50 protein-coding genes and 1 tRNA gene (2 of these 51 only partly in view) are annotated in these 57,671 nt (G+C 42.6%); 23 read left to right on the top strand and 28 right to left on the bottom strand.

All coding sequences use genetic code 11. The features are described 5' to 3' along the window. The 12 genes from ACQKC9_RS08690 to ACQKC9_RS08635 all read left to right on the top strand — a co-directional run. Positions 1-630, top strand: partial view of an NADH:ubiquinone reductase (Na(+)-transporting) subunit B gene (locus ACQKC9_RS08690; protein ID WP_057762164.1) — the 3' portion only. 606 nt of this gene lie to the left of the window's left edge; only the last 630 of its 1,236 coding nucleotides appear in the window; the start codon falls outside the window, past its left edge; it ends in the stop codon at positions 628-630. Next, positions 611-1,513 (top strand): Na(+)-translocating NADH-quinone reductase subunit C, encoded by a 903-nt coding sequence (locus ACQKC9_RS08685; RefSeq protein WP_057762167.1) that lies wholly within the window; start codon positions 611-613, stop codon positions 1,511-1,513. The genes ACQKC9_RS08690 and ACQKC9_RS08685 overlap by 20 nt, the downstream gene beginning before the upstream one ends. A 1-nt stretch (position 1,514) precedes the next feature. Further along, positions 1,515-2,186, top strand: coding sequence for an NADH:ubiquinone reductase (Na(+)-transporting) subunit D (locus ACQKC9_RS08680; protein ID WP_057762168.1), 672 nt, complete (start codon positions 1,515-1,517; stop codon positions 2,184-2,186). After that, positions 2,186-2,794: an NADH:ubiquinone reductase (Na(+)-transporting) subunit E gene (gene nqrE / locus ACQKC9_RS08675; protein WP_011281361.1), complete on the top strand. Its 609-nt coding sequence runs from the start codon at positions 2,186-2,188 to the stop codon at positions 2,792-2,794. Before ACQKC9_RS08680 ends, nqrE begins: the two co-directional genes overlap by 1 nt. Before the next feature lie 122 nt (positions 2,795-2,916). Then, positions 2,917-4,152: an NADH:ubiquinone reductase (Na(+)-transporting) subunit F gene (gene nqrF, locus ACQKC9_RS08670; RefSeq protein ID WP_102078341.1), complete on the top strand. Its 1,236-nt coding sequence runs from the start codon at positions 2,917-2,919 to the stop codon at positions 4,150-4,152. A 174-nt stretch (positions 4,153-4,326) separates the two neighbouring features. Continuing rightward, complete coding sequence (locus tag ACQKC9_RS08665) at positions 4,327-5,127, top strand: SDR family NAD(P)-dependent oxidoreductase (RefSeq protein ID WP_427621404.1); 801 nt, start codon at positions 4,327-4,329, stop codon at positions 5,125-5,127. Between the two features lie 123 nt (positions 5,128-5,250). Continuing rightward, the gene (locus ACQKC9_RS08660; protein WP_427621403.1) at positions 5,251-6,405 is read left to right on the top strand and encodes an FAD:protein FMN transferase; all 1,155 of its coding nucleotides are present in this window, start codon (positions 5,251-5,253) and stop codon (positions 6,403-6,405) included. A gap of 200 nt (positions 6,406-6,605) precedes the next feature. After that, complete coding sequence (gene nqrM / locus ACQKC9_RS08655) at positions 6,606-6,851, top strand: (Na+)-NQR maturation NqrM (RefSeq protein WP_057762175.1); 246 nt, start codon at positions 6,606-6,608, stop codon at positions 6,849-6,851. 395 nt (positions 6,852-7,246) lie between these two features. Next, positions 7,247-8,479, top strand: coding sequence for a CynX/NimT family MFS transporter (locus ACQKC9_RS08650; RefSeq protein WP_427621402.1), 1,233 nt, complete (start codon positions 7,247-7,249; stop codon positions 8,477-8,479). Positions 8,480-8,790: 311 nt separating this feature from the next. Next, positions 8,791-9,654, top strand: a complete 864-nt coding sequence (locus ACQKC9_RS08645; RefSeq protein WP_427621400.1) for an arylesterase — start codon at positions 8,791-8,793, stop codon at positions 9,652-9,654. Positions 9,655-9,679: 25 nt separating this feature from the next. Continuing rightward, the gene (locus ACQKC9_RS08640) at positions 9,680-10,399 is read left to right on the top strand and encodes an ABC transporter ATP-binding protein (protein ID WP_427621398.1); all 720 of its coding nucleotides are present in this window, start codon (positions 9,680-9,682) and stop codon (positions 10,397-10,399) included. A gap of 19 nt (positions 10,400-10,418) precedes the next feature. Further along, a complete protein-coding gene (locus ACQKC9_RS08635; protein ID WP_427621397.1) occupies positions 10,419-13,061 on the top strand; it encodes an ABC transporter permease in 2,643 nt (880 codons plus the stop codon). A 72-nt stretch (positions 13,062-13,133) separates the two neighbouring features. Here ACQKC9_RS08635 and ACQKC9_RS08630 read toward each other — a convergent pair whose 3' ends face one another. Together ACQKC9_RS08630 and ACQKC9_RS08625 are read right to left on the bottom strand one after the other, a co-directional pair. Next, positions 13,134-14,021, bottom strand: coding sequence for an HNH endonuclease (locus ACQKC9_RS08630; protein WP_427621395.1), 888 nt, complete (start codon positions 14,019-14,021; stop codon positions 13,134-13,136). A gap of 3 nt (positions 14,022-14,024) precedes the next feature. Beyond that, positions 14,025-15,539 carry an AAA family ATPase gene (locus ACQKC9_RS08625; RefSeq protein WP_427621394.1) on the bottom strand — a complete coding sequence of 505 codons (1,515 nt, stop codon included), beginning with the start codon at positions 15,537-15,539 and terminating at the stop codon, positions 14,025-14,027. Positions 15,540-15,825: 286 nt separating this feature from the next. Here ACQKC9_RS08625 and ACQKC9_RS08620 point away from each other — a divergent pair, with 286 nt between their 5' ends. Further along, complete coding sequence (locus ACQKC9_RS08620) at positions 15,826-17,148, top strand: valine--pyruvate transaminase (protein WP_427621393.1); 1,323 nt, start codon at positions 15,826-15,828, stop codon at positions 17,146-17,148. A 52-nt stretch (positions 17,149-17,200) separates the two neighbouring features. Here ACQKC9_RS08620 and ACQKC9_RS08615 read toward each other — a convergent pair whose 3' ends face one another. The 3 genes from ACQKC9_RS08615 to hisB form a co-directional block, all read right to left on the bottom strand. Further along, positions 17,201-17,569 carry a hypothetical protein gene (locus ACQKC9_RS08615; protein ID WP_424510487.1) on the bottom strand — a complete coding sequence of 123 codons (369 nt, stop codon included), beginning with the start codon at positions 17,567-17,569 and terminating at the stop codon, positions 17,201-17,203. 204 nt (positions 17,570-17,773) lie between these two features. Next, the gene (gene hisH / locus ACQKC9_RS08610; RefSeq protein ID WP_427621392.1) at positions 17,774-18,409 is read right to left on the bottom strand and encodes an imidazole glycerol phosphate synthase subunit HisH; all 636 of its coding nucleotides are present in this window, start codon (positions 18,407-18,409) and stop codon (positions 17,774-17,776) included. Positions 18,410-18,597: 188 nt separating this feature from the next. Continuing rightward, positions 18,598-19,263 (bottom strand): imidazoleglycerol-phosphate dehydratase HisB, encoded by a 666-nt coding sequence (hisB, locus tag ACQKC9_RS08605; RefSeq protein ID WP_347162766.1) that lies wholly within the window; start codon positions 19,261-19,263, stop codon positions 18,598-18,600. Positions 19,264-19,638: 375 nt separating this feature from the next. On the opposite strand from hisB, the gene ACQKC9_RS08600 reads away from it, so the two are divergent. Both ACQKC9_RS08600 and ACQKC9_RS08595 read left to right on the top strand, forming a co-directional pair. Next, positions 19,639-20,061, top strand: coding sequence for a hypothetical protein (locus ACQKC9_RS08600; protein WP_427621391.1), 423 nt, complete (start codon positions 19,639-19,641; stop codon positions 20,059-20,061). Positions 20,062-20,183: 122 nt separating this feature from the next. Further along, a tRNA-Phe gene (locus ACQKC9_RS08595) sits at positions 20,184-20,259 on the top strand. Positions 20,260-20,383: 124 nt separating this feature from the next. On the opposite strand, the gene ACQKC9_RS08590 is transcribed toward ACQKC9_RS08595, so the two are convergent. After that, entirely contained in the window at positions 20,384-20,866 is a 483-nt protein-coding gene (locus tag ACQKC9_RS08590) for a hypothetical protein (RefSeq protein ID WP_427621390.1), read from the bottom strand. Between the two features lie 80 nt (positions 20,867-20,946). On the opposite strand from ACQKC9_RS08590, the gene ACQKC9_RS08585 reads away from it, so the two are divergent. Further along, a complete protein-coding gene (locus ACQKC9_RS08585) occupies positions 20,947-21,447 on the top strand; it encodes a DUF4385 domain-containing protein (protein ID WP_427621388.1) in 501 nt (166 codons plus the stop codon). A 117-nt stretch (positions 21,448-21,564) separates the two neighbouring features. Beyond that, complete coding sequence (locus tag ACQKC9_RS08580) at positions 21,565-22,248, top strand: phosphoglycolate phosphatase (protein ID WP_427621387.1); 684 nt, start codon at positions 21,565-21,567, stop codon at positions 22,246-22,248. 49 nt (positions 22,249-22,297) lie between these two features. Here ACQKC9_RS08580 and ACQKC9_RS08575 read toward each other — a convergent pair whose 3' ends face one another. Further along, positions 22,298-23,878 carry a YifB family Mg chelatase-like AAA ATPase gene (locus tag ACQKC9_RS08575; RefSeq protein WP_427621386.1) on the bottom strand — a complete coding sequence of 527 codons (1,581 nt, stop codon included), beginning with the start codon at positions 23,876-23,878 and terminating at the stop codon, positions 22,298-22,300. 431 nt (positions 23,879-24,309) lie between these two features. Here ACQKC9_RS08575 and hemN point away from each other — a divergent pair, with 431 nt between their 5' ends. Then, on the top strand, positions 24,310-25,788 hold the full coding sequence (hemN, locus tag ACQKC9_RS08570) for an oxygen-independent coproporphyrinogen III oxidase (RefSeq protein WP_427621431.1): 1,479 nt from the start codon (positions 24,310-24,312) through the stop codon (positions 25,786-25,788). Between the two features lie 77 nt (positions 25,789-25,865). On the opposite strand, the gene ACQKC9_RS08565 is transcribed toward hemN, so the two are convergent. The 3 genes from ACQKC9_RS08565 to ACQKC9_RS08555 form a co-directional block, all read right to left on the bottom strand. Then, positions 25,866-26,726, bottom strand: a complete 861-nt coding sequence (locus ACQKC9_RS08565; protein WP_057762202.1) for an SPFH domain-containing protein — start codon at positions 26,724-26,726, stop codon at positions 25,866-25,868. 16 nt (positions 26,727-26,742) lie between these two features. Next, complete coding sequence (locus ACQKC9_RS08560; protein WP_057762204.1) at positions 26,743-27,222, bottom strand: NfeD family protein; 480 nt, start codon at positions 27,220-27,222, stop codon at positions 26,743-26,745. A 230-nt stretch (positions 27,223-27,452) separates the two neighbouring features. After that, positions 27,453-27,992 (bottom strand): porin family protein, encoded by a 540-nt coding sequence (locus ACQKC9_RS08555; protein WP_201547565.1) that lies wholly within the window; start codon positions 27,990-27,992, stop codon positions 27,453-27,455. A 304-nt stretch (positions 27,993-28,296) separates the two neighbouring features. Between ACQKC9_RS08555 and ACQKC9_RS08550 the strand changes: the two genes are divergently transcribed. Together ACQKC9_RS08550 and ACQKC9_RS08545 are read left to right on the top strand one after the other, a co-directional pair. Continuing rightward, positions 28,297-29,529, top strand: a complete 1,233-nt coding sequence (locus ACQKC9_RS08550) for an 8-amino-7-oxononanoate synthase (RefSeq protein WP_427621384.1) — start codon at positions 28,297-28,299, stop codon at positions 29,527-29,529. A gap of 71 nt (positions 29,530-29,600) precedes the next feature. Continuing rightward, a complete protein-coding gene (locus ACQKC9_RS08545) occupies positions 29,601-30,410 on the top strand; it encodes a methyltransferase domain-containing protein (RefSeq protein ID WP_427621383.1) in 810 nt (269 codons plus the stop codon). 227 nt (positions 30,411-30,637) lie between these two features. Here the strand turns inward: ACQKC9_RS08545 and dnaK are convergent, their stop codons facing one another. Both dnaK and grpE read right to left on the bottom strand, forming a co-directional pair. Next, on the bottom strand, positions 30,638-32,578 hold the full coding sequence (gene dnaK, locus ACQKC9_RS08540) for a molecular chaperone DnaK (RefSeq protein ID WP_298811083.1): 1,941 nt from the start codon (positions 32,576-32,578) through the stop codon (positions 30,638-30,640). 183 nt (positions 32,579-32,761) lie between these two features. Further along, positions 32,762-33,361 carry a nucleotide exchange factor GrpE gene (grpE, locus tag ACQKC9_RS08535; RefSeq protein ID WP_057762215.1) on the bottom strand — a complete coding sequence of 200 codons (600 nt, stop codon included), beginning with the start codon at positions 33,359-33,361 and terminating at the stop codon, positions 32,762-32,764. A 433-nt stretch (positions 33,362-33,794) separates the two neighbouring features. Here grpE and ACQKC9_RS08530 point away from each other — a divergent pair, with 433 nt between their 5' ends. Continuing rightward, positions 33,795-35,189: an alpha/beta hydrolase gene (locus ACQKC9_RS08530; RefSeq protein WP_427621382.1), complete on the top strand. Its 1,395-nt coding sequence runs from the start codon at positions 33,795-33,797 to the stop codon at positions 35,187-35,189. A 32-nt stretch (positions 35,190-35,221) separates the two neighbouring features. Here ACQKC9_RS08530 and ACQKC9_RS08525 read toward each other — a convergent pair whose 3' ends face one another. From ACQKC9_RS08525 to fmt, 8 genes are all read right to left on the bottom strand, one after another. After that, positions 35,222-36,355 (bottom strand): metallophosphoesterase, encoded by a 1,134-nt coding sequence (locus tag ACQKC9_RS08525; RefSeq protein ID WP_427621380.1) that lies wholly within the window; start codon positions 36,353-36,355, stop codon positions 35,222-35,224. An 86-nt stretch (positions 36,356-36,441) separates the two neighbouring features. After that, on the bottom strand, positions 36,442-37,452 hold the full coding sequence (locus ACQKC9_RS08520) for a TIGR01777 family oxidoreductase (RefSeq protein WP_427621379.1): 1,011 nt from the start codon (positions 37,450-37,452) through the stop codon (positions 36,442-36,444). A 290-nt stretch (positions 37,453-37,742) separates the two neighbouring features. Beyond that, positions 37,743-38,372 carry an L-threonylcarbamoyladenylate synthase gene (locus ACQKC9_RS08515; protein WP_427621378.1) on the bottom strand — a complete coding sequence of 210 codons (630 nt, stop codon included), beginning with the start codon at positions 38,370-38,372 and terminating at the stop codon, positions 37,743-37,745. 117 nt (positions 38,373-38,489) lie between these two features. Then, positions 38,490-39,740, bottom strand: a complete 1,251-nt coding sequence (gene dprA, locus ACQKC9_RS08510) for a DNA-processing protein DprA (protein ID WP_427621430.1) — start codon at positions 39,738-39,740, stop codon at positions 38,490-38,492. Between the two features lie 80 nt (positions 39,741-39,820). Beyond that, positions 39,821-40,918: a LysM peptidoglycan-binding domain-containing protein gene (locus ACQKC9_RS08505; protein ID WP_427621377.1), complete on the bottom strand. Its 1,098-nt coding sequence runs from the start codon at positions 40,916-40,918 to the stop codon at positions 39,821-39,823. A 325-nt stretch (positions 40,919-41,243) separates the two neighbouring features. Then, entirely contained in the window at positions 41,244-42,665 is a 1,422-nt protein-coding gene (thrC, locus tag ACQKC9_RS08500; RefSeq protein ID WP_427621376.1) for a threonine synthase, read from the bottom strand. Between the two features lie 45 nt (positions 42,666-42,710). Beyond that, complete coding sequence (locus ACQKC9_RS08495; protein ID WP_427621375.1) at positions 42,711-44,297, bottom strand: transcription antitermination factor NusB; 1,587 nt, start codon at positions 44,295-44,297, stop codon at positions 42,711-42,713. A gap of 65 nt (positions 44,298-44,362) precedes the next feature. Continuing rightward, positions 44,363-45,433 carry a methionyl-tRNA formyltransferase gene (gene fmt, locus ACQKC9_RS08490; RefSeq protein ID WP_427621373.1) on the bottom strand — a complete coding sequence of 357 codons (1,071 nt, stop codon included), beginning with the start codon at positions 45,431-45,433 and terminating at the stop codon, positions 44,363-44,365. 327 nt (positions 45,434-45,760) lie between these two features. Here fmt and ACQKC9_RS08485 point away from each other — a divergent pair, with 327 nt between their 5' ends. After that, positions 45,761-48,517: a response regulator gene (locus ACQKC9_RS08485; RefSeq protein ID WP_427621371.1), complete on the top strand. Its 2,757-nt coding sequence runs from the start codon at positions 45,761-45,763 to the stop codon at positions 48,515-48,517. 105 nt (positions 48,518-48,622) lie between these two features. On the opposite strand, the gene ACQKC9_RS08480 is transcribed toward ACQKC9_RS08485, so the two are convergent. The 8 genes from ACQKC9_RS08480 to rpmH all read right to left on the bottom strand — a co-directional run bounded on the left by ACQKC9_RS08480 (position 48,623) and on the right by rpmH (position 56,078). Continuing rightward, complete coding sequence (locus tag ACQKC9_RS08480) at positions 48,623-49,297, bottom strand: riboflavin synthase (RefSeq protein WP_427621370.1); 675 nt, start codon at positions 49,295-49,297, stop codon at positions 48,623-48,625. A gap of 431 nt (positions 49,298-49,728) precedes the next feature. Beyond that, positions 49,729-50,784, bottom strand: coding sequence for a bifunctional diaminohydroxyphosphoribosylaminopyrimidine deaminase/5-amino-6-(5-phosphoribosylamino)uracil reductase RibD (gene ribD, locus ACQKC9_RS08475; protein WP_427621369.1), 1,056 nt, complete (start codon positions 50,782-50,784; stop codon positions 49,729-49,731). A 113-nt stretch (positions 50,785-50,897) separates the two neighbouring features. Continuing rightward, complete coding sequence (nrdR, locus tag ACQKC9_RS08470; protein ID WP_057762240.1) at positions 50,898-51,356, bottom strand: transcriptional regulator NrdR; 459 nt, start codon at positions 51,354-51,356, stop codon at positions 50,898-50,900. Positions 51,357-51,443: 87 nt separating this feature from the next. Then, a complete protein-coding gene (gene mnmE / locus ACQKC9_RS08465; protein ID WP_427621429.1) occupies positions 51,444-52,832 on the bottom strand; it encodes a tRNA uridine-5-carboxymethylaminomethyl(34) synthesis GTPase MnmE in 1,389 nt (462 codons plus the stop codon). 280 nt (positions 52,833-53,112) lie between these two features. Then, entirely contained in the window at positions 53,113-54,795 is a 1,683-nt protein-coding gene (gene yidC, locus ACQKC9_RS08460) for a membrane protein insertase YidC (protein ID WP_160021025.1), read from the bottom strand. A 215-nt stretch (positions 54,796-55,010) separates the two neighbouring features. After that, entirely contained in the window at positions 55,011-55,391 is a 381-nt protein-coding gene (gene yidD, locus ACQKC9_RS08455) for a membrane protein insertion efficiency factor YidD (RefSeq protein ID WP_427621368.1), read from the bottom strand. 1 nt (position 55,392) lies between these two features. Then, entirely contained in the window at positions 55,393-55,764 is a 372-nt protein-coding gene (rnpA, locus tag ACQKC9_RS08450) for a ribonuclease P protein component (protein WP_427621367.1), read from the bottom strand. 179 nt (positions 55,765-55,943) lie between these two features. Further along, on the bottom strand, positions 55,944-56,078 hold the full coding sequence (rpmH, locus tag ACQKC9_RS08445) for a 50S ribosomal protein L34 (RefSeq protein ID WP_007394757.1): 135 nt from the start codon (positions 56,076-56,078) through the stop codon (positions 55,944-55,946). 591 nt (positions 56,079-56,669) lie between these two features. Here rpmH and dnaA point away from each other — a divergent pair. Next, positions 56,670-57,671, top strand: the 5' portion of a protein-coding gene (dnaA, locus tag ACQKC9_RS08440; protein ID WP_427621366.1) for a chromosomal replication initiator protein DnaA. Its footprint extends 438 nt past the window's final position; 1,002 of the gene's 1,440 nt are visible here — the first part of the coding sequence; its start codon is at positions 56,670-56,672; its stop codon lies off the right edge, out of view.

Genomic DNA, 57,671 nt, shown 5'->3' with positions numbered 1-57,671 from the left:
CTATACTTTGCTTATCCAGCCTATATGTCTGGTGACTCAGTATGGACAGCAGTAGACGGTTTCTCAGGTGCAACCCCTCTTGGCCTTGCAGCACTTGGTGTGGTTCCTCAGGACTTCGTCGACGTCTATGGTAATGCGATCACGTGGAGTGATGCATTCTTAGGTAACATGCAAGGTAGTATCGGTGAAGTATCGACGCTAGCCATTCTAATGGGTGCGGCAGTGTTGCTATGGACGCGTATTGCTTCTTGGCGCATTATGGCAGGTTGTGTGGTCGGTCTGATTGCTACGTCTCTTGTATTCAACATGATTGGTTCTGAAGACAATATGATGATGAGCTTGCCGTTCTACTGGCACTTGGTTATCGGTGGCTTTGCTTTCGGTGCTGTATTTATGGCAACCGATCCAGTATCAGCTGCGCATACAAACAAAGGCCGCTGGGCTTACGGTATCTTGATTGGTTTTATGACCGTACTGATTCGCGTCATCAACCCTGCTTTCCCAGAAGGCATCATGCTGGCCATTCTATTCGCCAACTTATTTGCTCCATTGTTTGATTACTTTGTGACTCAAGCAAATATCAAACGCCAAACCGCTCGGAGGGTTCGCTATGTCCAAGCCCAAAAGTAATAACGCGAAAACCATCAGTGTGGCTTTGACGCTATGCTTGGTGTGTTCAGTGTTGGTTTCAGCAGTGGCTGTTGGTCTAAAGCCTGCGCAAGTTGAAAACGCACGTTTAGATCGTAACAAAAACATCTTAGTTGCGGCTGATATGTATGACGCTGAGTCTGATACAGCAGATGATGTCGCCGAACGTTTTAAAGATTTTGAAGTAAAAATCATTGATCTAAACGAAGGTACTTATCTCGATGACGATGCGCTAAAAACTGCTGGCATCCCTGATCGTAATGCTTATGACGCCAGTCAAGCGACAAAAAACCAAGCTTTAAGTGAAGACTTGGGTGACAACGATCCTGCTGGTATTGGTCGTAAGCCAAAATATGCCAAAGTCTATGTCAAAAATGATGACGCAGGTCAGCCAGAAACGGTTGTATTGCCAATTCAGGGCTACGGCCTATGGGGCACTATCTATGGTTTCTTAACGCTCGAAAGTGATATGAATACCATCAAAGGTATCAGTTTCTATGAGCATAAAGAAACCCCAGGCCTTGGCGCTCGTATCGAAGAGCCAGAATGGCGTGCAAAGTGGAGCGGTATCGAGTCCTATGACGAGAATGGTAACGTTGCCACTGGTGTAACCAAAGCTGGTAACCCAAAAGAGAACTGGGTTGATGGCATTAGCGGTGCAACATTGACTAGCCGCGGCGTCAGCAACATGATTCAGTTTTGGTTAGGTGAGCAAGGTTATAAGCCTTATCTAGATACGCTACGCGAAAAGAGCGGCCAAACGGTTGAAGGTGCAGACACGCAAGCAAATCAATCAAAGCCGGCAGCTCAACCTAAAACCGAATTGGCAGCCAAGCTACCAGTAGCAAACGGCAAGGAGGCATAACATGGCTGACACTAAAAGCATTTTAACCACGCCTATCTTTGATAATAATCCTATTGCCCTACAGATCCTTGGTATCTGTTCGGCATTGGCTGTCACCACCAGCATGGCTAACGCTATGGTCATGTGTGTGGCATTGACCTTGGTAACGGCATTTTCAAGCTTCTTTATCTCGATTATCCGTAAGCAGATTCCATCAAGCATTCGTATCATCGTACAGATGACGATTATTGCTTCGTTGGTTATCTTGGTTGATCAGGTACTAAAAGCAGTTGCTTATGACGTCAGTAAAGGTTTGTCAGTCTTTGTTGGTCTGATTATTACGAACTGTATCGTTATGGGCCGTGCTGAAGCATTTGCTATGAGCAACCCACCTATCCCAAGCTTTTTAGACGGTATTGGTAACGGTCTTGGTTACTCAGCAGTATTGCTATTCGTTGCAACTATCCGTGAGCTATTGGGTGCTGGTACTTGGTTTGGTATTACGATTCTACAGCCAGTCACTGATGGCGGTTGGTACATACCAAACGGTTTATTATTGTTACCACCATCAGCGTTCTTTATCATTGGTTTGTTCATCGCTGTTGTCCGTATCTGGAAACCAGAACAAGTTGAAGAAGCTGAGTTTGTAATGAAGCCGCAGTCTAAAGGCATGGCACATGGAGGCGGTCACTAATGGGACATTATGTTAGTTTATTTATAACCTCAGTCTTTATTGAGAACATGGCGCTTGCCTACTTCTTAGGCATGTGTACTTTTTTGGCCGTATCCAAAAAAGTCTCTACAGCGATTGGTCTAGGTGTTGCGGTTGTTGTCGTAATGGCAATTACGGTTCCACTAAACAATTTACTATTCCAGTTCATCCTAAAAGATGGTGCGCTGGCATGGGCAGGGTTCCCTGATATCGACTTGAGCTTCTTAGGATTGCTAAGTTATATCGGTTTGATTGCAGCCACCGTACAGATCCTAGAGATGTTCTTGGACAAGTTTGTACCGAGTCTATATAACGCACTTGGGGTATTCTTACCACTAATCACCGTAAACTGTGCCATCTTAGGTGGTGTACTGTTTATGGTTGAGCGTGACTATAACTTTGGTGAATCTGTTGTCTATGGTGTGGGGGCAGGCTTCGGTTGGGCACTTGCTATTACAGCATTGGCGGGTATCCGTGAAAAGCTCAAATACTCAGATATTCCAGCACCGCTGCGTGGTCTTGGTATTACTTTTATCACGGTTGGTCTTATGTCGCTCGGCTTTATGTCGTTCGGTGGTATGTCCATCTAAACCGCTAAGCTCAAAGCTTTCATTAGCTATTTGACTTATTTAATTCATTTATTCGGTAGAGGTTTGGGTACAGCATAGATTATGCCCCTACACCCCTACCCCATAGATTAAGGATACCTACCATGGATTACGCTACGGCGATTGGTGGCGTTGCTATGTTTACCTTGATCATCATGGGCCTTGTCGCTATTATTTTGGCGGCGCGCTCAAGACTGGTCAGTTCAGGCGATGTCACTATCCATATTAATGATAATCCCGATAATGATGTGGTGACACCAGCTGGCGGCAAACTACTACAAACGCTAGCGGGCGAAGGTATATTTTTATCTTCAGCTTGTGGTGGTGGTGGTACTTGTGCGCAGTGTCGTTGCCGCGTTATTGAAGGTGGTGGTTCTATTTTGCCCACCGAAGAAGGCTATTTTACTCAAGGTGAAATCCGCAATCACATGCGCTTAGCTTGTCAGGTAGCTGTTAAGCAAGACATGAAAATTGAGATTGACCCTGAGTTCTTTGATGTACAGAAATGGGAATGTGAAGTTATCTCTAACGATAACGTTGCTACCTTCATTAAAGAGCTGGTACTAAAAATTCCAGAAGGCGAAGAAGTAAACTTCCGCGCTGGTGGTTATGTACAGTTGGAAGCGCCACCGCATGAAGTGCATTACAAAGACTTTGTGGTTGATGAAGAATATAGAGAAGACTGGGAAAAATTCGGTATCTTCAACTATGTCTCAAAAGTTGATGAGCCAGTTATCCGTGCTTACTCGATGGCTAACTATCCTGAAGAGAAAGGCCTCATCAAATTTAATATCCGTATCGCCAGTCCACCGCCACGTGGTCCTGACGGTATTCCACCAGGCAAAATGTCTTCATGGGTATTTAGCTTAGTACCTGGTGACAAAGTGACGGTTTCAGGTCCTTATGGTGAGTTCTTTGCCAAGAAGACCGAAGCTGAAATGATCTTTGTTGGTGGTGGTGCTGGTATGGCCCCAATGCGTTCGCATATCTTTGATCAGCTCAAACGCTTGAACACAGATCGTAAGATTAGCTTCTGGTATGGTGCTCGTTCTATTCGTGAGATGTTCTACGTTGAAGACTATGATCAGCTAGAAGAAGAGTTCGATAACTTTGAGTGGCATGTTGCACTGTCTGACCCATTACCAGAAGATAACTGGGAAGGTCCAACAGGCTTTATCCATAACGTATTGCTCGAAAACTATCTGAAAGATCATCCAAACCCAGAAGACTGTGAATATTACATGTGTGGGCCACCGATGATGAACGCTGCCGTAATCGACATGCTACACAGCATGGGCGTGGAAGACGAAAACATCATGCTTGATGATTTCGGTGGTTAAGTTAGAGACTTAATCTAACCGCAGAAATGTAAGAATAAAAAAGAGTCTCAATTGAGGCTCTTTTTTTGTGCGATTTTTACACACAACTGTGGCTTGGTAGGCTACAAATCTAGCTAGTAGAGTCGCTTTATTATCCTATATTATGGACTATCTAAACATTGAGAAAGGACTCTTATGAAAACGAAATACAAAGATCTAACCATTTGGATCACAGGCGCTTCTAGCGGTATCGGCCAAGCATTAGCTGTTGCGTTCGCCAAACGCGGGGCTAGGATTATTCTAAGTGGACGTGACAGTGATAAGTTAGATGTGGTCAAAAACAGCTGCAAACGCGCTAACAAACATATTGTCGTTTCTTTTGATATCAGTGATGCCAATCAAACCAAAGAAGCTTATGCTGCTGCTAAAGCTCAGGCGGGGAAAATCGACTGGCTTATCAATAACGCTGGTATCAGTCAGCGTTCGCTCATTATGGACACGGCTGAAGAGGTTGAGCGTCAAATCATGGAAATAGATTATTTTGCTCAGACGCGCCTTACTAGACTTGCGTTGCCTGACATGATTGCACAAGGCGGCGGCAAAGTCGTGATGGTCTCGAGTGTGGCAGGCCTATTGGGTACACAATATCGCGGTGCTTATGGGGCAGCCAAGGCAGCGCTGCATATGTGGGCAAACAGCTTGCGTGCTGAGCTACACGACCAAGGTATCGAAGTAGCCACGATATTCCCCGGGTTTATCCAGACTAATATCTCTATAAATGCGTTGACTGGCGACGGTAGCGCACAGGGTACGATGGATGAGGCAACCAATAACGGTCTGACTGCGACTGAGTTTGCCAAACAAGTCGTGAAGGCGCTCGCCAAGGGAGAGGAATATATTATCGTCGCTGGTCGCAAAGAAAAACTGGCCACACGGGTCAACCGCGTCTCTCCGCCAAAACTCTATAAGCTCATACGTGAGTCACAAGTAAAATAATCCGCTCAACCGAACGAATTGTCGCTGAATGGTGCCTTCATTAGTATTTTTGGGTTCAAGGGGTGTAAAATAAGCGTAGCTTGTTTTACACCCTACTCATTTCTACGCCATACCGAAAATATTATGAAAAACACTATATCCAGCTTATCTTCCAAAAAACCTCTGCACCTTACCTTAGTAAGCGTCGTCAGCCTTGCCAGTACTTTAGGTGTCAGCGCTTGCCAGCAAACCCCAGACTATAACTATCTGATCGGTGAGACAATGGGGACGAGCTACCATATTAGCTATCAGTTGCCTGATGATGCAGACGAAGCTGCCATACAAGCTGCGGTAGACGAGCGCCTAAAACAAATTAACGATAGCATGTCTACTTATCAAAATGACTCAACGATATCTACATTCAATCGTTTGGGCAAAGACAAACCTATCACTATCGATGCGGATTTTAGTCGTGTGCTCGATGTCTCACAAATTGTCTATCAGCAGTCTGGCGGTGCTTTTGACCCTACCGTTATGCCACTCGTAAATACATGGGGCTTTGGAAGTACCATGACGGTCGAGCGCCTACAAAGCCCACCGACCGCCGTTGAGATTGCGCAAGCCAAAGCATTGGTCGATTTTAAGAGCATTATAAAGAAAGACGACACCATCTATAAAACCAAAGATGGCGTTGGTTTAGATTTTTCTGCCGTTGCCAAAGGTTATGGCGTCGATGTCATTGCTGATGTGCTGAGAGATGATTATCAAATTCGTAACTATATGGTTGAGATCGGCGGTGAAATAGCCACCTCTGGTGTGAACAACCAGCAGCAGCCATGGCAAATTGCGATTGACGCCCCTATTGAAGGCAGTACGGTCAGCGAACGTCAAACCATATCTGCTATTCGCCAGCCAAAGAATACGGCTAGCCAAATGCATCTAGCGACCTCTGGTAACTATCGCAACTCTGTCATATTCGATGGCAAACGCTATAGCCATACTATCGATCCGACAACGGGTAACCCTATTGCAGGCGGCGCACCTTCAGTTACTGTCGCAGCTGATTCAGTTGCATTGGCGGATGCGTGGGCAACTGCCCTTACCGCGATGCCTTATCACAAAGCACTAGACCTCGCTAAAACGCAAAATCTGGCGGCTATGTTCGTGGTACTAGCTGACGATGTAAAATCAAAAGGTTCTGACGATATGTCCAACGAAGCTACTGACGATGATATTGACGACTGGCAGGTGGTACAAACACCAGCGATGAAAGCATTACGTGCTGATAAAAAGCTCTAAACGCTCTTCAAACTCTAGATGGCACACTCTAACAGCCACTGGTAAGTGATAGATGTGAAACAAGAGAATACGTTAACGCACAACGAGCTGCACTAAAATTTGCTATACTATTATACAGTTGTTATTAACGGTGCTTAGCTGGCATGAACTTAGACAGCACCACTAATAACTGCCCTATTTTTTAAAATGAGGTTTCCTCTATGCTTAGCCAACTGCTTCCTATGCTTGCCATTACTTTCACCGTATTTGTCCTATTCTTCATTTTTATGGGCGTCGGTTATATGGTCAAAAAAAAGCCGCTTAGAGGATCTTGTGGCGGTGTTGCCAAATTGATGGGCGACGAAAATTGCTCGTTTTGTGGTAATGATCCCAATAAGTGCGATTCACTAATCGCTGAACAGCAAGAGAATGCATTAAGAGCTGCTCAATTGGGTAAATCGGTTTAATAGCCTATTGGTTACCATACGCTGGTAGCATTTACCTGACATATGTTCTTATAATAGCGTCAAGTCCTGTAAAAGTGACTTGGCGCTATTTTTATTGTGCGATAAGACTATTTATTTAAGATTACTTATTATCGCCATCTCTTATTATCACTGTTCTATAGCCGTAACTCGAAGTAACCACAAATGCATTTTGACTAACATGTCTGCAAATTTAGCAAAGTCAGTTAAGCAAATTGTATGTCTTACGCGCTACATATATTTTTCGGTCTCATTTAAGATATCGCTTACCGTTTAGGTACGTGTCTGGGTAAATGCTCTCTGGTGTTATTTTATAAGCGGCGATTTCTTGGCGCTGTCTAATAACGTGTTTTTTTCGCTGTCATCGTTGTGCTGCTATGTCTACCTCGTCCAATCTATCTGCTTCATCTAGCCTGCCCTCCTCACGCTTTACCTTTTGGTTGGTGCTGTGTGCCATGATTCTGCTAGCCACCAATATGCGTGCACCTATCGTCGCGCTAGGTTCTATCGCCCCAGTGGTAAAGGACGCGCTTAATATCTCTGAGTTTCAGATAGGCTGGCTAGGAGCAGTGCCTATGCTGAGCTTTGCCGTTGGTGCGCTGATTTCTCCAACCATTGGTAAGCGATTCGGGCTAGAAAATACACTGATTGCCATGATTGGGCTGTTAACGGTAGGGATGATTATTCGGACCGCTATCCCGACATGGAGTGGGTTTTTAATTGGTACTTTGCTACTTACCCTCGCCATTGGTTTCGCTAATACTTTAGCAGCACCGGTCATTAAGCAGCGTACCCCACAACATATTCCGCTGATTACAGGGTTGTTTAGTCTGACGATGACCACAGCAGCAGGTATCGTCGCAGGCGTCGTATTACCGCTATCGGAGCAGGTTGGTTGGCAGTGGGCATTAGGCGGTTGGACGATACTAGGTGTTTTTGCTTTCGTGATTTGGCTGTTCTTACGTGTGCGTTTGGGTTCATCTAACCATCAAGCGGTCATCCCTGCGGCGTTAGGTTCTTCTGACATCTCTATGTGGCGAACCACTTTTGCGTGGCAGATTGCTATTTTTATGGGATTACAGTCATTATTGTTTTACACCGTTGCTAGTTTTTTACCGTCGATTTGGGTGAGTAAGGGACTATCTGCCGTCAGTGCTGGACAAATGGGTTCTGTATTTCAGTTTATGGCACCAGTTTCTATTTTAAGCTTAACTTGGTTGGTCAATCGCGGTCGCCCTATTCAAGCGCTAGCAGTGTTCGCCGCTGTGCTAAACGTCGTTGGTATATTGGGCGTCAGTTACCTACCGACTGATTTGGCATGGCTATGGTCAGGCATGATGGGCATGGGCTGTTCGGCGATTTTCACCTTAAGCATGATGCTGTTCTCGATGCGTACTTATACGACCAATCAGGCAAGTGAGCTGTCTGGTATGGCTCAAGCAGTTGGTTATGTCATTGCGTTTTTTGGACCATTGGGTACAGGCTGGCTGCATGAAATAACTGGTAGCTGGAATATGCCTCTTTTTATTATGTTGATACTGATGATTGCCAACGTCGTGATTGCTTGGCTTGTTAGTCGTCCAGTAATGGTCGATGGCAAATATATTTGATTGCTATCAGCTTTCATTTCTATCAGTTTTTGTGGTCTACAAGGTTATGATTGCTAACGCGCAATAAAGCGGCCTTAAATTAACCTTAGGGCAATATAGGTCACTGTCTTATTTTGCTATAGTCAATTCAATATAACTTAGATACTTAATATAAGCTGGATACTCAATATAATCCGGATAAAAAGACGGCGTGTGAAAGTACTACCAATAGTAGACTGAGCGAGCCTGACGATTTATCCGACTGATACTGTATCTGGTTTAGATAGGATTTGACTAGACACTGGTTTGATTGCATATAGGACATAACACCCATGATGAAATTTCCCTCTCGTTTTGCTCAGCGCTTGCCTGCTATTGCCATGCTCGCAGCTGTAATGGCTATCAGTGGCTGTCAAAAAGATGCTGAAACCACATCTGCTACTGACACGCAGAGTACCCGTACTGAAGCGACTAACAGTAAAACCAGCACTGCTCCAATAGTCACTGAAACCGCAGCAACAACTGATCAACAGGTCAAATCCTCATCACTTACTATTCTAGCGCTTGGTGACTCACTGACAGAAGGTCTGGGAGTGGACAAAGACGACAACTATCCTGCTCAGTTAGAAAATCGTCTGCAAGAGATGGGCTACGCTAACGCTAAAGTTATTAACTCAGGTCTAAGCGGTGAAACCAGTACGGGATTGGTCAATCGATTGGACTGGGTATCGCAGACCAAACCTGACATCACTATATTGACCATTGGTGCTAACGATGCGATACGCGGTATCGATGTGGCAACCATTGAAGCCAATATTCGTACTGCGGTTAAGCATCTGCAAGACAATGGCAGTGTCGTCGTCTTAGGCGGTATGTCAATCTATGACAATCTAGGCAGTGAATATGTTGCCGCATTCTCAGACATTTATCCTCGTATTGCGAAAGACATGAATCTAACGCTCATTCCGTTTTTCTTAGAGGGCGTCGGCGGTGACCGAGAGCTTAACCAAGCAGATGCGATTCATCCGACCAAAGAAGGCTATGAGATTATCGTCAATAACAATATCTTGCCTATTCTAGAGCCGAAATTAAATGAACTAGAAGAGTTAAAAGAGTTAAAAACAGCCGATACCGATAACACAGCTACGACTGCTCAAGACAATATGACGAAAAATAAGACAAACGAGACTATTTAACGAGACTATTTAACGAGACACTGTAATGACATTATCATCTTCGACTGCCACAGCAACGCTACAAGCAGACGCTAAGACACAATCCCTACTGACCGCTTCACAATTAAATAAAACCGTGCAAGTCGGTGAGCAAAATCTGTCCATCATTAAAGACGTAGATATCTACGTTAATGCTGGCGAGTTTGTGGTCATCATGGGCAAATCAGGCTCGGGTAAATCTACTTTGTTAGGTTTACTCGCAGCATTAGACTATCCCGATAGTGGTACGGTGTCGCTGGCAGGTCAAATGCTTAGCAGTCTTGACGAGGATGCGCTTGCCGTTATTCGACAGCAGGATATGGGCTTTGTCTTTCAGTCGTTTCATCTACTGCCCACACTAACCGTCGCTGAAAATATCGCCTTTCCACTTGATATTGCCAGACGTCCAAACCCATCACGCGTAGACGAGCTGATAGATGCGGTCGACTTAGGTCATAGACGTAACAGCTTACCCAATCAGTTGTCAGGTGGTGAGCAGCAGCGTACAGCGGTGGCGCGAGCACTGGTATCGCATCCAAAGATTGTCTTTGCGGATGAGCCAACAGGCAACCTAGACGAGCAAAATGCCGATCAAGTTATGCAGCTGCTATTGGACTTACGCCAACAGGTTGGCTCGGCACTGGTGGTCGTGACTCATGATCCTGCACTTGCCGAGATGGCAGATCGCGTCATCACCATGCATGACGGCCGCATTGTACCTACATGAATAACTGGATTGTATCTTAATGAATAGTAAGCCCACAGACAACAAATCGCCTGATACAAAAAAGACTGCTACCAGTATGCATCAAGAGTCCAGTTATCCTAGCGGCATTCTTAGTCAGCTATTTACCCGTACTCTAGGTTTTCAAACCCTAGGCTCGCAAGCACTCAGCCGTAGCTGGTGGCAGCGCTGGGTGTATCCTGTGTTGTTTCTACTGACGTTGACCTTGTCGCTTGCAACCTACCTGACCCTCGACTCGGTACAGCAGTCTGTCGATAGCTACATCAACGACAATCAGCGCGCGCTCGTTGGTGGGGATCTAATCCTAAACAGTAAGCAAGACTGGCCAAGCGAAGTATTGTCACAGGTAGAAACTCTCCCTAATACACAGACCGTGTATGACTATCAGTTTAGCGCCATGCTGGTCAATGATGAGCAAACCTTGCTTGCCAGTGTCAAAGCCGTCTCGCCGTCGTATCCCCTATACGGCACAGCGGAACTTGCCTCGGGGCAGCCGCTGTGGGATCAGCTAACATCTGACAGTGTGATAGTCGCGCCAGAAGTGCTCAGTAGTCTACAGGCCGATGTCGGCGACCGTATCACCATTGGCGATGCGCAGTTCACGATCAGTGATGTACTGACCAAAGAGCCTGACCGTCCGCTGACCACCTTTGGTTTCGGTGGGCGTGTGTTGATGAAACAAGATGCACTCCCGTCAACCAACCTATTGGGTCAACGCAGCCGCATAAACTATCGTATCGAAATGGCAGGCGATCCCGAGCTGATAACCACGCAGCGTGAACAGCTTACAGATATCCTGACCAATTATCCTGATATCGAGCTCTCTGATGCAGAGTCCGCAGACACTTCTGTCTCGCGTATCTCTGATAATGTGCTGATGTTTTTAAAACTGCTAGTCATCGCGGTGTTGCTACTATCTGCGGTTGCCATGTACGGTGTCATTAGTGCGTTTGTCAGTAAGCAGCAATCCAATAATGCCATTCGATTGGCGCTCGGCGAGCCACTTGTCTCACTCAAACGCAGCTATTATCAATTGCTTATCGTAACGACTGTCATTGCTTGTATCGCAGCGGTTGCCCTTAGTCTGGGTTTGCTCAAAATCGGTCAGCCGTATCTGGTGGCTATCTTGCCAGCCGATGTCGGCCTCGCCATTAATCCAATCAGTGCGATCAAAACTATTGTGATTGCCTTAGCCCTGACGTTACTGATTGCGCAGCGTGGTTTAAGCGCACTTAACACGACCAAACCCGCTACCCTACTCAATCAAGGGGCGAGCACGCAAACGCAAAACTTGCCTTGGTATCGACGCGTGCCGCTACTATGGTATGGCTTGGTGCTAGCAGGACTGTATGCCTTCTTTGCTTATGAAGTGGGTTCACTGTCATTAGGCGCACAGCTATTAGGCGGCTTGATCGGCTTTGTGGCGATATTTTGGCTGTTGGCACGTGGGTGGCTATGGCTGCTTAATAAGCTAGCGAGCAACACCAAGGTCAGCTGGATGCAACGTATCGCCATTCATAATCTGGCGCGTAAAGGCAATCAATCTGCGCTGTTCTTTGTCACCTTATCGCTATCGGTCGCGGTACTGACACTCATCACCACGCTCAATCACAGTATCAATGCGCAGTTTATCAATGCCTATCCTGAAGACGCGCCCAATCTATTTTTGCTCGATGTGCAGAGCGATCAACATGACGATATTGATGCGATCATTGAGGCGCCTGTTACCTATTATCCCGTCATTCGTGCGCGTGTGGAGACAGCAAATGATGTGGCGGCAAAAGATATCGAGCCTGCTGATGGGTTTGATGATCCCACGCGTGTCTTTAACTTGAGCTATTCAGATACGGTCATGGATACCGAATACATCACTGAATCGCTCACAGACGATGCGCTATATACCCCTATCGATGCGACAAATGAGCAAATCAAACCCTTATCTATCTTGGACACTGCTGCAGGTATGCTCAATGTCGGTATGGGCGATCAGGTACGCTTTAACATTCAAGGTATCGAAATCATCGGACAAATCACCAGTATTCGCACGCGCTATGAGCGTGGCCCAAGCCCGTATTTCTACTTCTTGTTTGAGCCGTCCGTGCTGTCCGCTGCCCCGCAAATTCAGTTTGCTACTGCACATGTGTCAGAGAGTGCCATTCCAGAACTGCAAGGCAAACTGGTACGCGAGTTCCCTGCTGTCACTACGATCGATGGCACTGCCATTGCCAAGCAAATTCAAGAACTGGTGGTACAAATGAGCCGCTTGGTCTATGTATTCACCTTGCTTGCTCTACTCACTGGGGTCATGGTGCTGATTAGCTCACTGCTATCTACTTCGCAAGACCGTATGAAAGACAGCGCGTCATTTAGACTGCTCGGTATGCAAAAGCGTGACTTGTATATGCTCAATATCCTAGAGTTGGGTGTACTTGGGATTAGCGCGGCGACCTTTGCCGTTGTTATCGCTAGCGTTGGCGCATGGGCGGCTATTACTCAATGGTTTAATCTACAGTTTAGTGTGCCGTGGACAAGCTTGGCGATTGGCGGTGCGGCGTTAATCATATTGCTGTTTGCTATTGCTATTATTTATGTGAGATTGGTGATTGGACGTGGGATTATGGCAAGGGTAAGGGCGATGATTTAGGACGAAAGTCAAAAAGGCTAGACCATATGTCTAGCCTAAATATTTTTGATAATGATCTGCGAGATGAATAATTTAACAGATAAATACGTCTAAAGTTCGCTGAGCTTGAATATAGTTTCTAACCGCTATATACATAACTCTCTTCCAATGATTTTTTGACATATTAGGTGCTAGAATTACTGGGTCTAATAAAACTTCACATACATCATCTATATCATATCCTTTATACTTCATAGAGTATATTTGAGGAAGTAAAGTGCTAAGCTCTTCACCTGCTGAGGTAGAATACCTTTGCTGTAAATTGAACGTATAGAAATGAGTCTTTACTCTATCTTTATCAACACTATCCCAGCTATCTGGCGGGTCAGCATAGTAATTTATAGTTATATCATCAGTCCCATTGTTTTCTAGATTTGCGCTCATCCAGCGACTATCATAGTATAAGCTATGGTCTAAGTAAGGATGTAAAATCTGCTCACCTTTGTTTTGAGCAAAATTGCTGCCCTTCCCATACTTATTACACCGTTCACAAGAGGGTATCAGATTTAAAGTAAAAATAGAAAATTGAGGAAATTTAGATTTAGGTAAATAATGATCTAGCTCCATTGGAGAGCCTATACCGCAATAAGGGCATATGCCTTTAGCATTAACCATAATTTTGTCGTATATCTGACGAGCAGGCTTACCTTGTTTAGCAAAGAAGGTTGTATATATGTATGTCAGTTCTGAATGTAATAGCTCTAAAATAACTTTTGGATCATTCTTTTTGTTTTTGCTATATCCTTTTAGAGAGTAAAGTTCTTGTAATCCAGCTTTATTGCTATAGTCAACGAATGACTTTGACATTATAGGTGTCGCACTTTCCAATCTATTCTTTAATTTCGTATCTTTAATTATCCCTTCACAACAGAGTTGAATAACATCATCATTGAATGGAAAATCTATATCAAGTTTTTTCATTCTTTACTCACTATCTTTCGAACGAAGTAAAGATTTAAGAATCAACCTACCTTCTAGACCGAGTTGATTTTCGTATTCGTTGATAATACTTTGATAAGTACCACCATTAGATACAGACTCTGCTAGTAAATTATAGAAACCTGATTTTTCAACCTCTAAGCCGAAAACATCTCTAGTTAAAGTGCCAACATTCTCACCAAAAGTTTCAATATTAGGACGAGAACATATAGACTCATTACCTGTTCTTATTATTTTCCATACACACGACTTCGGTACTTCTTGTAATACAACAGGTGAGTGGGTAGCAATTATAGCCACCCCGTTATGATAGATTAATATGTCTGATAGAGTTCTTATAAAGGCTGATAATAATGGAGGATGTAAATGACTTTCAGGTTCATCAAGCAATACTAGAGTTTTTTCTTCTACAGTAGCTAATAGCTGAGTTAAAATAATTAGTACAATTGCATGACCTGAACTCATACTTTTGATTTTCTCTAATGCTTTTTCTTCAAGTTCTTTCTTTGTATAGCTAACTAACTCTTTTAAATTCATTTCAGAAAAATTACTATCAGACTCTAAAGTTTGAATTGCACTTAACCATCGATTTTTTTTCAAATGAAGACATATTTTGAGTGCTTTAATAAACTCAAAATACAACTCATCAATGTTTTTAAGACTTTCTTTTTTGTTATCACTCTTTAAGCCTATGTAGCTATAACGAGTCCCTTTTGTGGGATCATTCTGTTCTTTATAAGGCTTAAAAGGATCAAACGCACTAAATGAAACTGAAACCATTCTACTGAAGTAACCTTTAGAAATGTCCACCTCTCCTAAATAAAAGTCTTCAGTAACAAACCTATAAGTTGGACTCTGAATTCCTATCACCGCATCAATCATTCCATTCAATATAGTAGTTTTTCCTATACCGTTTCTACCAATAAGTACATGAATATTAGTATTAGGCTTGGACTCTGGATAAACTTCGAAGTCCAGAGCAATATTTGAAAAACTATCCATATTTTTACGTAAAAACTTAAATTTAAACTCGGTTAATGGAGCGTTACCTTTTAATACTCTATTATATTGATTTTTTATAGTCGTTAAACTAACGCTCCTCAACAAAGATGTCTCAAAAACTGATTCATCTTCAATATCTTTAATAATATCAGTATTATATGCAATATCTCTAAGAGAGGTTAGTATGGTTATTTTTAAACTTTCTGTAAGTTGGTTAAATTTACTATAGTAGTCAACACCTCCACCTATGGAAAAATATTTTTTATCTAAATTTATAAACTCTTTATCGATTGCAGAGTAAGTATGTTGAGATTCTTCTTGTCCTTTAAAAGCTATTTGAACAAGACCCATTTCATGCTTTTTACCCTGTTCATCAAATATGACTAAAGAAAAAGTAGTATAAAAACCATAGTCATTCCAGTTATCTTTTACAAGAATAACCTTGCTTACAGAGCTAGAAGGTACATTCCAAGGCTTATTGACAACAGTTACTAACATAGCTATCTCAGTTAATCTCAATGTAATATCGATAATAGTAGATTGTCAGCTTACCAACTACAAGCGCAAAGCAGTACTAGCTACAAAATTATCAACCACTAAAACGTCAAACCTAAGCGCTTCCTACTCACCTAGAGGGCGTTTTTTACTTCACAACCTGTATAGACATATAAGTCAATATCTACCCCGCACTTTGCTTATTTTATAGCCCTCATTTGCTATACTAGCCCAACTTTATCGGTTAAATACCCACTTATAACACCCTCCCAAACAGCATGGTAGCCTTATGAAATTCTCAAAGTTCGGTCAAAAATTTACCCAGCCTACTGGCATCTCACAATTAATGGACGATCTAGGCGATGCGCTAAAAAGCGATCAGCCAGTCAACATGCTCGGCGGTGGTAACCCTGCCAAAATTGATGCCGTCAATGAGCTGTTTTTGGAGACGTATAAGGCACTAGGCACAGATAACGATACAGGTGAAGCCAATAGTAGCGCGATTATCAGCATGGCGAACTACTCCAATCCACAAGGGGATGCAGGTTTCATCGATGCCTTGGTTGGCTTCTTTAACCGTCATTATGATTGGAACCTCACTTCAGAAAATATCGCTCTGACCAATGGCTCACAGAATGCGTTTTTCTATCTATTTAATCTATTTGGCGGTGCGTTCGCTGATGAGAATAGCGAGACTATCGACAAGTCTATTCTACTGCCATTGACCCCTGAGTATATCGGCTATAGCGATGTGCATGTGGAAGGTCAGCATTTCACCGCGGTATTACCGCATATCGATGAAGTGACACATGATGGTGAGGAAGGCTTCTTTAAATATCGTGTGGATTTTGACGCGTTAGAAAACTTGCCAGCCCTAAAAGAAGGTCGTATCGGCGCGATTTGCTGCTCACGCCCGACCAACCCAACTGGTAACGTGCTGACCGATGACGAAATGGCGCATTTGGCTGAGATTGCCAAACGCTATGACATACCGCTGATTATCGATAACGCCTACGGTATGCCCTTCCCTAACATCATCTACTCTGACGCGCATCTGAATTGGGATAACAATACGATTCTATGCTTTAGCCTGTCGAAGATTGGTTTGCCTGGTATGCGTACTGGTATTATCGTGGCCGACGCCAAAGTGATCGAAGCGGTCAGCGCGATGAATGCCGTGGTCAATCTAGCACCGACACGCTTTGGTGCAGCGATTGCTACGCCATTGGTAGAAAACGATCGTATCAAGCAATTATCTGATAACGACATCAAGCCGTTTTATCAAAAGCAGGCCACCCTTGCCGTTAAGCTGTTAAAAGAAGCCTTGGGTGATTATCCGTTGGTCATTCACAAGCCTGAAGGCGCGATATTCTTATGGTTATGGTTTAAAGACTTGCCGATTAGCACACTGGATCTATACGAGCGTCTCAAAGAAAAAGGTACGCTTATTGTGCCAAGTGAATACTTCTTCCCTGGTGTCGATGTTAGCGATTATCAGCATGCACACGAATGTATCCGCATGAGTATCGCCGCTGATGAGCAGACGCTAACGGATGGTATTAAAGCAATTGGTGAAGTCGTACGTGAGCTGTATGATGAAGCCAAGAAATAAGATGAGCTGCTAGAATTATAAATTCAAATAGCAAAATGAAAAAACGGACTAATTAATAGTCCGTTTTTTTATGGCGTTTGGTTAGTGAAGTCGATTTATTGGTTGGTCGAAATATAGTCGTCCACTTATTCAGTGCAAAGAGCACATACGGCAGCATACAAGTATTGATCAAATCACGGATGCTCGCGAGTATCTGATCACGGCTTAAGCCTGTCAAGCCAAGTGATTCAATCGTATCTCGATTGTCCAAATACTCACCCAACAGCGCAATGCAAGTTACGATGATCAGAGCAATAAATGACCGAATACCTTGGCTTTTGATAATAGGTCGCAGCGCAACCAGACACAGCAGATAAACACCGACACCGACATAGATATGTAAGGCATCTTTGGCAAGGCCAGTTGTTTCCACAACATTCATTTTAAAGGCAGTAAAATCCACTGAGATATTCCAAGTATAAGCAAGTAGAAAATAACTGAGCGTATCACTAAACCATGATGGCTAAACTATAATAGCTACAGAATGGCAGCTACAAAGTGATGGCTGAGCATAAAAAAGGCAGATTATACAATTGATAATCTACCTTCTACTAAATTAAATATTCACTTCACGTTTATCAACTATTTACACATTCCACTCTACAAAGTTCTTGAGCAGTTGCAAGCCAGCAGTATGGCTCTTTTCTGGATGGAACTGGGTGGCAAATAGATTGTCTTGGATCACACTAGCGCAGAACGGTTGCCCATAGTCACATACCGCCGCCACTTGTGAGCTATCGGCAGGTTCACAGTAATAGCTATGCACAAAGTAAAAATGCGCGTTGTCTTCGATACCGTGCCATAGCGGATGGTCAACATCCATACCGCTAATGGTATTCCAGCCCATATGCGGTACTTTTATCGTCGCGCCCTGCTTGTCTTTCCACGTAGGGTCAAACGCTTCTACAGTGCCGTTTAAGATGCCTAGGCAATCCGTGCCACCATTTTCAGCTGACTGCTCAAACAACGCCTGCATGCCCACACAGATGGCCATAACGGGCTTGTTAAACACTGCATGGCGTATAACGTCATCAATTCCTGCTTCATGCATACCAGCGATACAATCACGCATCGCACCCACACCAGGGAAAACGATTTTATCAGCCGCCGCGACGACTTTTGGATCATTGGTGATAGAGACTTCTGCCCCAACTACCGATAGGGCTTTGCTAGCAGAGTGCAGGTTGCCCATACCATAATCTAGTAGTGCTACTTTAGTCATCGATTGGTTCTCATTTTTAAATATTTTGACTACTGTACTATTTATATTATTGACCATTTATATTGTTGGCTATTACTAAGGTGTAGATAAGGTTTTGCTACAAGGAAGTCAAGCGCAGGCTGTACAACTAGTACGCCAAGCTTGACTGGCCCTTTTGAGTAATCTTGTAGAAGAGCCTTAAATGCGCCTTAGAAAGCTTCTTTGGTCGATGGCAATGTATTTAACGCGCGCTCATCATATTCACAAGCCATGCGCAGGGCGCGAGCAAAAGCCTTAAAGGTCGATTCGATTTGATGATGGCTGTTTTTGCCTTTTAGATTATCCAAATGCACCGTCATCCATGAGTGATTGACGAATCCGTAAAAGAACTCACTGAACAAATCAACATCGAAACGGCCGACGTGCGAACGCGTAAATGGGATATCCATGTGTAGACCAGGACGACCTGACAGATCGACAACAGCACGGGTCAATGACTCATCTAGCGGCGCATAAAAGTGCCCATAACGACGAATGCCCTTTTTATCGCCCAATGCTTTATTGAACGCTTGACCAAGGGTAATACCAGTGTCTTCGACGCTATGATGGTCATCGATAAAGGTATCACCGGTACATTTGATATCTAAGTCAAACAAACCGTGACGCTTAATTTGATCAATCATATGATCCAAAAATGGTACGCCAGTGTCCACCACGCCTTTACCCGTACCATCCAGATTGACGGTACAAGTGATTTGCGTTTCGGCTGTATTACGCTCAACAGTCGCGATACGTTCAGGGCGACCATATAGGTTTACGTTTTTTGACTCAGTTTGCTCAGGTGTGGCAGCAGTCGTCGTTGCATTGGCTGTCATGGCTACTCTCTATCAGTTTTTTATCAGTGAAAAGCGGTCAATAAATAAGGCAAAAACCTGCCCAAAATATTTTACTAGTGTCTGGGTCAGACCTTAGCAGAAAATGATATATACAAAAGATATCAACATATTAGGGTTTATACATACTAAATATTATATAGCCTCATCATAGCAAACCCTAACATTTACTGCCACGACCAAGCGGTAAACCACGCACAAAATCACGTCATTCTGCTAAAATAGTGTGTTCAGTTTTATCAATCATGACTAGCGCTGGCTTTGATGACCCTTACTTACAGCACTACACGCTATGACATCGTGCTGTCTCATACTGCTAATTTATACTATAGAAACCCTCTATTTATAGGAACTGCTATGCCTTTAGAAGCGATCGCCATTAATAGTTTGGATGCGCCACTTATCAAAAAACCTGCTCGCGACAATGAGCTAGCAGAGCGCTTGCAAGCGTTGTACGATAGTGATGATGCACAGCCTGATGGTCTCGAGGTATTAAATATCGTTGAGCAAGGGTTTAAACGTGGACAGTATCTGTATGTTGGGATGTTCAATGATAAGCCTATCGCTGCGGTCGCCTGCTTTGATGACGGGCAGACCAACGCTAAGCGTCTGCAGTACCTCACCGTGCATTCCGAAAACCGTAAACGTGCTATCGATGCCAAGTTTATTAAACTGGTCTATGATTGCGAAGTTAGAAAAGGCGTACGTGAATTTGTCCCTGCTGACGCTGATATTCACCGTATCATGAGTGAGTACGAACTATTACGTGTAAAAGACTAAACTGAGCACTAAAACGGTTAGTTTTACTAATATCTGATTATTTATCGTCTTTTATCAGATATAATGCAAAAATTGCTTGACAGCTGAGCCTATATTTAGTTTAATAGCGCCTCAACGAAGACGGCTCGATAGCTCAGTAGGTAGAGCAACGGATTGAAAATCCGTGTGTCGGCAGTTCGATCCTGCCTCGAGCCACCATTCGTTAATAGAATTCTAAAAAGCCCTGAACAGCAACGTTCGGGGCTTTTTTTATGTTTAAATTTTACCGTATTCTTTAGCGTTCATTTGATTCATGTGTTGCTCTTATTCGTATAGCCGACCACTATTCGTACAACCGACCACGTAATAGTAAATTACAGCGCTCACGCGAATCCAAGTCGTATATAGTTGCGCGGTAATCAATACCGTGACGCCCCTCAAAGAATATCACTCGGTCGCCTACTGCCAAAAAACAAGACGTACGCGCATCATAGATAAAGCCATCTATCACGAATGCCAAATCGCGATCTATCTCGCGTACCGTATAAGTCTCCCCTTGCGGAATTAAGCGTTCAAACCACGCGCTGTGGGCAGTCGTATTGGCCAGTACGCTTGTCGTTAGCAATAGCCACGCTACCAGTATATTTTTGGGTAATCGCAAGCGGCTCAGCTCATTTACACTTATCTTATTTCTCAACATAACATTTCTCGTAGCATTGTATTCGTCATACTCATAGCCTTCATACGTCTCACGGCTGACTTTACCATAACCATTTTCGCCCATCTCTTTTGATGCTAAATACCTACTGTCACGGTTGCATAACATTTTTGTGCTTTTTTCTAAACAGCTTGGCTAAGTATACTCAATAACCATATACGAATAGATAAAAATAATAGGTTATAGATATGAGAGAGTTTGATTACGACTTGGATTATAAGAGTTTGGATTTGCGCGCTCAGCCTGAGTTGTACCGTGTCGGTCGCGGTGAGCAAGGCGTATTACTGGTAGAGCCTTATAAGTCTGAGATTTTACCCCATTGGCGCTTTGCGACTCCTGATATCGCCCGCGAGAGTAGTGAAGCTATCTATCAGATGTTTTTAGATTACTTAGCTGATGATGACTTCATCGGCGCAGATATGGCGCGCAAGTTTATACAAATGGGCTATACCCGTGCTCGTCGCTATGCCAATCATAAAGGCGGCAAAAAATATAAAGGTGCGGTACCTGATGATAAAAAAGGTCAAAGCGGCGCCCATGGCCGCGAAGAGTTGCCACGACAAGAGGAAGACCCTGTCAAAGTAGAATCCGCACGGATTTTTAAAGTTAAATGGGACGAATGCCGTGAGAACGAAGATTATTTAAGAATGAAGAAAGAGCATCGTGAACGCTATAAAGATGTCGAATAGTTGCTAATACTCAAGACATTAAGTACAACAGATAACTAAATTGACTGGCCTCAAAATGCTACTGTGCTAAGGTATGGCCAATATAATAAATATAACGATTTCCAATAGTGAGGAACAATGAATAAGCAGCTTTTAATTTTTGATTTTGATGGAACGCTCATTGATAGCGTACCCGATTTGGCCGACGCAACCAACGCCATGCTAACCACATTGGGTAAAGACACCTACCCTATCGAGACGATACGTAACTGGATAGGAAATGGTTCACGATTGCTTGTAGAGCGTGCCTTGGTTGGCAAGGTAGAAGTAGCAGATGGTGAGCTAACGGTTGAGGAAACCGATCATGCAGAGCAAATATTTTTTGAGGCTTATAAAAACCTCAGTGGTAGCAAAACCGTTGCCTATCCAGATGTCGATAACGGACTCAAAAAGTTGCACGCAGCTGGCTATACGCTTGCTTTAGTCACCAATAAACCCATTCGATTTGTACCGAAGATATTGCAGTCGTTTGGCTGGCAAGGTTTGTTTAGTGAGGTAATGGGCGGCGACAGTTTGCCTGTCAAAAAACCAGACCCAACGCCCCTACTACACGTCTGTGAGACTCTCAACTTTAGTGTCGATCAGGCAGTTATGATTGGAGACTCTAGAAACGATATGTTGGCTGGACAGAACGCCAATATGGACACGCTCGGCCTATCTTATGGTTATAACTACGGGCAAGATATTCGCGTATTAAATCCGACCGAAGCATTTGACCACTTTGCTGACTTGGTTACTTGGATTATGAAAGATAAAGCCTAATCTATATGAAGTCTATCTTTCATCACAGTGTAACTTGCTCAAACAGAGATTACGCTTTACTGCGATAGCTCAGCGCCTCAGATACGTGGGCGCTGTTGATATCGGTACTGTTAGCCAAATCCGCGATTGTACGCGCCACCCGTAATACTCGGTGGTAGCCACGCGCTGATAAATTTAGCCGCTGCTGAGCAAGTTGCAATAACTGCTTTTCATTGTCGCCTAGCTGGATATATTCATCGATTTCGCTAGGGCTAAGCTCATTATTAACCTTTTGCTGGCGCTGCATTTGATGCTGATGCGCGACCACTACGCGAGCCCGTACTTGCTTAGAGGTTTCACCTACCTGACTATTTTGCAGATCGGCAATCGGTAATGCAGGCACGGTAATATGCAAATCAATACGATCTAAGAGAGGTCCAGATAGTTTGTCTTGATAGCGTTTGATCTGCTCAGGTCGACAGCGACAACGTCCTGATGTATCGCCATCATAGCCACATGGGCAAGGATTCATCGCAGCAACCAGTTGAAAATTCGCCGGAAAGGTCATTTGAGAGTTAGCGCGGCTAATAGTAATTTGCTTAGCTTCTAGCGGCTGACGCAATACTTCCAGCACACTCCGATCAAACTCAGGTAACTCATCTAAAAACAACACGCCTTTATTAGCTAGCGTAATCTCGCCCGGTTTTGGCCGTGAACCACCACCGACTAGTGCTACTGCTGATATCGTATGATGTACTTGTCTAAATGGCCGCGTCCCATAGTTGTAGTCGCTGTCTGCCACCGAATACGTACTGGCAACCTCTAGTGCATCCTCATCACTCAAGTCTGGCAATATCGTTGGCAATCGTGATGCCATGAGTGTCTTACCTGACCCCGGTGGCCCTGTAAATAACAATGAATGGCCGCCCGCAGCGGCAATCTCTAACGCGCGCCGAGCATGGTGCTGTCCTTTGACATCAGCTAAATCCACTTGATAGCCAACATGCTGCTGTGCAGGACTAGGCTGTACCACTGCTAGACTCTCATAGCTTGCACTTGGGTCAACGAGTGACTGTAAATGGTCGCAAACTGCTTTTAAGCTCTGTGCAGCTAGTATCGTTACGCCATCAACGCGGCTGGCCTCACGACCATTATCAATCGGCACGATCAGTTGCGGTGTTATCGGCGGCAGGGTATCTGGATTACTTTGCCCTTGTTCATTGGCTTCTACCTGAGACAACGCTATTGCCAATTTCTCAGCTTTAATTGCCCGTGCAACTGCCAAACTACCAGTTACTTGTCGCAATTGACCATTGAGCGCTAATTCGCCAATAAACTCAAATCCTGATAGCACCTCTGGCTCAAGCTGTCCGCTTGCTGCCAGTATACCGATAGCAATTGGTAAGTCTAAACGCGCGCCATCTTTAGGCAAATCAGCAGGGGCTAAATTAATAGTGAGGCGGCGGTTAGGAAACTGGAAACCTGAATTGAGAATGGCGGAGCGTACCCTGTCTTTACTCTCACGCACGGCGGCCTCAGGTAGGCCAACGATGGTCAATGCAGGTAATCCTTGCGATAGATGCACTTCAATGATGACCTTGGGTGCATGCAGACCAACCACCGAACGGGTATAGACTTGGGCAAACGACATCAGCATCTTCCTAATACAGAGTGTCATTGATAATAAAGTATTATTTATCAACGCGCAAACGTCGTGTTTTATTGCTGGTGTAGAGAGAATCACCACAACCTCAGCGTCGTTCTGAGGTTTTTTATTTGTAAATAATAGCTCTATTTTAATATTTAAGAATACTCACCGACCACCCCACTGCTAACAAGGATTTGTTATACTATCTACTATACATTTAGCGATACATACTGCTGCTGATGACGTATTCGAATCTTATTATTAATCGTTGATACAAGCGAAAAATAAACACCAAATCCGAAATCATTGACTATATAAAAACCAGCAGTATCTAGAGTAAAAACGAGGAATATCGCATGACAGACTATTTAGAACAGAACACTCAGCAGCCCTACAACCGTGCGGACGAGCCGCCCACGACTGTGCGCCCTGTTATGCAACCTGACAACCCTTATGCCAGTACACGCGGCAGCATTACTAGCAAGCAGCTACCAGCATTTGATGAGGCAATCATCAATAAGTACAATCGCTCAGGGCCACGTTATACCTCTTATCCGACTGCTTTAGAATTTACTCCAATACCGGATAGCTTTGAGGCTATCGGTCTTGAGACAAAAATCCTGCAGAGTCGCGAAGCGCGTGCTCCTTTATCACTATATTTTCATATTCCGTTCTGTCGCCACCTTTGCTACTACTGTGCTTGTAATAAGATTATTACCAAAAAAAATAGTGATTCTGGTGATTACTTGCAGTATTTAATTACTGAAATTACGCATAAGCGCCGTTTGTTATCTGCGCCAGAAGGCAGCGACAAACCATTGGTCAAACAGCTACATTTAGGTGGTGGTACACCAACGTTTTTGCGTGACGAAGAGATGGTGCAATTATGGGAGTTTTTACAGACTCAGTTTGAGTTTTTGCCAGAAGATGAAGGTGACTATTCTATCGAAATTGATCCTCGTGAGCTGAGTGAAAACACTCTAAAAATATTGCGTAATCTCGGTTTCAACCGTATTAGCTTAGGTGTGCAAGATTTAGATGAAACCGTGCAAATCACTGTTAATCGTGTGCATTCCGCAGAGCTTATTGAAAGCGTGCTAACAGAAGCACGTGAGCTTGGTTTTCGCTCTATCAATATTGATTTGATTTATGGTTTGCCGCATCAAACACCTGATACGTTGGACAAAACTGTAAATCGTATCATCGAGATGTCACCAGACCGCCTATCGGTCTTTAACTATGCGCATTTGCCTGAGCGATTTAAAGCCCAACGTCAGATAAAAGATGAAGACTTGCCCAGCCCAGCTGCCAAACTGACGATGCTCGGCAGTACTGTTAACACATTGACCGAAGCCGGCTATCAATATATCGGTATCGATCACTTTGCCAAACCTGATGACGAATTGGCTATCGCCCAGCGTGAAGGTAAATTACATCGTAATTTTCAGGGTTACACCATCATGGGTGACTGTGACTTATTGGGCTTTGGTGTCTCATCAATCAGTCAGATTTCTAATGCCAATACGCGTTATATTTTGCAAAACGATACTGATCTACAGAGCTATCAAGCCAAGATTGATATGGCGAAAATCAATCCGACAGTCATGCCTGCAGTAAAGTACATTAAAACCTCTATCAAAGACCGCTTGCGTGAATATGTCATCATGAACCTACTATGTCATGATTATCTCGATTTTAAAGATGTGAATCAAAAATTTGGTATCGATGCCATTACCTACTTTATTAATGAGATTCAGCAGTTGGGCGCTATGCAAGACGACAGACTGATTGATATGGATGCAGCAGGTATTCGCGTCTTACCTAGAGGTCGCTTGCTTGGTCGTAACGTCGCTATGGTATTTGATGAATACTTAGAAAAGAAACACCAAAACCGCTTTTCGAAAGTTATCTAAGCTAGCGAGTCATTCGTCCAATTAATAGACATAAAAAAGACCTCAAGCGAGGTCTTCTTTAATGTTGCTATAACTTTTTACACTTTTAATTTATCACCGACCATACCTTTTACGGTACTTAAGATATCTGCTGGTAGTACCACCATTTTAGAGTTGTCAGACTCAGCCAGTTCTCGTATCGCTTTGATATATTGCTCACCAAGTAAGTATACAATCGGCATCTCTTCCTCGCCCATCGCACTGGTAATCAAGCGAATCGACTCTTCAGAACCTCTGGCTAGTACCACTTGCGCTTCAGCATCACGGCGTGAAGCCTCCAAGCGACCATCCGCTTCTAAGATAGCAGCTTGCTTTTGACCATCAGCACGGGTCACGGTTGCACGGCGTAAACGCTCTGCCGCTGCTTGCTCTTCCATAGACGCTTGCATGGTCTGCGAAGGATTAATATCTTGAATCTCTACTGTCTTAAGCGTAATACCCCAATCTGCGATATCTTCTGAAATTGCATGTTTTAGCTTGGTTTTGATCTCGTCACGACTAGATAACGCACTATCAAGATCCATCTCACCAATAATCGAACGTAGCGACGTTTGTACCAGATTACGGATACCGTACTCATAATCTTCGATACCATAGACCGCCTTATCAGGACGCACGATATTAATATAAGCGACAGCGTTTGCAATAATAACGACGTTGTCACGAGTAATGACTTCTTGTGACGGAATATCGAGTACGATGTCCTTAGTCGTTACCTTATAAGCCACATCATCTACATAAGGGATGATGAGGTTGAGTCCCGGCTCTAGCGTTTGGCTATATTTACCCAGTCGCTGTACAACCCATTTATAACCTTGCGGTACAATACGTACGCCTTTAAACACGGTGAATACCACCAGTGCAATCAATACCACCATGACAATACTAAAGCTTTCCATAACTCATCCCTTATTATTATACCTGCATACTTTTATGCATCGCTGCCTGCGCTTTTGTACTGCTTACAATCAGCTCGTTGCCAACGATATCAGTCACTACCACTCTATCGCCGATTGCCACCTGCTCTCCTCTCGTACGGCACATCCATTCAGCCGCACCAACGATAGGAACACTAAATCTAACTGTGCCAGCTTTATCTAGCTGCGGTGACACGATAATCATCCCCACTTCACCAACTATGACACTACCGCCCAGCCCAGCTTTGGTACGATCTACTGACAACGGTTTGATAAACTTAAACCAAGCTAGCAAAAACACAGCAGAGAGCACTAACCAAACGATAATCTGAACAGAGACAGAAATAGGCAATAGCCATGATAGCGCTGCAACGATGATGGCAGCGGCACCAAACCACAAACTGGCAAACGTCGGTACAAACATCTCAACGATTAATAATAAGAAGCCTAATACTAACCAATGCCAAGGTTCAATCATCCAAAGTATCTCCATCCTTGCCACCATTCCTATCTTTATCATTCCAGTTTTTAATGTAGCACATTTTTAAGGATAACAACGCTTTAACGGTAATGATATATTACTTGTGAAGTACTTATAGATTACTGTCTTAAAAACTTATACATAAATTGTAAGCAAAAAAAAACGACCACTTAAAGTGATCGTTTCTTTATTATAGCTGTTTAGCTAAAAGCTTGTTTTCTAATTCATTAGAATTTTAGCTGTGCGCCAACAGTCATAAGGTCTGCATCGCTACCTAGCATGTCATATTCAGCTTCGACACTGAAGTCAGAGTTTACTGCATAACCAAGACCTACACCACCAGCGATGTTAGTGTCGTCGTCTGAGAAGTCAGAAGCACCAGCAAAGTTAGTATTGTTAGCTTCTACTTCAGTTTTTGCAACACCTAGCTTACCTTTTGCGTATAAGCCGCTGTTTGGGAATGCATAACGGTAAGTACCATAAGCGCCGTATGTCTTAGCATCGATGTCGCCGCCTCTATAGTCAGCATCATCTGAACCTACGTATTCTGCTTCGATACCGAAATTAGGATCAAAGTTATAACCAGCAGTTACACCATATGCAGTTGGGTCATCAGCACCATCAACATCTAGATCGAACTGACCAACTTTAGCAGCAACATATGGCTGACCTGTGTAGCCGTTGCCATAGTTAACAGCAGCTTGTGCACCTACAGAAAGTAAAGAACCAGTTGCTAGTGCAAGTATTGTTTTTTGTAGAGTTTTCATTATTAGCTCCTTGAAAGAAATTTGGACAAACAAGTTATTTATTTATATTGGCCTTGTGGCCCTATCGCCTTGTCTGCTAACGATGAATACATAGTAACAAACTATTTCAGACACTCTGTCAGAGTTTAATGGTATGAGAGTTAAGAATTGAAAGCGTTTATCAGTGTGTGGGTTACAAAGGCCTAGATATGAAACCTTTTGTTACATCCACCCAGTTTATGCAATAATCCGTACTCATTTCACAGTTTTCTTGCTAGATAAGTCAGCTAAACATGGCTGATATAACAATAATTAGAGAGAAAAAATGCAAAATTCTATCACTGAGCGCTTGCAAAGCGCACTTGCAGACTTAAAAGCAAAGCAGCAGTATCGTCAATTACCAGATCTGCAGCACGATGGCCGATACGTCGTTAATGCAGGTAAAGCTTTACTTAATATCGCGAGTAATGATTATTTGGGTTTAGGCGGTGACACTGAGCTGCAAGCTGAATTTCTAGCTCAAGTGGGACAGCTATCTACTATGCACACTCCTAAAATGAGTGCCACTTCCTCACGCCTACTGACAGGCAACGATATACAGTTAGAAGCTCTAGAAGAAGAACTGCAAAACTGGTATCAAAGTGCCGTAGAAAAACAGAATTTAACCGATTCAAAGTCGGTGCTGGTGTTGAACAGTGGCTACCACGCCAACCTAGGTATCTTGCCAGCATTGACAGCTTTGCCAGTCAAGACACTCATTTTGGCTGACAAGCTAGTACATGCCAGCATTATCGATGGGATGCGCCTGAGCCAAAGCAAACTTGTTACCTATCGTCGTTACCGTCATAACGATTACGAGCATTTAGCCAAGTTTATTGAACAAGCAGACGAGACGGTCGAACGCATCATTATTGTCACCGAGAGTATATTTAGTATGGATGGTGACCGTGCTGATTTGCCTCAACTAGTACAATTAAAATCCAAAAATGCTCGTATTGAGCTGTATGTCGATGAAGCACATGCTGTTGGAGTGCTTGGCGATACAGGTCTAGGGTTGGCGGAAGAAACAAATACCTTGGCGGATATTGACTACTTGGTGGGTACCTTTGGTAAAGCATTTGCTTCAATGGGTGCTTATATCATGTGTGATGAGGTCGTCAAACAATGGCTGATCAATGCCATGCGTCCACTGATTTTTAGTACTGCACTCCCTCCGATAAACCATGCATGGACGCGATTTATCTTAGCAAAGATGCCGACCTTAACTGATCAACGTGTGCATCTAGCACTGTTATCTACCACGCTTAGCCAAACCATTAACCCACGGCACCGTGTATCGCCAACCTTGCAAGAGACGCATTATCAATCTCCTATTATTCCTTATATATTAGGCGATAATGCGAGTACCCTTGCCAAAGCACAACAGCTACAAACCGCTGGATTTTACGCGCTGCCTATCAGGCCACCTACTGTGCCTGCAAACACTGCTCGTATTCGCTTAGTTATGAATGCCAAACTGACTAACGAAGACTGCGAGCGATTGATACAGCAGTTGTAACTTTATCGTTTGACACAAACTTTATTTCTACTATTGATAGATAACTGGCGCACTTGGATATAATGAAGCCTATGACAACATTCGACACAGCTGACGACCTCAGTGTTAGAAAACAAACCATCGCTCGCCACTTTGCTAATGCAAGCGACTATGACCAGCATGCCAATGTTCAGCAGATCATTTGTCAGTATTTATTAGACAGTATTGCTAATACCGAACAAAGTAGTGTGCTAGAAGTGGGTGCAGGCACAGGTCAAATGACGCGCCTGCTCGCTAAGCATATACAGAGCGAGCACTGGATCATTAATGAGTTATGTAGTGAGCAGACGGCTACATTGCACTCAATACTGCCAACTGCTGAGATCATTATCGGTGATGCTGAAACGATAGATTTAGCAGAAAATCATAGCTTGATAATCAGTGCTAATGCTGTGCAATGGTTTGATAATCCGTTAAGTTTCGTCACGCAATCCGCGCAGCGTCTACAACCTGAAGGACAACTGGTCTTTAGTACTTTTACGCCAAATAACTTTTTGCAAATTAAGACTCTCACTGGTCAAGGGCTTTACTATCCAGATATCGACGAATGGCAATTGGCATTAGATAGTGCTGGCTTTGAGAATACCAAACTCTCAATTCAGCGCTTTGATTTACCATTTCCTACCCCCTACGCTATCTTAAAGCATATGAAACTCACCGGCGTATCGACCAATCAAACTCAGATTACGTCAGATGATACTCAAACCTTTGTATGGACGAAATCTCGTCTACAGCAATTTGAGTCAGACTATTGGCAACATTTTTCAGGAAAGGATGAAATAGGACAGCTCGTGGTTAATTTAACCTATGAAGTGCTGATAGTGAGCGCGTTTAAACCATAAGCACGCGTCTCATCAATAAAAATAATAGCTAGCAGGAATAGTAGCTGATAGAAAAACAGCCATAAAAAAACGCACCCCAAAGGATGCGTTTTTTAATTTAACTACTTATCGATTTGCATCGACTATACCATTTTCAAAAACTTGAGTAGCAAGAAAAACGAGCGTAAGTACTACATTAAGTAGACTAAGCGAGTTTGACGCAGCTAATCGCGTTTTTGGATTTGGTATTACTTCTTGTCTTCGTCTACTTCAGTGAACTCAGCATCAACAACGTCGTCATCAGCTTTGTTGCTACCAGCATCGTCAGCACCTTGTTGGAACTGGCTTGGATCCATACCTTCTGCACCAGCACCGCTATCAGCGTAGATCTTTTGGCTGATTGGCAAGAATGCATTGTCTAATGCTTCAAGCTTAGCTTTGATTTCGTCATGGTCATCTTCTTTCGCTGCAGCTTCAAGCTCAGTGATCGCAGATTCTACTGTTGATTTTTCTTCATCAGTGACTTTATCTTCTGCTTCTTTCAGCGCTTTTTGTACGGCATGAATACGACCATCTGCTTCGTTACGAACTTGCGCTAGGTTAGCGAATTTCTCATCTTCAGCAGCATTGGCTTCTGCATCGCGAACCATTTGTTCGACTTCTTCGTCCGACAAACCAGAATCTGCTTTGATTTGGATACTTTGAGCTTTACCAGTACCTTTATCGGTTGCAGAGATGTTCATGATACCGTCAGCATTGATGTCAAAAGAAACTTCGATTTGCGGTAGGCCACGTGGTGCTGGTGGAATATCCGTCAAGTCAAAACGACCAAGCATTTTGTTTTGATTAGCGATTTTACGCTCACCTTGATATACCTGAATCGTTACAGCTGGCTGGTTGTCTTCAGCCGTTGAGAACACCTGTGATTTCTTGGTAGGAATCATGGTGTTTTTCTCGATAACTGGTGTCATGACACCGCCCATCGTTTCGATACCTAGGGTCAATGGCGTTACATCAAGTAGCAATACGTCAGTTTTGTCACCAGATAATACGGCACCTTGAATCGCTGCACCAGCTGCAACTGCTTCATCAGGGTTCACGTCTTTACGTGGCTCTTGACCAAAGAACTGCTGTACATTTTGCTGTACTAATGGCATACGAGTCTGACCACCAACCAAGATTACGTCATCGATATCGCCAATTTTTAGACCAGCATCTTCAAGTGCAGTCTTACAAGGACCCATTGTACGCTGTACTAGGTCTTCAGTTAGGCTCTCTAGTTTCGAGCGGCTGATAGTAACAACCAAATGCTTAGGACCACTGCTGTCAGCAGTGATGTATGGCAAGTTCACTTCTGTGCTTTGAGCACTTGATAGCTCAATCTTCGCTTTTTCTGCCGCTTCTTTTAGACGCTGCATCGCAAGAGAGTCACCTTTTAGGTTCACGTCTTGCTCTTTTTTGAATTCAGCCACTAAGAAATCAATCAATGCTGAGTCAAAATCTTCACCACCTAGGAAAGTATCACCGTTGGTCGCTAGTACTTCGAACTGTTGCTCGCCGTCTACGTCTGCGATTTCGATGATTGAGATATCGAAAGTACCACCACCTAGGTCATATACAGCAACAGTGCTATCGCCTTGCTTCTTGTCCATACCATAAGCAAGTGCAGCAGCAGTTGGCTCATTGATGATACGTTTTACATCAAGACCAGCGATTTTACCTGCATCTTTAGTTGCTTGACGCTGTGAGTCATTGAAGTAAGCAGGTACAGTTACAACTGCTTCAGTCACGCTCTCACCAAGATAATCTTCTGCTGTTTTTTTCATTTTTTTCAAGATTTCAGCAGAAACCTGTGGTGGCGCAAGCTTTTTACCGTTGATTTCTACCCATGCATCGCCGTTGTCTGCTTTAGCGATTTTGTAAGGAACCATGCCGATATCTTTTTGCACAACTTTGTCATCAAAACGACGACCGATCAAACGCTTAATCGCAAACAAAGTGTTGCTTGGGTTGGTTACTGCTTGACGCTTAGCTGACTGACCAACAAGCGTTTCGTCATCTTTATAAGCGACGATCGATGGTGTGGTACGAGTACCTTCAGCATTTTCGATGACTTTAACTTTGTCACCTTCCATTACCGCTACACACGAGTTAGTAGTACCTAAATCAATACCAATTACTTTACCCATAATCAATTGCTCCTAATTTGTTTTTAACTATAAATACTTATTTATCCAGACCGTAGTCGGTCACTTGTTGCTATATATCGGTTTACCCGTCGTATTTTTCAAGGTGATAATCACGCAAAAACTGTGTTTCATGTCATTTTTTGTGAAAAACCTTCATATTAGTAGGGTTTAGCCCTAAAAATATTACTGACCAACACGAACCATGGCCGGACGTAATAGACGACCGTTTAGGCTATAGCCTTTTTGTAAGACCGTACCAACTGTATCTGCCGCTGCTTCTGGGTCAATACCCACTGCTTCATGGAAGTCAGCGTTAAATTTTTCGCCTTGTGGATCGACCACTTCTACGCCGTTTTTGGTCAATACTGCAACCAATGCTTTGTGCGTTAATTGCACACCCTCAGCGACTGGGTCATTGGCATCGGCATTTTCGATAGCGCGCTCTAAATTGTCAACGATGTCTAACAATTCTTTAGCAAATTTCTGTAGTGCGAATTTTTTGCTCTTATCCGCTTCTTGCTCCATGCGTTTTTGCGCATTGTAAGCTTCAGCATTAGCGCGTGCAGTACCTTCTTTGGCTTGTTTTACTTCGCCTTCTAGCTCAGCAATACGCGCTTTGAAAGTATCAAGGTTGATTTCGTTTTCGATAGTCGTTTCTTCACCTGAATTATTCTGTGGATCAAACTCTTTCATGGTTTCTTCTAAGATACTGTCATTGTGATCAATATTCTCATGTGCCACATTTTGGTCAAGATTTTCGTGGTTCGGGTTTTGCTCGCTCATGATAGCTCCTTGGAATTTCAATAATGAAGATTAAGAGACGGCACAGTAGACCGAATAATTATTGATCCTACTATGCCATTATTAAATGCTCGATGTTTCTAACTCATTGTTTTTTTAATACGCTTCAATAGCTGCTTGATAAAGGTGATGAGGACAAATTTCAAGCCTAAAGCAAAGGAATTTTTACCATTTATGACAAATATTCGAGAAGTCTGATCAAAGAGATGCGTCAAACATTTTTGTCCCATATCAATAAATCCCAATACTTACTCACAAAAAGAACAAAAAACCACTATTTATTCCAATTGCTTTACGCTTATTAATCAAGCTATTACCAAACGATACCCTATTATTTTGCTAGCTATTTTATCATTGCTATAAATATTATCGCCTACACTCAAATGCACGCTAAAAATCATTTATGAGAGCTGTTATGTCTAATTCAAAAAATTTATCTATCAATACTTTGCTTAATAAAGCATTGATGACATTACACCTAGCGTCAAAAGAGCCATCAAGTCAAGATACAGAAGCATATGACTTATTAGAAAAACGTTTGAGCGTTAAAGAGAAACTACTCGCTTATAACCCTGTGGCAAACTACCAGCCTCATACATTGCACTATGCAATGAAAGGTCTCGGCTACTTGCCAGACCCCGTTTTAGAAGGGGTGATTGGTTACCTTAAAGGCCCTAACTCAAAACAGTATCTGCATGCAAACGCTCACCTACGTCTCATCCTTGCAGTAAACAGCTACCTCAAAACACCGTTAGAACTAACCCCAATGCCGGAATTACGTGAGAGATTTACTGCTGATGCGGTAGCCATGCAATCACCTAGAGTATGGCAGCAAGCTAATACGACTATGCTAAGCAATATAAAGCCCTTCACTAAAAAAAGTGATTCACCTGTTAGCTGGAAAGATGAAACAATTGCCAATGCGGATGATGGCGATATGACTGTCCGTTGTTATAAAGCCAGCGGCAAAAAATCTGGTTTTAGAAGAAAACGTATCCATAACCCTGATGAAACAGTCATGCTGTTCTTTCATGGTGGCGGGTTCTGCATTGGTGATGTCGATACACATCATGAGTTCTGTCACGCAGTCTGTGAGCAGACTGGCTGGTCTGTGGTTAGTGTCGATTATCGCTTAGCGCCTGAATGCCCTGCTCCAGCGGCATTGAAAGACTGTATCACCGCATATGCTTGGTTGGTTGAGCACTGTCACACATTAGGCGCATTACCCTCTCGTATCGTCTTGGCAGGTGATAGCGCGGGTGGTGGTTTATCAACTTTGATTGCGCAGCAGCTGACCGCACCGAGCAAAAGCGCATGGGCAGACTTAGGGATAGATGGACAGAAAATGTTTAATCTATTAGAAAAACTACCCAAACCATTAGCGCAGATGCCTTTGTATCCAGTCACTGATATTGAAACGGATTATCCTAGTTGGGAGCTATACGGTGAAGGTCTACTATTAGATCATGCTGATGTAGCGGTATTTGATGCTGCTTGCCTAGAGAATAGCCCACTGCCTCGCTTACACATACTGAACTCACCTATGTTGGGTGATAATAGTAGAGTTTGCCCAACTTACATTGTAGCTTCTGAGCTTGATGTATTACGTGACGAGGCATTTGCTTATGCAAAGCAGCTGAAAGGTTACGGCGTTGCTGTAGAGACCTATACTGTGCTTGGTGCACCGCATGGCTTTATTCACTTTATGAGTGTCCATCAAGGTCTTGGACAAGAAACAAACAATATCATTCATGGGTTTAGTTGCTTTGTACGTGAAATCATCAGTACACAATCCCAGTTAGCTGCATAGACCGCTTACTAGCTAATTATCGATTTGTACAATTAATTTGTATTACCAGATAGCGTAATCAACCAAATCTCTGAGCGCGATCCCAATCGAAATGGAATGCCCCAAAAACCATAACCCGAGGACACGACAAAGTGTCCTTTACCAATCTGCTCATAGCCATAGCCTAATCGATTAATAGCATTGACGATGAAATTAGCGGGAAATACTTGACCGTTGTGGGTATGTCCCGAGACTTGTAAATCTATAGGTAATTGACTGTGATTATCTATATCACTCGGTCTATGGTCTAACAATATCACTGGCTGCGATGTATCTACTTGCACAAGCAAATCGGTAGTCGCTACACGTTGACGTTTATGATTATCAAAACGTCCAACTAGCCATACTGGTTGACCCTCGTGCTCGATACAGAGCACCTCATCGTTCAACAGTTGTATACCTGCATTTTGCAGCGCTTCGCTAATAGGTCGCTCATGACCATACAAATCATGATTACCCAATGTCGCATAGACACCACGTGGCAGACTACTGCACAGTTCTGCTAAGTTTTGCTCCATATGATATTCATTAAAGGCCTCTGTATTATCATCCATAATATCTCCTGGCATCAGCAGAATATCTGCACCAGAGCGAATCATAAGTTGTTGCAATCTATCTATGGCTTTTGCACCAAATAATCGCCCTATATGCAAGTCACTAGCGACTGCAATGCGTAATGGCTTGGCTAAGGGCTTATCTATATTGATAGACAGCTTGCGTATAACAGGGGCGTAGGCACTATATAACGAATAAATAAATAGTCCTATAAATAGGAATAGCGCTAGTACTCTTAGCCCTATAGCCATCTCATTCGATTGGTGCAACGTACTGCCTGATAAAGCATTTACTAGCAGATACCCTCCGTAGAGTAGACTCACTGCCAACGCTGTCAATATCATAAAGTGCATGATTAACATCCAACCGCTAACCCAGCGATAACTGTTGGCAAATGCTCTCTTTACGCTCAATACTAATAGGCCATTAGTAATAATGAATACACTGGCCCATATTGTCGTTTGCAATGTTGGCGTTATCCAAGGCTGGAGCCACCACTGTATACTTAATACTGTACCTAAGCTAAACAACTGCAATAACAGAAAGATGGTGAAGAAGAATGCGTAACGCATGGACTACCCTTAGACATAACTACGGTTCAGTAATTGATTATCAGAAGATAGTTTGTGATGTTTCACATGAAACAACTGCTATACAACTATTTCTGATTTTTTAATGCTTGCTGGAGTGTTGAGTGTTTAAATGAATAACCTGCATCCAATAGCGCTTGTGGCAGCACCTTTTGACCATCAATAAGTAAGGTCGACATTTCGCCAAACATCAGCTTGAGCAAAAATTCTGGCAAAGTAAAAAAAGTTGGACGATGTAGCCACGAGCCAAGCGCTTTGGTAAAAGTATGATTGGTCACAGGATTCGGAGCAGTAAGGTTATATACGACTGCGTTTATATTATTTGCCGTACCGCTTGCAGTCTTGATAGTGCTGTCACTAATAGGTGTATCGTCTTGGGCTAAGCTTTGAATGTGATTAACGTCTGAGTCGCTAGTAAGTTTAAGTTGCTGCTCGATAATAAAGATGACCGCATTGACCCAATCTTCACGGCTGATCCAGCTCATGATTTGTTGTCCATCACCCAACTGTCCACCAACACCAAATTTAAATGGTAGCAACAATTTAGCTACCATGCCACCCTCAGGGTGAATAACCACACCTGTTCTGACGATAGCTACAGGAACATCGTGATCGGTCGCTTTAAGCGCTAATTGCTCCCATTCATCACATAATGTATGAGCAAAGTCCGTCTCATAATCGCTGTTTTCAGTCAGTGGCTTATCGCCTTGTGTACCATACCAGCCAATCGCCGATCCGCTTACCAGTAACTTAGGCTTGGTGCTAGCACGTGCGATAAAATCCAGTATCGACTGAGTAGGTTTGATCCGGCTCGCCATCAACTCTTCTTTTCGCTCATCGCTCCAACGAGAATCAGCAATCCCAGCGCCTGCTAAATTCAGTATGACATCAAAACTCATATCAGACATCGCAAGCTCGTCATAAGTCATCATATTGATATCATCGGGATGTAGTTGACCGCTATTACGAGTTAGCCAAGTAATCGCCACGTCTCTATTTCGCGCGCGATATCGTGCCATTAGCTCTCGACTAAAAGCACTTCCCAAAAACCCTGAACCGCCACTAATCAAAACATTCATACCCTACTCCCTATATGCCTCAAATATCACCACTATGACTTATCTTTGAATTACTTATTGCTGAAGTACTTATCGTTCAATAAAAACTAGACTGTTATAACCATCGTCTGCTTTTTTATGGTTTTTATCAAAACGACTTTTACATGCTTTTGGTAAAGGAAGGCAGAAAAATAGGCAAGCTAGCAAATAATTAATCTATAAACGCTCACGTAGATAAGGCACAGCGACACCTATCACTTTGCATTGCAAGCAATCGCTTCTGAGAAGTTTAAGAGTTTTAATAGACAATGCTATCGAACTATGAAACCTGTCGTTGCATCACGAATTTGGCTAGGTAAGGTATAACCTAAAGTATCGCCCTGCAAATAACCAATTTGCTCATCAAAATAAGCATAGGCGGCTTCAAAAGTGCTAGCAGGCGTTTGCCCTGATGGGTTGCAGCTTGTAGAAACCAATAGACCAAATGGATTCTGCTCACTGACCATCTGCTGGCAAAGCTGGCGAACTGTAGGATGCGAGATAACTCGAACAGCAATAGTCTGATGCTGACCGGTAATCCAAGTAGGTACAGTGCTCGCAAGCGGCTGAGGAATCGGTAATAACCAAGTATGTGCTTGGTTATCGTGCTGTTCATCTCTGCTATCGTCTGTCTGCCAGCTATCAATAACCTGCTGGCGCTGAACATCATCTAAAGAGGCTAGCAAAGGTGCTAAGCGAGAGACACTATCAGTAACGACTATCATGCCTTTGGCTTGTGGACGTTGTTTGATATCCAAAATACGCTGAACAGCTGCTTGGTCATAAGGGTCGCAACCAATACCCCAAACGCTTTCTGTAGGATACGCGAGCAGTTGTCCGTCTTTTAGCCACTTAGCAGCTTGAGTGGCTGAATTAGTAATAAGAGGTGTAGGTTCGCTCATGACTTAAATGGTTCATAGAAGTAAATTCTAATAATACCACAAGAGAGATATTATCTAGGAGAGTCTATAATTAAGTGCTATCTATGCCAGTGTCCAATAAGGAATATTTACGTTACTTTAAACGCGCAAATATCGTCCACCTTGTTCGCTGATAAGACCCATTAACTCAAGCTCCATTAGCTGACCAATCAACTGCGGCGCTGCAAGCTTGGTTACACTAATAAGCGCATCTAAATCCTGCCCATGCCAGTCAAGCTGCTCATAAATTGCAGTTAAATGCTCAGGCACAACGACTGTGCTGCGCGCAGGCTTTATCTCAGAGAATGGTTGCTGGCTAGTAGATTTGATTGAGTTTGTCTCTATCTCAAACGCATCATTAGACTGAGTGATAATAGAGTGATTACTAATAGAATTAGTAGCGTTCGCTGTTCTATAAGCGCCCTTATCGTAATCAAGTTGACCATTGACGTCCTCTAGTACTTGCCGAGGATGATAAACCAAGGTCGCACCTTCACGTATTAAATGATGGCAACCCTCTGCATTACTGTTATCAATATGACTAGGAATAGCAAAGACCTGTTTACCTTGCTCAGACGTGAGACGTGCTGTGATAAGAGAGCCGCTCTTGATTGTCGCTTCCGTCACAATGGTCGCAAGACTCAGCCCAGCCACCAAACGATTGCGACGCGGAAAAGTATGTTTATGCGGCTGAGTGTGTGGTAATAGCTCACTGATGATGCAGCCACCTTGCTCAACAATTTGAGTAAATAATTGATCCCGATGATTAGGATAGTTCACATCGATCCCCGTACCCATTACACCAACCGTCCGTCCCTGATAGTCAGGGTCTGCCTGCGCTAATGCACCTAAATGTGCGCGTTTATCTACACCCATAGCCAGACCGCTAGTAACGATATAACCTGCTTGCGCTAAGTACTGCGCCATATCAAACGTGATTTTTTGCGCATGCGCGGTGGGTTTGCGGCTACCTACTATAGCGATTTGTGCTTGATGCAGGCGTGCGCTATTCCCACGATAAAATAATAATGGCGGCGGGTCGTAGATTTGTGAGAGTTGGGCAGGATAATCGGCGTCATCAGCGAATAGTAAACCATAACGCCCATCTATTAATGCTTGCTGAATCTTATCGATATTGGCGAGTGTTTGCTCTGGCTGTTCATGACGTTTGAGATGGGTATGATGAATACCTAGCTGCTTCCATGCCTCTACTTTGGCTTGCCAAGCAAGCTGCGGATAACCAAAAGAAGTGATCAATTTGTGATAAGCAGATAACGACGCATTCACCTCGTACCACAGCGCTAAGATAGCGCGCTGATCGTCGGATAAAGAAGAGGTGACTGCCGTCATTGTCATCTGTCTCGTATAGGCAAGCTTAGCTTAGATTAGTATTTAGTTTAATATATTGCTTAATAAAACCTTATAGCTATTTATAAATAAGGAGGTGGTAATAACTGATCGCCAATATTAAGTGGCAGCTCAGAATCAAGTACGTAAGCATAACTGATGTGGTCAAAGGTATTAAAAACCATCACCATACCGCTAGGCTCGTTTGGTAGACGGACTGGTGTGTCATTGTCCTTAGTATCACGTACCAAAGGCCCTTTTTGATAAACCGTTAGCACATCACCTGGCTTAGCACCTTGTAAGCTACCCAAATTGATGGCGACCACACTACCCTTCGCAGCCGAGCTGATAGAGTCCATGACACGCACGATCATACCGCCGCGACTGACACTTGCAGGCGTTGGATAAAAGACAGGAGGAATAGCGTTGTCCAGCTCTACAAATACGCGATCCCCTTCACGCACTTCTTTGCCATAGCTATCGATAAGCTGCAAGCTAGTCACACCATTACTTTCTGTAGAAGTAACAAGACCAGTCGCTACCTGCGTAACTTCTAAGCCTATCACTTCTTGCGTTTTGGGGTCTACATATAGCTCACCCTCACGGTAAACGCCGTAACGCTGGCCTACGATAAGCGGTACGCCTTTAGCATAGACTTTATCACCGCGCGCAGTAATTAAGTTACGGTTTTTAGAAGCTAAAATATAAGGCGTGGTATTAAAGTCTTGGGGATTTACGATAAGCGTTTTATCAAGCCAATGCTGGATAGCCGACCACGGAATAGGAGGGATGCTATTGGCCGTTGAGGTAATCGCGACCGTACTTGTACTTACACTTCCAGTAAGCTGCTTTTCAACGCCAGCACAGCCTTCACCAGTATCAACGCCAATCAGCGTTTTTCCTTGAATCACACAAAGGATAAGAACGTCATTAGGGTAAATAAGGTTTGGATTTTTGATTTGCTTATTGGTTGCCCAAATTTCTTTCCAGCGCCAAGGACTGTCTAGATAGCGACCTGAAATATCCCATAAAGTATCGCCTTTTTTGACGATATAACGATTGGGCGCATCAGCTTTGATAGTTGGCGACGGATTGTTAGCTTGAGCCGTGCTCATCAACATGGCACTACTAAACGTCGTCATTAACAGTGCTTTTGCTATCTTTTTTAAGCTCATCTTCATCGTTATATCCACAATATGTACCACTGTGTTCGACGCAAAGAACTGTACTTGATTTATTACTGTGAAAATTTCTTAAATTAATAAAAAATCAATTATATCAGCAATTTATCAATAAAATTCTCATGGCGATTATAGGGTAACTGTTCAGTGTAATTGGCTAGAATAATTCCTAAAAAAGCGCCTAGCACGATGATGACTTGCTGACGCCGTTTCTAATATTACAATTATATCTACCATAACACAATCATAAACACTTTATTACAATGGTGTAACTTTCAAGTGGATACTTTTCTTTGTTGATGATAAGCATAAAGACCGTAATTACTTAAGCAGGATTCGGTGTGACATGTTGGCGGATTTGTTCGGCGACCAGTTCGGCCTTGTTATCCAGTACCACTACGTGCTGTGGTAAATCTTCTAACCCTTCAGTATGTGCTGGACGAGCGATATCTATTTGACCTACTGCTTCAACAATAGTGTCAGCGAACTTAACGGGTAATGCCGTTTCTGCACAAACAATAAGTTCACCATCTAACTGTAGCTCTTTAGCGACTTTAATGCCGTCTGCAGTATGTGGATCAACCAATTCACCATGCTGTTCATAAAGCGCTTTGATAGTCTGCAAGCGGTCGCTATGAGTAGATTTACCAGCAGCAAAACCGTAACGCGTATTAACCGCTTCCATCAAGTCAGACAAGTCAAACCCTCGACCTGATTTTACGCCGTCAAATAAATCATGAACGCGTGCGCTGTCTTTTTCCAATAATAAATAAACAAAACGCTCAAAGTTAGAGGCTTTTGAAATATCCATCGACGGACTAGAGGTTACGTAGGTTTTTTCAGTCGGACGCGGCTGATAAGCGCCTTGATTAAAGAAGTCATTCAATACATCGTTTTCATTGGTTGCGACAATCAGACGGTCAATTGGCAATCCCATTTCGCGAGCGATGTGACCAGCACAGATATTACCGAAGTTACCTGATGGTACGCTAAAGCTGACTTTTTCATCGTTGCTCGTCGTGACCGCAAAGTAAGCTTTAAAGTAATAAACAATCTGCGCTAGGATACGACCCCAGTTGATAGAGTTTACTGTGCCTAGGTTATAAGCGGCTTTAAACTCAGCATCTTGCTGTAGCGCTTTAACGATGTCTTGGCAATCATCAAACATCCCATCGATAGCTATATTATGAATATTTTCATCGGTCAAACTATACATCTGCGCACGCTGGAATTCACTCATTTTGCCATGTGGTGACAGCATAAAGACTTCAATATTTTCCTTGCCGCGCAATGCATACTCTGCAGCACTACCCGTGTCACCACTGGTTGCACCGATAATCGTAATACGCGCGTCTTTTTTCTTAAGCACATACTCAAAGGCATTGCCTAAGAACTGCATGGCAACATCTTTAAATGCCAATGTCGGACCGTTTGATAATCCTAGAATATATAAGTTATCTTCAAGTTTGCGGACAGGAACAATCTCGTCAGAACCAAACACATCAGCAGTGTAAGTACGCTCAATGATATCTTGCAAATCAGCCACAGGAATATCAGTGGCAAAACGCTGCATAATCGCCATTGCAAGCTTTGGATAGCTGAGCGTACGCCATTCATCAAGGGTTGCACTATCGATATTTGGATAATGCTCAGGCAACATCAAACCACCGTCTGGGGCAAGACCCATCAAAAGCACATCACTAAAATCCATCGGCGCTGTCTGACCACGGGTACTGATATATTTCATTAGATTGTCCTGTCTACAATAATGTTATTCAATAATTAAAACGGTTTATTCAGCAGTTTTTTGTAGCAATGCATAATAAAAACCATCACCATTCTCGCTATCAATGGGTAAGCACTGACGACCGATTGCTTGTTCGATACCCCAGTTGCAATCTTCAGTAAACTCGATCACTACTGCGTCATTATGATGAGTGATAAAGTCCTGCATTTGCTCGACGTTCTCTTGCTTTAAGATAGAACAGGTCACGTACAGCAGATAACCACCAGCTTTGAGTTGTGGCCATAAGTTATGCAAGATATCTGCTTGCAACAGTGCCGTTTGCTCGATGTCTTCTTCAGTACGCAGGATACTGATATCTGGATGACGGCGAATCACGCCAGTCGCAGTACAAGGAGAGTCCAATAATATTGCATCAAATACGGGTTCATTGGTAGCCGCTTTTTTATTCTTGCCATGCTGCCATCTGGTCGCATCTGCACAGACTATATTAAGTGCAATGCTGTTATTTGCTTGCTGCAAATCATGCTGACTTAAATTTAGGCGTTGTAAGTTCTCACGAATACGCTCGATACGTGGTGCTTCGTTATCGATAGCCGTTACTTTGATATCAGTAATCGCAGATGACGTTTCAGATGATATCTCATTGTTGTCTTGTTTCACGTGAAACAACGATGATTCGTCGTTAGCGCTTACAAGCTCTAACCAGTGAGCAAGCTTGCCACCAGGTGCCGCACAAGCATCTAGAATATGTATCTCATTATTCGTACTTTCCGTATCAGATTTTTCAGCACTAAGCTTAACCATTAATGCTTTATTGATAATCGGTGCAGCTAACTGAGCATGCATATCTTGTACGCTAGCTGCTCCTAAAGCAAAATCAGGCAAAGCGTTAACGGCAGTGCTTTGATGTAGTCTAAGACCTTTGGTTGATAGCGTGGTAGAAGCGGCAGTCTCTGATGAGTTCGCTACCTTAAAGCCAGTCGTTAGCTCAACGATATCTGCATCAATTTCTGCCCCGTCCAATGCATGCTGATAATCCTCTACCGAAGTAACCGCCGAATTCACTCGTAAAAACATCGGTGCTGGTTGGCGTAAGCCTTGTGTCAGCTCATCATACTGCTCGCTCCAATCTTGCTTAAGCTGGTAAGCAAGCCAATTTGGTAGACTATGCTTTTTATCGCATTTCTTACGGAATTTGCTTGGATTCTTGGCGACTTTACGCAAAATAGCATTCACCAAACCAGTCGAGTGAGCGAACTCAATCTCTTTGGCAGCTTCAACGGTTTCATGAATCGCAGCATGGTCAGCCACTTCTAAGTAAAGCAACTGTACTAAGCCGACTTGAATGGTGGTACGCACCTCAACTTCGTCGATAGGGTTGTCTGCTAAGCTATCGAGCAAACGTGCCAGCGCGTGCCATTGGCGCAATGTCATAAGCAGTAGCGCATGGGCAAAACCTTTGTCACCATCATGTAGACTATTCAATAATGGATCAAGGACGCTTGAGAGCGACTGACCATTTTGAATAGCCAGTAATGTACGAATCACACGCACGCGTACGCTGCCATTCATAATAAGATTGCTTGATGGTTTGAGCTTATTGTTTCTAGGCGCAGTACTGTTTTGTCTCATTAAATTTCATTTCCTTGACGTATCATCGATAGCGTCTTGTGCAAGTAGGTTAAATATAAGTAACGTTATTTTGTTTCTGTCGTAAGTTGATCGCCGTCATTTAATTGGTTGCCGTGGCAAACTTGTTCAGCTGTCATTGGCTTACCACCTGCAAACTGTAAATGGGTAATAGCTAAAGTGGTGGCCGACGATTCAGTGTCACTCTCTTTACCACAAGCGACTAAGATCGCTTTTCGTCCGACACTGATGACCGTTCCAGCAGGCTCACTGGTTTGCTGCGATGTATTTACAGGTAAACTAGCCAACACTTTGACGCGCTGCCCTGCTAGGAAAGTATAAGCACCTGGCCATGGTGTCAGCCCACGAATTTGACGTTCAATAGCGGCAGCAGGCTGCGCCCAATCAATTTCGCCTTCGGTTTTGACCAGCTTTTCAGCATAATTGGCTTGACTATCATTTTGAGCAATAGCTTGAGCTTGATAAGCAGCTAAATCTTTTAGCACCGTACTAATGGCTGTCGCACCAAGTGCAGCCATCTTATCATGTAGGCTAGCAGCGGTATCTTCAGAGGCGATATTTGCAATGACTTTATAAAGCATGTCACCCGTATCCAGACCTTTGTCCATCTGCATAATGGTAATGCCGGTCTCATCGTCTCCGGCCAAGAGTGCGCGATGGATAGGTGCAGCACCGCGCCAGCGTGGCAACAGTGAAGCGTGAATATTCAAGCAACCATGAGTAGGCGTCTCTAATACACCGATAGGTAGGATCAACCCGTAAGCGGCGACAATCATCACATCTGGTTGGTAAGTGCGCAGAGTTTGCCTAGCAGCTAGCCCTTCTGCACTAGACTTTTTAAAAGTGACTGGCTGCTCTACAGCGATATCATGTGCCAATGCAACTTCTTTTACCGCAGAGGCTGACAACTTTTGACCACGACCTGCTTTACGATCAGGCTGCGTGTAAACAGCGACTATCTCTATATTCAGCGCTTCTTGCTGCTTAATTAATGACTCAAGGCTAATAGCAGCAAATTCAGGCGTACCCGCAAATACTACCCTTAATCGGTTAGTAGTTGGGTTATCATGGTCAGTAAGCGAGTTAGATGTATCAAAGGTAGGAGCAGTTGTAGTCATAATCATGCATTATATAAGGTTTATTTGTTCATTATAGGTGAGTTTACGGCGCAGTGCCATGATTGTAATGACTTCACTTCATGATAACCAATGACATTATTTGCCTTTATAATATCAAGGACATCGAACGTTCTATTTATATCTTTTACAAAACAATTTGGTGTTAATAACCACTCTCTGTAAACAGTAAGCCGTTATTCTGCTATAAATAGAAGGTAACACTAGAAATGTTAGACAATTCAGCTGTCGTATAATTCATATACTATATGTAGAAACCTCATTTTAATTTCACTATATTCTTTCGTGTCGAGATAGGGCCACGCTTTCATGCAACAGTTTCAGTCCTTACAACGCTTATTGATTTTTTATGCCTTGTCTCTCACGGTTATGTTACTGCTGTACTATGTCACAATGTTTGATGGGATGAAAAAACATAGTGAGCAACATAGCATAGATACTTTTTATGCCCTACAGCACAGTATTATTGAGCATGCAGCACCTGTAGATAGCGAAATAAAAAGAATCTTAGAGCAACCTACTTTTGATCACCTTAGTTATCAGCTGATTTTGATGATGCCTTCTGGGCAGACCTATATTCATCATAATACTCGTCCTAATGAATCTGCTTTTTCTACCGTTGCTTTCCCTACCATCGGTACATCAGCTTCTAGCAGCAGCGACCATAGCTCTTATACTGTCAATAGCAATGAACTAACAGGGATCATTAATCTAAAAAGCGGACATCAGATTTATATCGTATTACGTCATGAGCCTTTTGTTGTTGACTGGATATCTTACCGTTACTGGCTCCCTTTGATGGTCGCCATCGTACTATTTTTCATGGCATTGCTCTATATGCTCAATCGTCGAACCAACTGGGAGCAATTACTGGTTTATACGGATAATTTGAGTAGCCGCGCAAAAGAATCTTATACGCCGCCGCCATTCTTACAAAAGAAATCTACTACCGAGTTCATGCTGTTAGGTCATGCGCTAAGTCGCGTCAGCTACCAACTACATAATGACTATCGGCGTATAAAAACATTGACTCATCGTTTAGAACGCTTGGTTGATCAAGCGCCCTTACCGATGTTGATGAGTATACGACATGGTCAAATTAGTTTCTATAATCAGCGCTTTGAGCAAGTATTTACTCCTCTTACACAGAGAGGGCAAAGCTATGAGCTAACTGATTTCGTTGAAGGGAAAGATGAGGCCACTCAAATACTGTTAAAAACTATCTCAAGTTTGCGCGTTACTCGCACACTGATAGTTTATGGCTTGGAAAATAAACAAGCCTACCAACTACACGTAACACCATGGTTCGGTGAACATGGGCAAGTTCACGGTTTTACTGTGATTTTCAATAATGTCGATGAGATTTTCCATCAGTCTGAACAACTACAGCTACACAACCAACAACTGCAATTACAAATTGATGAATCAAACGAAGCTCAAGCATTTATAGGTCGTAAGTTAAGGATACCACTAGAGAAGATAATTGATTCGTTGGAACCCATCGACCCTTCAACATTGACGGCTCAAGGCAAAAAAACTCTAAATACATTGATTACAACCAGTCAAAGCATGTTGACTGTGCTCAATGAGACGCTAACAACAGAGGAAGTTGAAGTCCGAAAAACACGTCTAAGTATAGAAACGGTTGATATTTATAAGGTAAGCAAAGAGGTTAGCAATTTAGTCACAAAAGAAATAAGACAACAAGGGTTAGAATTGATTTATTTCTTTGCGCCGGACTGTCCTCGTTACATCGAAACTGATTACATTCGACTGCACCATATCCTATTAAATCTGTTGAAAAACGCTATTAGTTTTACAACATCAGGCTATGTCGCGCTCACTGTTGATCGTGTACCTGAAGATAAAGTAACGCGAATAAGTAATCAGCATTTAACTCCTAACAATGACACGACAATGCCTGCGCAGACATCTTATTGGATTCGGTTTAGCGTAAAAGACACTGGAGCAACTATTACTCCTGAGAGAAAAAATCAATTAGTCAATATCTTGAATCAAAGCAATCATAACTTAGTTGAAGACAGTAATATTGGCTTGAGTGATGCCAATAGCTTTGCTCAGTTACTCGGCGGTTTCATCGAACTCAGTAATACGGTGGATAAAGAAACGATATTTAGCCTCTACCTTCCTTATCCTCATACCACTTATCAATCGGTATATCATCGTTGTTCGCAGCTACCCCATATCCACCTTATCGCTATCATCAATCAGCCTCTAGTTGCTGAACATTTACAACGTTTGTGCGAGTACTTAACGATATCCGTGACTATCTACAGCGCTTTAGATAGAGCCACTGCACAGCAGCTAAAAAAACAATTAAAACAAGATGAGCAAACTGTCATTCCTGTCTTGTTATTAGATTATGAGTACAGCGAATCCATCACCTTACCAGATCATGCGAGCAACAAGTATAGCGAGCAACAAGAAGTGTTAAACGACCTAGTCGCTACGCCTTCACTACCGAAGATATTACTTAGCATGAAACTTGAAAGACATATCCCTTCTACTTTACTAGGCCAGTATGATGGATTTTTGACCAAACCCTTGGACGCAAGTTTACTACTTTCTGAACTGCTACGTTTAACCTTGTTTGCAAGGAAAACGCTAAACATACTGGTCAAACATCAATATGACAGCAGTCTATCTTTTGTAGAAGAAGAGATACCTAAGAAAGAAATCTTGTCTCCACTTATCTTAGTGGTAGAGGACAGTCCTACTAACCAAAAGATAGCCTGCAAGATGTTAAGTAAACTTGGTTATCGTAGCATCGTCGCAGAAGATGGACAGCAAGCACTTGAGAAGCTCAAAAGCCAACGTGAAGAGATCTCTCTGATTTTGATGGACTGCCGGATGCCCGTTATGGATGGCTTACAAGCCACACAAGTGATTCGTTCACAAGGTGATAAAATACCGATTGTGGCGCTAACTGCAAATAATACAGAAGAAGATCGCGAGGCTTGTATGCAAGTTGGTATGGACGAGTTTTTATCCAAACCCATTAGTAAGAAAGACTTAGAATCCGTTTTGCAGAGTTTTATACAATAAATCTCTAGTGCAAATAAAAAATACCCTATCGATATCACTTAATCAAAGTAATATCGATAGGGTCAAAAACTTGGTACGAGGATAATATTTCAGTAAGCTTAATTGTTATTTCATAAACCCATTATTGGCCAAAAATGCTTCTGTGATTTGGCTTTGCGGGCTTGACGCGTTCATACCGCCAGATTGAGATTTATTTAGTAATCGCTCTAGATAACGGGCAACGATATCTACTTCAATATTCACTTTGTTGCCTACTAACCAATGCTTAGCGATATTTGTCACTTGAGCAGTATGCGGAATGATATTTAGAGAGACAATATTGTCACACACTAAATTGGTCGTTAGGCTAATACCATCTACTGTGATAGAGCCTTTGGTCGCTGTATAGTGCGCTAGCTCTTGCGGTATCTCAATCTCAATATAGATAGAACGAGCATCTTGTTGTAATTTACTAACGACCCCTACTCCATCTACATGACCAGCGACGATATGACCACCAAAACGAGTTGTCGGTAGCATGGCCTTTTCTAGATTGACCGTATGTCCTGCTTTTAACCCTTCTAATGCTGTTCTAGCAATAGTTTCACGTGAGACATCAACAGAATAGTAGTTACTCCCGAACTCCACCACAGTTAAACAAATACCATTCGATGCAATAGAATCGCCTAGCTTCACATCACTGAAATCTAAGTCATCAGACTCTACTGTCAAACGTATGTCACCGCCTGTAGCCTGCATAGATTTAACCTTTCCAACGCTTTCTATAATTCCAGTAAACATATTATCCTCATCTCATTACTGTATTGCCTTCATAGGCGAATATTTTAGTTTATCAAATCAGCTATCAATTCTTTATCACAATTTGTTCAAATAGCTGACAGTGAAACATCAATAGATTTGACCTTTAATAGGATAGATTGTGGATAAGTAAGAATAAATCAATAGAGGTATAGCTAGAAGTCGCTATAAATACATAGTTATCCACAACAAATAAAAATTTCACATGAAACCTATTTATTTATGAACAGACTGTTAAGGTATTGATTTATATTAATATTTATTAAAATAATCGAGATATAAACATCTTTTGTGTTTCATGTGAAACAAAGTTATACACAGTTCCATGTGAAACACGTAAATCAATGACGTATTTACTCACATTCTAATCTTATTTTTATAATTTGTGGACAACCTACTTACACGAAGAATATTTATAAAGGTAATAGGGTTAATTTGAGATCTGGACCAAGCTGCTGATGACTTTCTATATCAAACCGTAACTGCTGAGCAAGGGACATAGGATTGAAATCAACCATTGGACGAGCGTCATCACCAAGTAAGCAAGGTGCTTGATATACGATTAACTCATCTACCAACTGTTGACTCAAAAAGCTACCTGCAACGCTAGCACCTGCTTCCACCAACACATCATAGCACTGGTGCTCACTAACCAGTGTCGCCAACAACGCCGACAAATCGCCTTCATGCCAATATATAGTATCTGGATGCTGACACAGCTGATAATCAGACTGTAGGCTGTGCTTTAAACGCTGACGCCTATCAAGTATGACTATTTTGGGATTAGGTATTTTCTCAGGCGGTACGGCCAGTTGTCTTGAACGCACATTGAGCTGTGGGTTATCAGTTATTACGGTTTCGCTACCTGTAATAATCACACCACTTTGTGCTCGTAGTTTTTGTACATCTTCGCGGGCATCAGTTGAGGTAATCCACTTTGATTCGCCAGATGCCATCGCTGTACGACCGTCTAGACTGGTTGCTATTTTCAATCGTACATAAGGCATTTGAGTACGCATGGCTTTTAGAAAACCACGGTTTAGTACTTCTGCCTGCTCTGTCAGGACACCGACCGTTACCTCAATACCAGCTTGCTCTAATAGTTTCACACCGCGACCTGCAACCTGCGGATTAGGATCTAGACCTGCAATCACAACGCGATTTACCTTAGCGGCAACAAGCGCCAACGCACATGGCGGCGTACGTCCTGTATGACTACATGGCTCTAATGTAACGTAAGCAGTTGCCCCTGCTGCCTGTGTAATAGCCTCTTTCAGCGCAAACACTTCTGCATGTGGTTCACCAGCTTTTGGGTGAAACCCTTGACCAACAATCTGCTCTGCCTGAACAATAACGCAGCCGACTGCAGGATTGGGTCTAGTAGTATATAAACCGCGCTTCGCTTGTTCGATAGCAAGCATCATAAAGTAGCGGTCTTGTGCATCTTGAGCATGGCTTTGAGTAGACATAAGGCTAGGCTTAATAAATGATTGAGGGTTCTATATAAGAAAATAGGGTTTGAAAGATGATTGGTAATTAGGAATCACTTATCAACTAAGGATTACTCAAAAGCTTGCTTCGCTTATTTTTCATTTGGACGAATATTGGCAATCTCTTGATGGAATGCATCGATATCTTGAAAGTCGCGATACACGCTAGCAAAGCGTACATAGGCGACATCATCCAAAGTTTTGAGTTCACTCATGATGATTTCACCCAAGACTTTACTACTGATTTCTCGCTCACCCATCTGCCTAACACGCTTTTCAATACGACTAATCATCGCCTCTTGTTCATCGATAGTGATAGGACGCTTTTGTAAAGGCAGTAAAATAGAACGGCGCAGCTTTTCATTGTCGTAAGGTTCGATCTTGTTGCTTGATTTGATGATTCTTGGCATGACCACTTCTACCATCTCAAAAGTCGTAAAACGTTCTTGGCAGCTGTTACACGAACGGCGTCGACGCACTTGTGCCCCTTCCGCAGCAAGACGTGAGTCAATAACCTTGGTCTCTGACGCATTACAGTACGGACAGTGCATAGCATTTCCTTATTTTACGATTGAGAATAAGAGCAGTGTTTTTATAATGGTTCATGTTATTGAATAATAACAAAAACCACCTAACAGTTATTTACCAATACAAAAGCTGCCGAATATCTTACCCAATAAGTCATCAGCGCTGAACTCACCTGTGATTTCACCCAAACTCTGCTGTGCTTGACGTAAGCTATCAGCAACCAATTCACCCGCTTCGAATACCGTTAATTGCTCATGGGCTTCTGCCAAGAAATTAGCTGTCCGTCTAAGCGCGTCTAAATGTCTGGTACGAGCAATTAAACTGTTTTCTGGTGGATGAAAGCCTACTTTCTCACATAGTGCTTCAACCAAATTATCGATACCAATACCTGTTTCACATGAAACATTAACTTGCTGATAACCTCTGTTCTTGATCTCAGCTTGGGTCATAGCAGCACTTTTTTCACCACTATTATCGCTCAATAAATCGCTCTTATTAGCAATGATTAGTAAGCGTTTAGCTTCTGGCAATTCACCAAATAACTGTTCAGCAAGCTGCAACGGTGTGCTCTCTTCTTCAACATCGCGAGTCACATCATAGACCATCAGTAGCATATCAGCCTGCGTGATGGCAGTACGGGCACGCTCAATTCCGATACGCTCTACAGTGTCTTCTGTCTCACGTAGGCCTGCCGTATCGGTCAGATGTAGTGTCAAACCATTGAGTACAACTGTCTCTTGCAGCGTATCACGTGTAGTACCAGCGACATCAGTCACAATAGCACGCTCTTGCCCTGCAAGGCGGTTGAGTAAACTAGATTTACCTGCGTTTGGCCTACCTGCTAGCACAACATGGATACCATCGCGCAAAAGCTGACCTTGCTTTGCCGTTGCTAGAACTTGTTGTATCTTATCTTGCGTCTGCTCAAGCTTACTTTGTATGACACCATCAGACAAAAAGTCCACATCTTCTTCATCGGGGAAATCAATAGCAGCTTCGACATGTAAACGAAGGTGAATGAGTTGTTCTAATAACTGGTTAATTTTTTGTGAAAACTCACCACTTAAAGAACGAATCGCACTACTGGCGGCGGCAGCACTGGTGGCATCAATCGCATCAGCGATCGCTTCTGCCTGCACCAAGTCCAATTTATCATTATCAAAGGCACGATAAGAGAACTCTCCTGCACTTGCTTGCTTGGCACCTAGCTCAAAAACTCGTGCAAGCAACTGGTTTTGTAAAATAACACCACCATGCCCTTGCAGCTCAATAACGTCCTCACCTGTGAATGAATGCGGACCTTTGAAAAACAAGACCAATCCCTCATCAATGACAGTGCCATCAGCTTGATAAAAACGACAAAAGCTAGCCATTCGCGGCGTAAAAGCAGACTTACCTGTTAGAGCACATGCCATATCGTAAGCACGGCTGCCTGATAGACGTATGACACCCACACCTCCTCGCCCAAGCGGCGTTGCAATCGCAGCAATTGTGGCCAATCCAGATGTATTAGACTTTTCAGAAGAATTAGGTACGGCTAATGCTGTCTCTAAGGAATCCACAATGACTCTCAATGTTTAAAAGCTCCATTATAGACGTCTGGACTCATACTGACAAAGCAAACTTTGAAAGGTAGATGTATCAGACATATATTCGTTTCAATATTTATAAACTGTGGATAATGTTGATAAGCTGTGGATAACATTTACCACTTGTCCACCACGTATAAAAAAACCACCGCTTGCGCGATGGTTTTTTGTATTTCTGACAAAGAACTAATTAATCGACCACTTTTACCGTACGACGCTTCTGCTCTTCATCAACTTTTTTATTGACGATATATTGCTGAGTCATACTAAACAGGTTATTGACTGTCCAATATAGAACCAAACCTGCTGGGAAAAATAGCATGAACGCAGTAAAGATAATCGGCAAGAACTTCATTACTTTTGCCTGCATCGGATCTGCTGGCTGTGGGTTCAACTGCTGCTGTACAAACATCGACGCACCCATTAGCAATGGCAAGATAAACCACGGGTCCATCGCTGATAGATCTTGAATCCACAAAATCCATGGTGCATGACGCAGCTCAACACTCTCTACTAATACCCAGTATAAGGCTAAGAAAATCGGCATCTGCATCAAGATTGGCAAGCAACCCGCCATCGGATTGACTTTTTCTTCTTTATATATCGCCATCATTTCTTGCGACATTTTCATACGATCATCGCCATGCTCTTCTTTGAGCACTTTAAGTCTCGGCGCAATGGCGCGCATTTTAGCCATCGAGTAGTAGCTCTTATTAGAGAACCACATTAAGGCAATTTTTACTAAGATAGTCAGTAAAATAATTGACCAACCCCAGTTACCAACAACCTTATGCACACCTTCCAAGATAGCAAACAAGACCTTTGATATTGGCCACAGCAGACCATAATCAACTGTTTTGTTAAGGCCTACCGCAACGTCTTTTAGCTCAGACTGAACTTTTGGACCTGCATACAGTGTTGCATTTAAAGTAACTTGCTTGTTTGGTGCTACGTTCACTGGTTGGCTATTAAAACCAATAAAGTAATCACTACCTGTTTCACGAGTGAAGAATTTGCCAGTAAAGTTTTCAGGCGTCCAAGCAGATACAAAGTAATGCTGTACGATACCAACCCAGCCTTTATCGCTAGTGGTCGTCAACTCACCATCACTAAAGTCACCAAATTTCAGCTTATTATAAGGATCATCTGGTGTACCCCAAGCCCCGCCTAGATAAGTCGCCATGCTCAGCGCGCCTTTATCAGACATACCAGGATCTTTACTATCATCACGCTTTAATTGCGCAAACATCTGACCTTGCCAAGCATTGGTAGACGCGTTTTGAATCTGATAGCTAATATCGATTGGATATTTATTTTCAGTGAAAGTGAAAGTCTTGGTAATCGTCACACCGTCTTTTTTGTAAGTAAGCGGCACTGACAACGTTTGCTGTCCATCTTCCATCACATAATTGTTAGCAGTATGGTTATAAGTCGCTCTGCCTTCTGCTGTATCAATACCGTTCTGACCAATAAGTCCAGATTGAGCCACATACACACGGTTACTGTTGTTTTCTAACAATACGAAAGGCTTATCGCTATCGAGCGTTGCGTCATACTGCTTGAGCGCAGCATAAACAATATCACCACCTTCTGGATTGATTTTTATATCATAGCGATCAGTTGTTACCGTGATTAGACCAGCGTTTTTCGCAGGAGTCGCTGTCACAGCACTATTATCCACAGGTAATGTCTGTACCGGGATATCACCTGCTGCACCAGTAGTAGAAGGAATGTCAGCACCTACCGAACTCGTAGTTTCTGGCACCGCATCTACCGCTGGAGCATCGGCATAATCATCTCGCCATGCCAAAATCAGCAGATAAGCGGTAATTAGCATCGCAATGATGATCATCACCCGAAATATCTTTTGCATAAACCTTTCCTAGATTAAAAAATTAGGGAATGAAAAATTAGGGCATGTGTCATGACTGACCTACACAGCTGTCCTGTCACATTGCAACTGAATTAGTAGTCATTTACATAAAATGTGCATCATTTTACTAAAAATCTGTCTCAAATGATACCAAGAGTGTGGATAACTTGTGGGTAACTCAACAGAGTATCTATCTGAGACTAGAGAAAGCGACTTTATGTTGATTTCATCAAATGATTAAGCTGTGAAACATAGCTAATATTGTCTCGATAGACACACAAACCCTGAGTGTCAGTATTTGGTACATCATTAAAAGATATATATTGATAGCTATAAGAAGCTAATGGTAAGGGTACAAAGTCTATGCCATGCCCACCTAAAGGGTGACACCTGCTAAGACGTTTTAACAGCAACCAACCACCCTTACGAGCGCCATGCCATATCAAAGCTTGTTTGCCATAATTTGAGCATGTCGGATAATAGCGACAACGAGCAGGTATTATAGGACTAACTATTTTTTGATAAAAAACAATCAAATTAAAAAACAATTTATAGAAAATTTTATTTATATTTTTTATATTTAATAAAGTATTCATTTTATTTTTTTTCTATTTTTTTAAAAATATTAATTATTTGATTTTTTAATTCTTTATTATCTATATCTTCAATAGATTTTTTAACAATAAAAACAATATCTTTATTTTCCATTTTAAAAGCTTTCGTACGGAATTCTTCACGCACATACCTTTTGATCAGATTACGAGCGACAGCAGTAGGTACTTTACGCTTGGTAATAGCCATACCGACTCGCGGCTGTGCATGCTCGTTAGCACGTACAAAAGCCATTAAATGACTCTGATGAATCTTGCGCTCAGGTGCGTCAAATACCTCACGAAAGGCTGCAGGAGTAAGCAGACGTTGCTGTTTAGTGAAACTAGCTGCAGGTGTATCTGAAAGTGTATTGGACATAGTACGACCTAGTAGAATAACGATAAAAGAAATAATAACAAATTATAGAGACAAAAAAAGCGCCGATGTGGGCGCTTTTAATATATGGCTAAGTGTCAGTTGTGATGATTGACTATCGCAATCTATAAACAATAAGAACACAACAAGCACTATTAGCCATGCTTATCGCAATCTACTGATTATACAGTAAGGCGATGACGTCCTTTAGCGCGGCGACGAGCTAAGACCTGACGGCCTTTTTTAGTTGCCATACGAGCACGGAAACCGTGAGTACGTTTACGCTTGATCACGCTTGGTTGGAATGTACGTTTCATAACTCACCTATCAAAATAATGGACTAAATTCGTAATAACGGAGGATTATACCATTCAGTATAGTTTTGGTCAATAAACTAATTTGCTTTGTCCCTAAATAGGAAATACCTCATACGAATCTAGTAAAGATATTTCCTTAGAAACCTATTTCTAGTTAACCAAATTTTATAGTTATATATTCTATAGTTTACAAAGTTATCCACAGTTTGGTTCAAACACTATAATAATAATTAATTAATATAAATATAGTATTGTTATTATTGGGACCCTGATTATCTGTGGTTAAGTCTATTTTCCTTTTTATTATCAATTTACTAGGCTATGGGTAAGCCTGTGGATAAACTGTGGGTTAAATATGGATAACTAGCTTGTGAAAGTTATGCACAAAACTGTCCACAGTCTTATCCACAAAAAACAAGGTTTTATCCACAGGGTATCTGTGTTAAATTAGGCGCTACTTGATATACACCTTCGTATAGGATATCAGTACGAACTCTTTGGTTAGTTGTTACGTGTAATATCGAGGCTTAGGTAGCAATTTATATTGCTAAAAAATAACTATTATTTCAGATTACAAGGTCAGTACTTTTCATGATAGACACAGCAAATATTTGGGATAAATGTCTAAACGATTTGCGTTATAACGTCAAAGACAACGTGTTTACTATGTGGCTGAGACCTCTGTCAGCTCATCAAGAAGCACAAACTTTGATTATTCTTGCTCCCAATGATTATTTTGTGACGTATATCAAGAAGAATCATCTTCAAGATATTCAGCAGTTGGTTACCAAACACAGTCAAGGTAGTATTGAAGAAGTCGTCGTACGTGTTGATAATGCTGGCCGCAATGCAGAAGATAACAGTCAATCAGGTTCTTTGTTTGTAGAAGACGAGGTCTCCCCTACCCCATCCGAACATAAATTTGAATCTATCCATCATAACAACGCAAAAGCAGATATCGATGCGAACATGCGTCATAATGAGCCAGTTGAATCTGCTGATACAAAGTCATTAAGCTATCTGAACCCCGAATTTACTTTTGAAACCTTTGTTACAGGTAAGTCCAATAACTTGGCTTACAAGGCTTGTTATGAGCTTGGTAAGCGCCAATCAAAAAATCGTCACAATCCTTTATTTATATACGGCCCTTCTGGATTGGGAAAAACGCATTTAATGCATTCTGTAGCTCATCGTTATTTAAAAAATAATCAAAGTTTTTATTATTTCACTTCTGAAAAATTTATAAACCAATTAGTTTATTCATTAAGAAATAATAAAATAGAAGATTTTAAGAAGAAAATAAAAAAAGTAGATTTATTGATTGTAGATGATATTCATGTATTGGCAGGAAAGACTAAAAGCAGTAATGAGTTTCTAACATTATTTGCAGATTTTACTAGTGGTGATAAACAACTTATTTTGGCCTCTGATCGACATCCCTCCCAAATGACGGAATTTGATGAACGATTTAGATCACGATTTTCTTGGGGGTTAACAGTCGCTGTTGATCCTCCTGAGATTGATACTCGAGTGCAAATTCTGCAGAAAAAAGCGGCCTCTTACGGAATGGTATTACCAAAGGAATGTGCGCTA

This window comes from Psychrobacter sp. NPDC078409, from assembly GCF_050268505.1.
Lineage (GTDB): Bacteria > Pseudomonadota > Gammaproteobacteria > Pseudomonadales > Moraxellaceae > Psychrobacter.
The sequence above is the reverse complement of the archived record's forward strand: the minus strand, read 5'-3'. Positions and strand labels throughout refer to the sequence as shown.

Bases quoted from the DNA above. Each gene is read 5' to 3' on its own strand.
- rpmH (WP_007394757.1), bottom strand. From the start codon at position 56,078: ATGAAACGTACATTCCAACCAAGCGTGATCAAGCGTAAACGTACTCAC.
- nqrF (WP_102078341.1), top strand. From the start codon at position 2,917: ATGGATTACGCTACGGCGATTGGTGGCGTTGCTATGTTTACCTTGATC.
- dprA (WP_427621430.1), bottom strand. From the start codon at position 39,740: ATGACGGCAGTCACCTCTTCTTTATCCGACGATCAGCGCGCTATCTTA.
- ACQKC9_RS08600 (WP_427621391.1), top strand. From the start codon at position 19,639: ATGCCTTTAGAAGCGATCGCCATTAATAGTTTGGATGCGCCACTTATC.
- ACQKC9_RS08565 (WP_057762202.1), bottom strand. From the start codon at position 26,726: ATGGAAAGCTTTAGTATTGTCATGGTGGTATTGATTGCACTGGTGGTA.
- ACQKC9_RS08635 (WP_427621397.1), top strand. From the start codon at position 10,419: ATGAATAGTAAGCCCACAGACAACAAATCGCCTGATACAAAAAAGACT.
- ACQKC9_RS08545 (WP_427621383.1), top strand. From the start codon at position 29,601: ATGACAACATTCGACACAGCTGACGACCTCAGTGTTAGAAAACAAACC.
- hemN (WP_427621431.1), top strand. From the start codon at position 24,310: ATGCAACCTGACAACCCTTATGCCAGTACACGCGGCAGCATTACTAGC.
- nrdR (WP_057762240.1), bottom strand. From the start codon at position 51,356: ATGCACTGTCCGTACTGTAATGCGTCAGAGACCAAGGTTATTGACTCA.
- fmt (WP_427621373.1), bottom strand. From the start codon at position 45,433: ATGACTACAACTGCTCCTACCTTTGATACATCTAACTCGCTTACTGAC.
- ACQKC9_RS08590 (WP_427621390.1), bottom strand. From the start codon at position 20,866: ATGTTATGCAACCGTGACAGTAGGTATTTAGCATCAAAAGAGATGGGC.
- ACQKC9_RS08640 (WP_427621398.1), top strand. From the start codon at position 9,680: ATGACATTATCATCTTCGACTGCCACAGCAACGCTACAAGCAGACGCT.
- ACQKC9_RS08575 (WP_427621386.1), bottom strand. From the start codon at position 23,878: ATGTCGTTTGCCCAAGTCTATACCCGTTCGGTGGTTGGTCTGCATGCA.
- ACQKC9_RS08580 (WP_427621387.1), top strand. From the start codon at position 21,565: ATGAATAAGCAGCTTTTAATTTTTGATTTTGATGGAACGCTCATTGAT.
- ACQKC9_RS08630 (WP_427621395.1), bottom strand. From the start codon at position 14,021: ATGAAAAAACTTGATATAGATTTTCCATTCAATGATGATGTTATTCAA.
- ACQKC9_RS08585 (WP_427621388.1), top strand. From the start codon at position 20,947: ATGAGAGAGTTTGATTACGACTTGGATTATAAGAGTTTGGATTTGCGC.
- ACQKC9_RS08530 (WP_427621382.1), top strand. From the start codon at position 33,795: ATGTCTAATTCAAAAAATTTATCTATCAATACTTTGCTTAATAAAGCA.
- nqrE (WP_011281361.1), top strand. From the start codon at position 2,186: ATGGGACATTATGTTAGTTTATTTATAACCTCAGTCTTTATTGAGAAC.
- grpE (WP_057762215.1), bottom strand. From the start codon at position 33,361: ATGAGCGAGCAAAACCCGAACCACGAAAATCTTGACCAAAATGTGGCA.
- ACQKC9_RS08650 (WP_427621402.1), top strand. From the start codon at position 7,247: ATGTCTACCTCGTCCAATCTATCTGCTTCATCTAGCCTGCCCTCCTCA.
- rnpA (WP_427621367.1), bottom strand. From the start codon at position 55,764: ATGTCCAATACACTTTCAGATACACCTGCAGCTAGTTTCACTAAACAG.
- ACQKC9_RS08665 (WP_427621404.1), top strand. From the start codon at position 4,327: ATGAAAACGAAATACAAAGATCTAACCATTTGGATCACAGGCGCTTCT.
- dnaK (WP_298811083.1), bottom strand. From the start codon at position 32,578: ATGGGTAAAGTAATTGGTATTGATTTAGGTACTACTAACTCGTGTGTA.
- nqrM (WP_057762175.1), top strand. From the start codon at position 6,606: ATGCTTAGCCAACTGCTTCCTATGCTTGCCATTACTTTCACCGTATTT.
- ribD (WP_427621369.1), bottom strand. From the start codon at position 50,784: ATGTCTACTCAAAGCCATGCTCAAGATGCACAAGACCGCTACTTTATG.
- ACQKC9_RS08505 (WP_427621377.1), bottom strand. From the start codon at position 40,918: ATGAAGATGAGCTTAAAAAAGATAGCAAAAGCACTGTTAATGACGACG.
- thrC (WP_427621376.1), bottom strand. From the start codon at position 42,665: ATGAAATATATCAGTACCCGTGGTCAGACAGCGCCGATGGATTTTAGT.
- ACQKC9_RS08520 (WP_427621379.1), bottom strand. From the start codon at position 37,452: ATGAATGTTTTGATTAGTGGCGGTTCAGGGTTTTTGGGAAGTGCTTTT.
- ACQKC9_RS08515 (WP_427621378.1), bottom strand. From the start codon at position 38,372: ATGAGCGAACCTACACCTCTTATTACTAATTCAGCCACTCAAGCTGCT.
- ACQKC9_RS08620 (WP_427621393.1), top strand. From the start codon at position 15,826: ATGAAATTCTCAAAGTTCGGTCAAAAATTTACCCAGCCTACTGGCATC.
- ACQKC9_RS08625 (WP_427621394.1), bottom strand. From the start codon at position 15,539: ATGTTAGTAACTGTTGTCAATAAGCCTTGGAATGTACCTTCTAGCTCT.
- ACQKC9_RS08525 (WP_427621380.1), bottom strand. From the start codon at position 36,355: ATGCGTTACGCATTCTTCTTCACCATCTTTCTGTTATTGCAGTTGTTT.
- yidC (WP_160021025.1), bottom strand. From the start codon at position 54,795: ATGCAAAAGATATTTCGGGTGATGATCATCATTGCGATGCTAATTACC.
- ACQKC9_RS08685 (WP_057762167.1), top strand. From the start codon at position 611: ATGTCCAAGCCCAAAAGTAATAACGCGAAAACCATCAGTGTGGCTTTG.
- hisB (WP_347162766.1), bottom strand. From the start codon at position 19,263: ATGACAGCCAATGCAACGACGACTGCTGCCACACCTGAGCAAACTGAG.
- ACQKC9_RS08485 (WP_427621371.1), top strand. From the start codon at position 45,761: ATGCAACAGTTTCAGTCCTTACAACGCTTATTGATTTTTTATGCCTTG.
- ACQKC9_RS08615 (WP_424510487.1), bottom strand. From the start codon at position 17,569: ATGAATGTTGTGGAAACAACTGGCCTTGCCAAAGATGCCTTACATATC.
- ACQKC9_RS08660 (WP_427621403.1), top strand. From the start codon at position 5,251: ATGAAAAACACTATATCCAGCTTATCTTCCAAAAAACCTCTGCACCTT.
- ACQKC9_RS08495 (WP_427621375.1), bottom strand. From the start codon at position 44,297: ATGAGACAAAACAGTACTGCGCCTAGAAACAATAAGCTCAAACCATCA.
- ACQKC9_RS08555 (WP_201547565.1), bottom strand. From the start codon at position 27,992: ATGAAAACTCTACAAAAAACAATACTTGCACTAGCAACTGGTTCTTTA.
- ACQKC9_RS08550 (WP_427621384.1), top strand. From the start codon at position 28,297: ATGCAAAATTCTATCACTGAGCGCTTGCAAAGCGCACTTGCAGACTTA.
- yidD (WP_427621368.1), bottom strand. From the start codon at position 55,391: ATGAATACTTTATTAAATATAAAAAATATAAATAAAATTTTCTATAAA.
- hisH (WP_427621392.1), bottom strand. From the start codon at position 18,409: ATGACTAAAGTAGCACTACTAGATTATGGTATGGGCAACCTGCACTCT.
- ACQKC9_RS08680 (WP_057762168.1), top strand. From the start codon at position 1,515: ATGGCTGACACTAAAAGCATTTTAACCACGCCTATCTTTGATAATAAT.
- ACQKC9_RS08645 (WP_427621400.1), top strand. From the start codon at position 8,791: ATGATGAAATTTCCCTCTCGTTTTGCTCAGCGCTTGCCTGCTATTGCC.
- ACQKC9_RS08560 (WP_057762204.1), bottom strand. From the start codon at position 27,222: ATGATTGAACCTTGGCATTGGTTAGTATTAGGCTTCTTATTATTAATC.
- ACQKC9_RS08480 (WP_427621370.1), bottom strand. From the start codon at position 49,297: ATGTTTACTGGAATTATAGAAAGCGTTGGAAAGGTTAAATCTATGCAG.